Origin of the sequence: Burkholderia sp. 9775_39, assembly GCF_015712225.1 — a bacterium.
In the GTDB taxonomy this organism is placed as follows: domain Bacteria; phylum Pseudomonadota; class Gammaproteobacteria; order Burkholderiales; family Burkholderiaceae; genus Burkholderia; species Burkholderia cenocepacia.
This window is the reverse complement of the sequence record NZ_JACCQC010000043.1, coordinates 1-40650: the sequence shown is the minus strand read 5'-3', so window position 1 is coordinate 40650 and position 40650 is coordinate 1. Positions and strand designations below refer to the sequence as shown.

The 40650-nt window shown below is 66.4% G+C and carries 35 protein-coding genes, 1 tRNA gene and 2 rRNA genes; 11 read left to right on the top strand and 27 right to left on the bottom strand.

What is annotated here, in order from left to right; genetic code table 11:
* From H0X90_RS33395 to H0X90_RS33355, 9 genes are all read left to right on the top strand, one after another.
* Positions 1–981, top strand: a 981-nt coding sequence (locus tag H0X90_RS33395) for a polyprenyl synthetase family protein (RefSeq protein ID WP_230878122.1), incomplete at its 5' end; no start/stop codon positions are given.
* 148 nt (positions 982–1129) lie between these two features.
* Positions 1130–1206, top strand: a tRNA-Pro gene (locus H0X90_RS33390).
* A 141-nt stretch (positions 1207–1347) separates the two neighbouring features.
* Positions 1348–2640, top strand: a complete 1293-nt coding sequence (locus tag H0X90_RS33385; protein ID WP_006489250.1) for an HlyC/CorC family transporter — start codon at positions 1348–1350, stop codon at positions 2638–2640.
* Positions 2641–2762: 122 nt separating this feature from the next.
* Positions 2763–4037, top strand: a complete 1275-nt coding sequence (locus H0X90_RS33380; RefSeq protein WP_020979379.1) for a GspE/PulE family protein — start codon at positions 2763–2765, stop codon at positions 4035–4037.
* Between the two features lie 8 nt (positions 4038–4045).
* Entirely contained in the window at positions 4046–5251 is a 1206-nt protein-coding gene (locus H0X90_RS33375) for a type II secretion system F family protein (protein ID WP_006496766.1), read from the top strand.
* A gap of 45 nt (positions 5252–5296) precedes the next feature.
* Positions 5297–6208 (top strand): A24 family peptidase, encoded by a 912-nt coding sequence (locus H0X90_RS33370; RefSeq protein WP_006496767.1) that lies wholly within the window; start codon positions 5297–5299, stop codon positions 6206–6208.
* Between the two features lies 1 nt (position 6209).
* Positions 6210–6818: a dephospho-CoA kinase gene (gene coaE / locus H0X90_RS33365; protein WP_006487123.1), complete on the top strand. Its 609-nt coding sequence runs from the start codon at positions 6210–6212 to the stop codon at positions 6816–6818.
* A gap of 109 nt (positions 6819–6927) precedes the next feature.
* Positions 6928–7683: a cell division protein ZapD gene (gene zapD, locus H0X90_RS33360; protein ID WP_006487143.1), complete on the top strand. Its 756-nt coding sequence runs from the start codon at positions 6928–6930 to the stop codon at positions 7681–7683.
* 28 nt (positions 7684–7711) lie between these two features.
* Positions 7712–7912, top strand: coding sequence for a DNA gyrase inhibitor YacG (locus tag H0X90_RS33355; RefSeq protein WP_011544509.1), 201 nt, complete (start codon positions 7712–7714; stop codon positions 7910–7912).
* Positions 7913–7972: 60 nt separating this feature from the next.
* Here the strand turns inward: H0X90_RS33355 and H0X90_RS33350 are convergent, their stop codons facing one another.
* The 4 genes from H0X90_RS33350 to secA form a co-directional block, all read right to left on the bottom strand.
* Positions 7973–8416, bottom strand: coding sequence for an NUDIX domain-containing protein (locus H0X90_RS33350; protein ID WP_006487137.1), 444 nt, complete (start codon positions 8414–8416; stop codon positions 7973–7975).
* Positions 8413–9282 (bottom strand): ATP-binding protein, encoded by an 870-nt coding sequence (locus tag H0X90_RS33345; protein ID WP_006487097.1) that lies wholly within the window; start codon positions 9280–9282, stop codon positions 8413–8415. Before H0X90_RS33345 ends, H0X90_RS33350 begins: the two co-directional genes overlap by 4 nt.
* Before the next feature lie 19 nt (positions 9283–9301).
* Positions 9302–10543: a bifunctional glutamate N-acetyltransferase/amino-acid acetyltransferase ArgJ gene (argJ, locus tag H0X90_RS33340; protein ID WP_006496770.1), complete on the bottom strand. Its 1242-nt coding sequence runs from the start codon at positions 10541–10543 to the stop codon at positions 9302–9304.
* 144 nt (positions 10544–10687) lie between these two features.
* A complete protein-coding gene (secA, locus tag H0X90_RS33335; RefSeq protein WP_006493335.1) occupies positions 10688–13489 on the bottom strand; it encodes a preprotein translocase subunit SecA in 2802 nt (933 codons plus the stop codon).
* A gap of 256 nt (positions 13490–13745) precedes the next feature.
* Between secA and H0X90_RS33330 the strand changes: the two genes are divergently transcribed.
* Positions 13746–14222 carry a DUF721 domain-containing protein gene (locus tag H0X90_RS33330; protein WP_006487136.1) on the top strand — a complete coding sequence of 159 codons (477 nt, stop codon included), beginning with the start codon at positions 13746–13748 and terminating at the stop codon, positions 14220–14222.
* An 81-nt stretch (positions 14223–14303) separates the two neighbouring features.
* Here the strand turns inward: H0X90_RS33330 and lpxC are convergent, their stop codons facing one another.
* From lpxC to coq7, 18 genes are all read right to left on the bottom strand, one after another.
* Positions 14304–15221, bottom strand: coding sequence for a UDP-3-O-acyl-N-acetylglucosamine deacetylase (gene lpxC, locus H0X90_RS33325; protein WP_006487145.1), 918 nt, complete (start codon positions 15219–15221; stop codon positions 14304–14306).
* A gap of 240 nt (positions 15222–15461) precedes the next feature.
* The gene (locus tag H0X90_RS33320) at positions 15462–15968 is read right to left on the bottom strand and encodes a peroxiredoxin (protein ID WP_012492974.1); all 507 of its coding nucleotides are present in this window, start codon (positions 15966–15968) and stop codon (positions 15462–15464) included.
* A 197-nt stretch (positions 15969–16165) separates the two neighbouring features.
* Positions 16166–17362 (bottom strand): cell division protein FtsZ, encoded by a 1197-nt coding sequence (gene ftsZ, locus H0X90_RS33315; protein WP_006487140.1) that lies wholly within the window; start codon positions 17360–17362, stop codon positions 16166–16168.
* Positions 17363–17474: 112 nt separating this feature from the next.
* Positions 17475–18707, bottom strand: coding sequence for a cell division protein FtsA (gene ftsA, locus H0X90_RS33310; protein ID WP_006487138.1), 1233 nt, complete (start codon positions 18705–18707; stop codon positions 17475–17477).
* A 26-nt stretch (positions 18708–18733) separates the two neighbouring features.
* Complete coding sequence (locus H0X90_RS33305) at positions 18734–19486, bottom strand: cell division protein FtsQ/DivIB (RefSeq protein ID WP_006477014.1); 753 nt, start codon at positions 19484–19486, stop codon at positions 18734–18736.
* Positions 19487–19505: 19 nt separating this feature from the next.
* Positions 19506–20447 carry a D-alanine--D-alanine ligase gene (locus tag H0X90_RS33300; protein ID WP_006487105.1) on the bottom strand — a complete coding sequence of 314 codons (942 nt, stop codon included), beginning with the start codon at positions 20445–20447 and terminating at the stop codon, positions 19506–19508.
* Between the two features lies 1 nt (position 20448).
* Positions 20449–21846: a UDP-N-acetylmuramate--L-alanine ligase gene (gene murC / locus H0X90_RS33295; RefSeq protein WP_048989306.1), complete on the bottom strand. Its 1398-nt coding sequence runs from the start codon at positions 21844–21846 to the stop codon at positions 20449–20451.
* Complete coding sequence (murG, locus tag H0X90_RS33290) at positions 21843–22946, bottom strand: undecaprenyldiphospho-muramoylpentapeptide beta-N-acetylglucosaminyltransferase (protein ID WP_006487111.1); 1104 nt, start codon at positions 22944–22946, stop codon at positions 21843–21845. Before murG ends, murC begins: the two co-directional genes overlap by 4 nt.
* Positions 22943–24226 (bottom strand): putative lipid II flippase FtsW, encoded by a 1284-nt coding sequence (gene ftsW / locus H0X90_RS33285; protein WP_006487115.1) that lies wholly within the window; start codon positions 24224–24226, stop codon positions 22943–22945. The genes murG and ftsW overlap by 4 nt, the downstream gene beginning before the upstream one ends.
* Positions 24223–25734, bottom strand: coding sequence for a UDP-N-acetylmuramoyl-L-alanine--D-glutamate ligase (gene murD, locus H0X90_RS33280; RefSeq protein ID WP_034201052.1), 1512 nt, complete (start codon positions 25732–25734; stop codon positions 24223–24225). The genes ftsW and murD overlap by 4 nt, the downstream gene beginning before the upstream one ends.
* A 28-nt stretch (positions 25735–25762) precedes the next feature.
* Positions 25763–26932, bottom strand: coding sequence for a phospho-N-acetylmuramoyl-pentapeptide-transferase (gene mraY / locus H0X90_RS33275; protein ID WP_006477019.1), 1170 nt, complete (start codon positions 26930–26932; stop codon positions 25763–25765).
* Positions 26933–26948: 16 nt separating this feature from the next.
* Positions 26949–28355 carry a UDP-N-acetylmuramoyl-tripeptide--D-alanyl-D-alanine ligase gene (gene murF / locus H0X90_RS33270; protein WP_059721681.1) on the bottom strand — a complete coding sequence of 469 codons (1407 nt, stop codon included), beginning with the start codon at positions 28353–28355 and terminating at the stop codon, positions 26949–26951.
* Positions 28352–29890 (bottom strand): UDP-N-acetylmuramoyl-L-alanyl-D-glutamate--2,6-diaminopimelate ligase, encoded by a 1539-nt coding sequence (locus tag H0X90_RS33265; RefSeq protein WP_058901231.1) that lies wholly within the window; start codon positions 29888–29890, stop codon positions 28352–28354. Before H0X90_RS33265 ends, murF begins: the two co-directional genes overlap by 4 nt.
* A complete protein-coding gene (locus tag H0X90_RS33260; RefSeq protein ID WP_006487157.1) occupies positions 29887–31734 on the bottom strand; it encodes a penicillin-binding protein 2 in 1848 nt (615 codons plus the stop codon). Before H0X90_RS33260 ends, H0X90_RS33265 begins: the two co-directional genes overlap by 4 nt.
* Positions 31731–32072, bottom strand: a complete 342-nt coding sequence (gene ftsL / locus H0X90_RS33255) for a cell division protein FtsL (protein ID WP_006487110.1) — start codon at positions 32070–32072, stop codon at positions 31731–31733. Before ftsL ends, H0X90_RS33260 begins: the two co-directional genes overlap by 4 nt.
* The gene (gene rsmH, locus H0X90_RS33250) at positions 32069–33010 is read right to left on the bottom strand and encodes a 16S rRNA (cytosine(1402)-N(4))-methyltransferase RsmH (protein ID WP_006487159.1); all 942 of its coding nucleotides are present in this window, start codon (positions 33008–33010) and stop codon (positions 32069–32071) included. Before rsmH ends, ftsL begins: the two co-directional genes overlap by 4 nt.
* Positions 33011–33033: 23 nt before the next feature.
* Positions 33034–33462, bottom strand: coding sequence for a division/cell wall cluster transcriptional repressor MraZ (gene mraZ / locus H0X90_RS33245; protein ID WP_006487094.1), 429 nt, complete (start codon positions 33460–33462; stop codon positions 33034–33036).
* A 386-nt stretch (positions 33463–33848) separates the two neighbouring features.
* On the bottom strand, positions 33849–34475 hold the full coding sequence (coq7, locus tag H0X90_RS33240) for a 2-polyprenyl-3-methyl-6-methoxy-1,4-benzoquinone monooxygenase (RefSeq protein ID WP_006496778.1): 627 nt from the start codon (positions 34473–34475) through the stop codon (positions 33849–33851).
* 276 nt (positions 34476–34751) lie between these two features.
* Between coq7 and H0X90_RS33235 the strand changes: the two genes are divergently transcribed.
* The gene (locus tag H0X90_RS33235) at positions 34752–35903 is read left to right on the top strand and encodes a porin (RefSeq protein ID WP_006487141.1); all 1152 of its coding nucleotides are present in this window, start codon (positions 34752–34754) and stop codon (positions 35901–35903) included.
* Here H0X90_RS33235 and H0X90_RS33230 read toward each other — a convergent pair.
* The 5 genes from H0X90_RS33230 to H0X90_RS33210 form a co-directional block, all read right to left on the bottom strand.
* Positions 35900–36046: a hypothetical protein gene (locus H0X90_RS33230; RefSeq protein WP_006487162.1), complete on the bottom strand. Its 147-nt coding sequence runs from the start codon at positions 36044–36046 to the stop codon at positions 35900–35902. The two genes, H0X90_RS33235 and H0X90_RS33230, sit on opposite strands and share 4 nt — an antisense overlap.
* Before the next feature lie 113 nt (positions 36047–36159).
* Positions 36160–37833, bottom strand: coding sequence for a long-chain fatty acid--CoA ligase (locus H0X90_RS33225; protein WP_006493337.1), 1674 nt, complete (start codon positions 37831–37833; stop codon positions 36160–36162).
* A 137-nt stretch (positions 37834–37970) separates the two neighbouring features.
* Positions 37971–40046, bottom strand: coding sequence for a molybdopterin-dependent oxidoreductase (locus H0X90_RS33220; protein WP_077189467.1), 2076 nt, complete (start codon positions 40044–40046; stop codon positions 37971–37973).
* A 229-nt stretch (positions 40047–40275) separates the two neighbouring features.
* Positions 40276–40388 (bottom strand): 5S ribosomal RNA (rrf, locus tag H0X90_RS33215).
* Positions 40389–40569: 181 nt separating this feature from the next.
* Positions 40570–40650 (bottom strand): 23S ribosomal RNA (locus H0X90_RS33210); the annotation flags it as partial.

The following is a 40650-nucleotide window of genomic DNA, read 5'->3' as shown; positions in this document are numbered from 1 at the left end:
GCCTCCCCCACCCTCAGCGCCGCCCACCTGCTCGCCCCGATCACCAGCGACATGGAGCAGGTGAATCGCGTTATCCGGCAAAGCCTCGCGTCCGACGTGCTGCTGATCAACCAGATCGCCGAGTACATCATCGGCGCGGGCGGCAAGCGGCTGCGTCCGGCGTTGCTGCTGCTCGTCGCCGGCGCGCTCGGCGAAACGTCGCACCAGCGGCACGTGCTGGCCGCCGTCGTCGAGTTCATCCACACGGCCACGCTGCTGCATGACGACGTCGTCGACGAATCCGAGCTGCGCCGCGGCCGCCAGACCGCCAATGCGCTGTTCGGCAACGCGGCGAGCGTGCTGGTAGGCGATTACCTCTACTCGCGCTCGTTCGAGATGATGGTGGGCGTCGGCAAGATGCGCGTGATGGAGATCCTGTCCGAAGCGACGACGATCATTTCGGAAGGCGAGGTGCTGCAGCTCCTGAACATGCACGACGCGGACGTCGACGAAACGCGCTACATGCAGGTGATCCGCTACAAGACGGCCAAGCTGTTCGAGGCGTCAGCGCGCCTGGGCGCGGTGCTCGCGGGCGCCGATGCGCCGACCGAGGCCGCCGCCGCCGAATACGGCCGCCGGATCGGCACCGCGTTCCAGATCATGGACGACTGGCTCGACTATGCGGGCACCGCCGAGGCAATGGGCAAGAATGCCGGCGACGACCTGCGCGAAGGCAAGCCGACGCTGCCGCTCATCTATCTGATCGAGCGCGGCACGCCCGAACAGTCGGCGCTCGCACGCGAGGCGATCGAACAGGGCGGCACCGATCGCTTCGACACGATTTTCGAAGCGATCACGCGCTCGGGCGCGCTCGATCACACGCTCGAATGCGCACGCCAGGAAGCGCAGGCCGCGGCAGCGGCGATTGCCGCGTTCCCCGATTCGATCTACAAGGAAAGCCTGCTCGGGTTGTGCTCGTACTCGACGTCGCGGCAGTCATGAACACGCCGCGAACGGGACGCGGCGCCTTGTCCCGAAAAATTTCTTCATCAAAGTATTCCCTTTTAGAAAAAACATCGTTATAGTTACGTTCTTGCTTGAGACGACGCAGCGATCTTCACGAAGACAGCGAAGTCCGAAGAGCAAAAATCGGGGTGTAGCTTAGCCTGGTAGAGCGCTACGTTCGGGACGTAGAGGCCGGAGGTTCGAATCCTCTCACCCCGACCAGATTTAAAAAAACCGTGCACCGTGTGCACGGTTTTTTTTCGTCCGGCCGCCGCGAGCCCCTCGTGTCGCGCGCGACACATCGCGGTCGCCGGCCTCTGCTATATTTCCCCCATCCCTGTCCTTCACTGCCCTTTCCAACGCGTGGACCAAATTCCCTTATGGGCGCAAATCGGCGCCGTCTTCCTGCTTCTCCTCTGTTCCAGCTTCTTTTCCATTTCCGAGACCGCGATGATGGCGCTCAATCGCCATCGGCTGAAGCATCTCGCCGGCCAGGGCGCACTCGGCGCGAAAACCACGCAGGGGCTGCTCACGCGCACTGACTTGCTGCTCAGCGTGATCCTGATCGGCAACAACCTGTTCAACACGATCATCCCCGTCCTCACGACGTCGCTCGCGCTCCATACGTTCGGCCGCAACAATCTCGCGCTGTCGATCGCGACCGGCGTCGTCGCGTTCCTGATCATCGTGTTCGCGGAAATCGCGCCGAAGATCGTCGGCGCGACGTTTCCCGAGCGCATCGCACTGCCCGCGAGCCTCGTGATCGCCCCGCTGATGCGCGTGTTCAAGCCGGTCGTCTGGTTCGTCAATGCGCTCGCGAACGGCGTGCTGTGGGTGCTGCGCATCAACACGAAGAAGGGCCGCGACCAGCGGATGTCGGCCGACGAGCTGCGGGCCATCGTGCTCGAATCGAGCAGTTTCATGCCGACCAAGCACCGCAGCATCCTGCTCAACCTGTTCGACCTCGAGAACATCACGGTCGACGACGTGATGGTGCCGCGCCGCCAGATCGAGTCGCTCAACTTCTACGCGCCGCTCGACGACATCCTCCATCAGCTCGAAACCTGCTATCACAACCGGCTGGTGGTCTACGAAGGCGACATCGACAAGGTGCTCGGCGTGCTGCACGTGCGCAAGACGCTCACCGCGCTGCACAACCAGGATTTCGACCGCGAGACGCTGCGCTCGCTGCTCACCGAACCGTACTACGTGCCGTCGGGCACGCCGGTGGTCCAGCAGCTCCAGTTCTTCCAGGAAACCCGGCATCGCACCGCGCTCGTCGTCAACGAATACGGCGAACTCGAAGGGCTCGTCACGCCCGAGGACATCATCGAGGAACTGATCGGCGAATTCACGACGTCGATGCCGCGCAGCGAACGCGCGGGCGGCTGGGACGAGAACGGCGAATGCATCGTCTCGGCCAGCATGCCGCTGCGCGAACTGAACCGCTGGCTGCACCTGAAACTGCCGACCGACGGGCCGAAGACGCTGAACGGGCTCGTACTCGAGATCCTCGAGGAAATTCCGGAAGACGACGTGTGCCTGAAAATCGGCGACGTGATGCTCGAAGTGATGCGCAGCGACGATCAGGCAGTGCGCACCGTCAAGCTGTTCAAGCCGCGCGGCGCGCGCACCGGACGCACCGCCGCGCGCTAGGGCCTGTTCGCGCTAATAACGGGCTTGCGGCGGCCCTAGCCGAACGGCCGACTGCCGGCGCCGCCCGCGACGCGCGATCATCTGCGCATCACGGTCAACAGGCGGCCCGCGTGCCGGCTCACATGCATTTCCCTTCCTCCGGGGCGCCGCTGCACCCGCAGTCGTCGCCCGCGCACGCCGGTGCGCCGCCCACCGCGCCCCACGCACTCGATGCGGCCCAGCTCGACGATGCTCCCGCCGTACGGCTGCTGACGGACACGCTGCATGCGGCGCGCGTGCGCGACGCGTCGGACATCCACGTCGAGCCATTCGAAGCCGGCTGGCGCATCCGTCTTCGCATCGACGGCGTGCTGCACGAACATGCGCGCCCGCCGCTACACCTGCGCGATGCGCTCGTCACGCGGATCAAGGTGCTCTCGCGCATGGACATCGCCGAGCGGCGGCTTCCGCAGGACGGCCGGCTGCGCATCGCGATCGACGGCGGCACGCGCGGCGACTACCGCGTCAGTTCGCTGCCCACGCTGTTCGGCGAAAAACTCGTGCTGCGGCGGCTCGAAACACTGCCGCCCGATCTCTCGCTTGCCAACCTCGGCTTCGACGCGCGGCAGGCCGCCGCGATGGAGGCCGCGATCCGCGCGCCGCACGGCCTCGTGCTCGTCACGGGCCCGACCGGCAGCGGCAAGACCCTGTCGCTCTACTGCGCGCTGCAGATGCTCGATCGCGACGCACACAACGTCTGCACGGTCGAGGATCCCGCCGAGATCCAGCTCGACGGGATCAACCAGGTCGGGGTCGCCGACAAGGCGGGGCTCACGTTCGCGACCGCGCTGCGGGCGCTGTTGCGGCAGGATCCGGACGTGATCATGGTCGGCGAGATTCGCGATGCGGAGACGGCCGATGTCGCGATCAAGGCTGCGCAAACCGGCCACCTCGTGCTGTCGACGCTGCACACGAACGACGCGCCGGCCGCCGTCGCGCGGCTGCTCGATATCGGCGTCGCGCCGTACAACCTCGCGGCCGCGCTGCATCTCGTCACCGCGCAGCGTCTCGTCCGGCGCCTGTGCGTCGCCTGCCGCGTGCATTCGGACGCATCGGTGCGTGCGCTGCGGGAAGCCGGCTGTGACCCGGCGGCGCTGGCAGCCGGATGGCGGCCGTTCGTCGCGCGCGGCTGTTCCGCCTGTCACGGCATCGGCTATCGCGGCCGCATCGGCCTGCATCAGACGATGCCGGTATCGCCCGCGCTGGCGGAGCGCATCGTCGCGCGGGCGAGCGTCGGCGAACTCGCGCAGTGCGTGGCGGCCGAGGGGGTCCGCAGCCTGCGCGACGCGGCATTCGCCCGCGTCCTGGACGGCACGACGAGCATCGCGGAAGCCGTCGCGGCCACACCTGCGGCATGAGCATAAGTATGCGCACGCCACCGCGCGAAACCCGCTTTGCATGGCGCGGCCGCCATCGCGACGGCTCGCCGCGCCGCGGGATCGTCGTCGCCTTCGACGCCGCGGCCGCGCGCGCCACGCTCGCACGCGACGGCATCGCGGTACTGTCGCTCGACGGCCGCGGGCCGGCCCGTCCGCCCGCGGCGGCCGCACGCGACATCACGCGCTTCACGCGCCAGCTCGCAAGTCTGCTGCAGGCCGGCCTGCCGCTTGCGCCGTCGCTCGAGATGCTCGCCCGCACCCGCACGCGCGACGGCGTGCCGCGCATCGCCGCGGGACTCGCCCGTGAAATCGTCGGCGGCCGGCGCTTTGCCGATGCGCTCGCACGCTATCCATCGCAGTTCGGCACGCTGTATCGCCAGTTGATCGAGGTCGGCGAGGCGTCCGGGTCGCTCGGCATCGTGCTGACCCGGGTCGCGGAACATCGCGAGCGCGCCGATGCGCAATGGCGCAAGCTGCGCGCCGCACTCGCGTATCCGGCCGCCGTCATCCTGTTCGCGCTCGCGATCTCGGCAGCCTTGATGGTGTGGGTCGTGCCGACCTTCCGGCAGATCTTCGACGGTTTCGGCGCCGCCCTGCCCGCGCCGACCCGCGCACTACTCGCGCTGTCCTCGGCACTGTCGGCGTGGGGCGGTGTGCTGCTGGCCGGTGCGGCCGCCATAGCGCTGGCCGCGCAGCATGCGCTGCGGCGCTCGGTCGCGCTGCGTCATGCGCTCGCGCGGCGCCTGCTGCGCGCGCCGCTCGCGGGCAGCGCGCTGGAACGGTTCGCGGCCGCACGCTGGTGCCGCTCGCTGGCGACCCTGCTCGGCGCCGGCGTGCCGCTCGCCGATGCGTTCGCCACGCTCGAGCGCACGGCCGGCCACCCGGTGTTCGCGCACGCCACCGCGCACATCGCCGCACGCGTGTTGCGCGGCGTCCGTCTGGCCGATGCGATGCATTCGGCCGGCTGCTTTCCGGACGACGTCGTGCAACCGATCGCCGTCGCCGAGGAAACCGGTGCGCTCGACTCGATGCTCGGCGACATCGCCGCATTGTGCGAACGCCAGCTCGACGCGCGTCTCGATGCGCTCGCGGCGCTCGGCGAACCGTTGATCGTGATCGTCCTTGGCGCGCTCGTCGGCGGCCTCGTGATCGCGATGTACCTGCCGATCCTTCAGCTCGGCAACGTGGTGTAGCATCGCAACCGATTCTGTCGCCTTTTAGTCCGATCCTTGAGCCTCATGACGCCAGCGCCCCTGTCCGCCGTTTCCGATTCGCCCGAGAGCACGCTGCTCGCGCTGGCGATGCTGCCGCCCGCGCTGCAGTATGCGTTCGCGGTCGTCATCGGCCTTTGCATCGGCAGCTTCCTGAACGTGGTCGTGCACCGGTTGCCCGTGATGATGCAGCGCGCGTGGCAGGCCGAGATCGCCGAAGCGACGGGCGCCGCAAGCACCCCGCCCGACGATGGTTATCCGCCGCGCTACGATCTGTGGCGCCCGCGCAGCGCCTGCCCGCATTGCGGCCACGTGTTGCGCGCATGGGAGAACATCCCGGTCGTCAGCTATCTGATGCTGCGCGGACGCTGCCGGCGCTGCGGCCATGCGATCGGCATCCGCTATCCGCTCGTCGAGCTCGCGTGCGCAGGGCTCGCGGCCGGCTCGCTCGCGGCGTTCGGCCCGACCGTCGCCGCGCTTGCCGCGTTCGCGCTGTGCGCGGCGCTGCTCGCGATGAGCGCGATCGATATCCGGACCGGCTACCTGCCCGATTCGATGACGCTGCCGCTGCTGTGGGCCGGGCTCGTGCTGAACCTCGGCGGCACGTTCGCTTCGCTGCGCTCGGCCGTGATCGGCGCGATGGCCGGCTACCTGTTCCTGTGGTCGATCTACTGGCTATTCAAATGGCTGCGCGGCATCGAGGGCATCGGTTTCGGCGACCTGAAGCTGCTTGCCGCGCTCGGCGCATGGATGGGCTGGGCCGCACTGCCGCAGGTCGTACTGTTCGCGGCGGTGACCGGCGCGGTCGTCGGGCTCGTCGCGACCTGGCGCGGCCGCATGCGCTTCGAGGAGCCGATTCCGTTCGGCCCGTTCCTCGCAGCCGGCGGCGTCGCCACGCTGTTTTTCGGCACCCCTTTCTATGCGGCGCTCGGAGGCTGACATGTTTTCAGTAGGACTCACGGGCGGCATCGGCAGCGGCAAGACGACCGTTGCCGACCTGTTCGGCGCCCGTGGCGCATCGCTCGTCGATACCGACCTGATTGCCCATCGCATCACCGCGCCGGGCGGTCTCGCGATGCCGGCTATCGAGCACGCTTTCGGTCGCGGCTTCGTGGCCGCCGACGGCTCGCTCGATCGCGCGAAGATGCGCACACTGATCTTCAGCGACGACGACGCGCGCCGGCGCCTCGAAGCGATCACGCATCCGCTGATCCGTGCGGAGACCGATCGCGAGGCGCGCGAGGCTCGGGGCCCGTACGTGATGTTCGTCGTGCCGCTGCTCGTCGAGTCGGGCACGTGGAAGGCGCGCAGCGATCGCGTGCTGGTCGTCGACTGTCCGGTCGAAACGCAGATCGCACGCGTGATGCGGCGCAACGGCTTCACGCGCGAACAGGTCGAAGCGATCATCGCGCGACAGGCGACGCGTGAAGCCCGCCTCGCGGCGGCCGACGACGTGATCGTCAACGACGCGGTCACGCCCGACGCGCTCGCCGCGCAGGTCGATGCACTGCACCAACGCTACGTCGCGTTCGCGGCCGCCGCGCACTGAGCATCGCGCGCAATCGTGATGGTGTACGAAATTGGCGCGTTGCTAGGGTAGAGAGGGGGCATTAGAATGTCCTTCATTGTTTCAATCCCTACCCAAGAGGCGAGCGCGCTTGATTCTTTACGAGTATCCGTTCAACGAGCGAATTCGCACGCTGTTGCGTCTCGAAGATCTGTTCGAGCGCTTCGCGTTCTTTTTGGCTCAGGAGGACCCGCGTGAACACCACGTCGCGCTGACGACGCTGTTCGAAATCGCCGAGGTAACGGGCCGCGCGGACCTGAAATCGGATCTGATGAAGGAGCTCGAACGTCAGCGCCAGACGCTCGCCCCCTTTCGCGGCAATCCGGGCATCGAGCAGAACGCGCTCGAAGCCGTGCTCGGTGAAATCGAGCAAACGCTCGCGAATCTTGCGCAGATGCAGGGCAAGACCGGCCAGCACCTCGTCGACAACGAGTGGCTCGCCAGCATCCGCAGCCGCGCGGTGATTCCGGGCGGGACATGCAAGTTCGACCTGCCGTCGTACTACGCGTGGCAGCAATGGCCCGCCGAGCAGCGGCGCCAGGACATCGCGAAGTGGGTCCTGCCGATGCTGCCGTTGCGCGACGCCGCGGCGATCGTGCTGCGGCTTGCGCGCGAATCAGGCCAGGCGTCGAAGGTCATGGCGATGCAGGGCAGCTACCAGCAGATGCTGTCCGGCCGCACCTATCAACTGATGCAGGTGCGGGTAGCGCCGGAGCTGCGCGTCATTCCCGAAGCGAGCGCCAACAAATACATGCTGTGGGTACGGTTCACCATGCAGGACGGCGACGTGCGGCCGCGTGCGGTGGACATCGACGTGCCGTTCCATCTGACCCTGTGTAATCTGTAACGGCCGCGTGCCGGTTCAACGCTTTCGTATGACTACCGTTGTGAAATGTCCGTCGTGCGGCGCAGAAGTGCGCTGGACGCCTGAAAACAAGTTCCGTCCCTTCTGTTCGGCCCGCTGCAAGCAGCTCGACCTTGGCGCATGGGCCGCGGAAAAGTATCGGATCGGCGGCGCCTCCGACGAGGGCCCGTCGTCGGAAGAGGACGGCACGGACAACCGCCGCGACAGCTGAGCGGCGCGCGGCGCCGCCGTCCGCCGATATGGCCCGCGTTTCCGGCGGGCCGCCGCGGCGTCATTGCGACGCCGCTTCCTTCTCGAGCAGTTCGAGCACCGGCAGCGCCGCCGGCAGCAGCGGCGCGACCTCGACCGGCAGTTGCTGCCATACGAACGCCTGCCCTTCCTTGCTGTGCGGCTCGCCCGTCCAGCCCGTCACCTTGCAGAAATAGAGCCGCACGTACGCGTGCGGATAATCGTGCTCGAGCGTGTGCCAGCGGTGGCTGGCCGTGACCTCGATGCCGAGTTCCTCGTGCAGCTCGCGCGCCAGCGCATCCTCGACGCTTTCGCCGGCCTCCAGCTTGCCGCCCGGAAACTCCCAGTAACCTTCATACGGTTTGCCCTGCAGGCGTTGCGCGAGCAGATACCGACCGTCCGGCTGCACCATCACGCCGACCGCGACTTCCGTCACCTTGCGGCCGTCCGGCGCCCGCACGGCGCCCTGTGCCAGATCCGCGCTCATGCCTGCTCCTTGCGGCCCGACCAGTCCCGCGCGAACTGCCACGCGACGCGGCCCGAGCGCGAGCCGCGCTCGAGCGCCCACACGAGGGCGTCGCCGCGTGCCGTGTCGATCTCCGTCTCCGGGCAGCCGAAGTGGCGCAGCCAGTGCGCGACGATGTCGAGGTAGTCGTCCTGCTTGAACGGATAGAAGCTGACCCACAGGCCGAAGCGCTCCGACAGCGAGATCTTCTCCTCGACGACTTCGCCGGGGTGAATCTCGCCGTCAGGAAGATGCTTGTACGACTCGTTGTCGCTCATGTACTCGGGCAGCAGGTGGCGACGGTTCGACGTCGCGTAGATCAGCACGTTGTCCGACTGCGCGGCGATCGACCCGTCCAGCGCGACCTTCAGCGCCTTGTAGCCCGATTCGCCGTCCTCGAACGACAGGTCGTCGCAAAACACGATGAACCGCTCCGGACGCTGCGAGATCAGGTCGACGATGTCGCCGAGATCGTGCAGGTCGTCCTTGTCGACTTCGATCAGGCGCAGCCCGTCGTTCGCGTACGCATTCAGGCACGCCTTGATCAGCGACGACTTGCCGGTACCGCGCGCGCCGGTCAGCAGCACGTTGTTGGCCGGCTTGCGCTGCACGAACTGCCGCGTGTTCTGGTCGATCAGCGCCTTCTGGCGGTCGATGTTGTGCAGGTCGCCGAGCGTGATCGACGACACGGCCGGTACCGGCTGCAGGTAACCGCGCCCCTGGCGCTTGCGCCAGCGGAACGCGTGCGCCGCGTTCCAGTCGATGGCCGCCGGTGCGGGCGGCAGCATCCCTTCGAGACGGCCGAGCAGCGCTTCCGCGCGCGTCAGAAACTGTTCAAGCTTGTCCATGTCGTTCGAGCGCTCCCGATCAGGAGCGGTAATCCGCGTTGATGCTCACGTAATCGTGCGACAGGTCGCACGTCCAGACGGTGGCCTGCGCGTCGCCGCGCCCGAGCAGCACGCGGATCGTGATCTCGCTCTGCTTCATCACGCGTTGGCCGTCCTCTTCCTGGTAGGCCGGATTGCGGCCGCCTGCCTTCGCGACGAGCACGTCGTCGAGATAGAGGTCGATCTTGCCGACGTCGAGATCCGCGACGCCCGCATAGCCGATCGCCGCGAGAATCCGGCCCAGGTTGGGGTCGGATGCGTAGAAGGCCGTCTTCACGAGCGGCGAGTGGCCGATCGCGTACGCGATCTGGCGGCATTCGGCGACGCTCTTGCCGCCTTCGACCTGCACCGTCATGAATTTCGTCGCGCCTTCGCCGTCGCGCACGATCAGTTGCGACAGCACCTGCGCGACCTCCGTCACCGCGTCGCGCAGCGCCGCATAGGCCGGCGAATCGGTCGACGTGATGGCCGGCAGCGTGCTCTTGCCCGATGCGATCAGGATGAACGAGTCGTTCGTCGACGTGTCGCCGTCGATCGTGATGCAGTTGAACGAGCGGTCGGCGACTTCCTTCACGAGCGTGTCGAGCACCGGCTGCGCGACGTTCGCATCGAACGCGAGGAAGCCGAGCATCGTCGCCATGTTCGGCTTGATCATGCCCGCGCCCTTGCTGATGCCCGTCAGCGTGACCGTGTGACCGTCGATCGTCACCTGGCGCGACGTCGCCTTCGGCAGCGTGTCGGTCGTCATGATCGCCTGCGCGGCGTCGAACCAGTTCGCGGCCTTGCGGTTCGCGAGCGCGGCCGGCAGACCGGCCTTCAGGCGGTCGATCGGCAGCGGCTCGAGGATCACGCCGGTCGAGAACGGCAGCACTTGCGCCGGCTCGATGCCCGCGAGGCGTGCGAGTTCCGTGCACGTTTCACGGGCGTTCACGAGGCCCGGCTCGCCGGTGCCCGCGTTCGCATTGCCGGTATTCACGACCAGTGCGCGGATGCCCGCGCCGCCCGCACGCACCTTCGCCAGATGCTCGCGGCAGACGGTGACCGGCGCTGCGCAGAAACGGTTTTCGGTGAACACGCCCGCGACCGTCGCGCCTTCGTCGACGGAAATGACCAGCACGTCCTTGCGATTCGGCTTGCGGATGTTCGCCTCCGCCCAGCCGAGCGTGACGCCGGCGACGGGATGCAGTTGGGCGGGATCGATCGACGGAAAATTGACTGCCATGGGGCACACCTGCCGGATGGAAAATGCCGGCACGCGCCGGCATCGATTGGAAGAACCGGCGGCCGCACGCGCGGGCCGCCACAACTCACATCACTGATTCGAAGCTGCGAACGACGCGGCACGCGTGACGCGCGCCGCCGCCGATCATGACAGCTTCCCGTGACATTGCTTGTACTTCTTGCCGCTGCCGCACGGGCACGGGTCGTTGCGGCCGACCTTCGGCATTTCGCCGCCGGGGCCGCCGTGCGTCATCGCGCTGCCGACCATGTCGGCCGTCGCCGTGGCCGCCGCAGCAGCAGTCGTGACGTTCGCCACCGGGGCGCCGGCGTCCGCGTAGTCGGCGTGCTGGTATTCGACGTTCTCGAGATGACCGCCGCGCTCCTCGATCTGCTCGGCCGCCTCCTCGAGCTGCTCCGGCGACTGGATCTGCACGTTCATCACAATGCGCGTGACTTCCTGCTTGATCGCGTCGAGCATCGCGGCGAACAGTTCGAACGCCTCGCGCTTGTACTCCTGCTTCGGGTTCTTCTGCGCATAGCCGCGCAGGTGAATGCCCTGGCGCAAGTGGTCGAGCGCCGCGAGGTGCTCGCGCCACAGGCGGTCGACCGTCTGCAGCATCACCGAGCGCTCGAACGCGCTGAACGATTCGCGACCGACCATCGCGACCTTCGCCTCGTACTGCTCGTCGGCGGCCGTCGTCACCGCGTCGAGGATCTCCTCGGCCGTGATCGACGACGACTCGTTCACCATTTCCTGGATCGCGAGATCGAGCTGCCAGTCGTTGCGCAGCGCTTCCTCGAGCTCGGGCACGTCCCACTGCTCTTCGATGCTGCCTTCCGGCACGAACTGGCGGACGACTTCGGTGATCACGCCGTGACGCATCGCGGTGATCGTCTCGGTGATGTCGTGTGCTTCGAGCAGCTCGTTGCGCTGCTGGTAGATCACCTTGCGCTGGTCGTTCGACACGTCGTCGTATTCGAGCAGCTGCTTGCGGATGTCGAAGTTGCGCGCTTCGACCTTGCGCTGCGCCGATTCGATCGACCGCGTGACGATGCCGGCTTCGATCGCCTCGCCTTCCGGCATCTTCAGGCGATCCATGATCGAGCGCACGCGATCGCCCGCGAAGATGCGCAGCAGCGGATCGTCGAGCGACAGGTAGAAGCGCGACGAGCCCGGATCGCCCTGACGGCCTGCACGGCCGCGCAGCTGGTTGTCGATCCGGCGCGATTCGTGGCGCTCGGTGCCGATGATGTGCAGGCCGCCCGCGGCCTTCACCTCCTCGTGCAGCGTTTCCCACTCGTCGTGCAGCTTCTGGATGCGGCGCGCCTTTTCGTCGGCCGGGATCGAATCGTCGGCCTCGATGAACGCCGCCTGCTTCTCCGCATTGCCGCCGAGCACGATGTCGGTACCGCGGCCGGCCATGTTGGTCGCGATCGTGATGCGCTTCGGACGGCCAGCTTCCGCGACGATCGCCGCTTCACGCTCGTGCTGCTTCGCGTTCAGCACTTCGTGCGGCAGCCCGGCCTGCTTCAGCAGGTGCGACAGCAGTTCGGAGTTCTCGATCGACGTCGTGCCGACCAGCACGGGCTGGCCGCGCTCGTAGCAGTCGCGGATGTCGCGGATCACCGCGTCGTAGCGCTCCTTGGCCGTCTTGTAGATCTGGTCCTGCTTGTCGATCCGCTTCGGCGGGCGGTTGGTCGGGATCACGACCGTCTCGAGACCGTAGATCTCGTTGAATTCGTACGCTTCGGTGTCCGCGGTGCCGGTCATGCCGGCCAGCTTCGCGTACATCCGGAAGTAGTTCTGGAACGTGATCGACGCGAGCGTCTGGTTCTCGCTCTGGATCTTCACGTGTTCCTTCGCCTCGACGGCCTGGTGCAGCCCGTCGGACCAGCGGCGGCCGGCCATCAGGCGGCCCGTGAATTCGTCGACGATGACCACTTCGCCGTTCTGCACGACGTAGTGCTGATCCTTGTGGAACAGCGTATGGGCGCGCAGCGCCGCGTACACGTGGTGCATCAGCGTGATGTTCTGCGGCGCGTACAGGCTCTCGCCCTCGCCGATCAGGCCCCATTCGGCAAGCAGGCGCTCGGCCTTCTCGTGGCCCGATTCCGTCAGGAACACCTGGCGCGCCTTCTCGTCGAGCGTGTAGTCGCCCGGCTTCTCGACGCCCGTGCCGTCGGCCTTCTCTTCGCCGATCTGGCGCTCGAGCAGCGGCGGCAGTGCGTTCATCCGCACGTACAGCTCGGTGTGATCCTCGGCCTGGCCCGAAATGATCAGCGGCGTACGCGCTTCGTCGATCAGGATCGAGTCCACTTCGTCGACGACCGCGAAGTTCAGGGCCCGCTGCACGCGCGCGTCGGTCTCGTAGACCATGTTGTCGCGCAGGTAGTCGAAGCCGAATTCGTTGTTCGTGCCGTACGTGATGTCCGCCGCGTAGGCCTGCTGCTTCTGGTCGTGCTCCATGCCGGACAGGTTGATGCCGACCGACAGACCGAGGAAGTTGTAGAGGCGCGCCATCCATTCGGCGTCGCGCTGCGCGAGGTAGTCGTTGACGGTCACGACGTGCACACCGCGGCCGGCCAGCGCGTTCAGGTACACGGGCAGCGTCGCGACGAGCGTCTTGCCCTCGCCGGTGCGCATTTCCGCGATCTTGCCGTAGTGGAGCACCATGCCGCCGATCATCTGCACGTCGAAGTGCCGCATCTTCAGCACGCGACGGCTCGCCTCGCGACACACCGCGAAGGCCTCGGGCAGCAGCTTGTCGAGCGACTCGCCGGCCGCGACCCGCTGGCGGAATTCGTCCGTCTTGCCGCGCAACTGGTCGTCCGTCAGCTTCTCGATCTGCGTTTCGAGCGCATTGATCGTCGCGACGGTCTTTTGGTATTGCTTGACGAGCCGCTGGTTGCGGCTGCCAAAAATTTTCTGGAGAAAACCGGTTGTCATCGGATCGGATCCTGCGTCGCAGCACCGGCGCCCGGCGCGTGTTGCGCGCCCCGGCGCCCGAGCCTCGGCGGCTTAGCGAATTAGTGGACTCAAACGTCGAATTTTAGCACGCGGGGACGCGTGCGCCTGCGTCCCGGCCGCACGGGCATGGCGCGCCGGGGCCGGGCGGACAGGGGCGAAAGCCGCCCGTGCGCGGGCCGGCACGGGTACAATCGGCTGCAACGTCCGCGCGCGTGCGCGCTCGAATAAAGCCTCGATGAACCGATTTTCCAAGCGTTTCGGCCCGCTCGCCGCCTATCGTCCGCAACCCGTGTCCGAAGTGCTCGGTCGTACCGACGCATTCGCGGCGCTGCGCGCCGGTGTCGAGCAGATCGCGTCGCTGCAGCGCGACCTGGGCGCTTGCCTGCCCGATTATCTGGCGAATCACGTCGAACCGGGCTTCATCAAGGACGGCACCCTGACCCTCTTTGCCGCGCACAATGCGCTGGCAGCACGGCTGCGACAGGTCGAGGTGCGGCTGCTCGGCGACCTCCAGAAGCGCGGCTGGCCCGTGACGACGCTGCGCGTGCGCGTGCGGCCGAAAGACGCGCCGGAGCCGCCGCACGTGAAGCAGGCTCGGATGACCTCGGCCGGCGCCGCCGCGCTGCGCGACCTCGCCGACCACCTCGAACCATCGCCGCTGCAGGCCGCGCTCGCGCGGATGGCGGCACGGCACGGCGCGAAGCCGCGTTGACCGCACCGGTCATCGGCGGCCGCCAGCCAACAAAAAAGCGACCCGAGGGTCGCTTTTTTTATCGCTTGCGCTGAACGCCGGTCACGCGAAGGCCGTCTGCGCGTCGAACGCGAACCCCTTCGGTGCAGCCTGCGGATCGTCGAACGTCACGATCTCGTACGCGTCTTCGTGCGCGAGCAGTTCGCGCAGCAACGCGTTGTTCAGGCCGTGGCCCGACTTGTACGCGGTGTACGACGCCAGCAGCGGATGGCCGATCACGTACAGATCGCCGATCGCGTCGAGCATCTTGTGCTTCACGAACTCGTCGTCGTAGCGCAGCCCGTCGTTGTTCAGGATCCGGTACTCGTCGAGCACGATCGCGTTGTCCATGCTGCCGCCGCGCGCCAGGCCGATCTCGCGCAGCATCTCGGCTTCGTGCGCGAAACCGAACGTGCGCGCACGCGCGATCTCGCGCACGTACGACGTGGTCGCGAAATCGACCTCGAGTTCCTGGCCCGTCTTGTCGACGGCCGGGTGACGGAAGTCGATCGAGAACTTCAGCTTGAAGCCGAAATACGGATCGAGCCGCGCGAACTTGTCGCCGTCACGGATTTCGACCGGCTTCTTCACCTTGATGAAACGCTTCGGCGCGTTCTGTTCCTCGATGCCGGCGGACTGGATCAGGAACACGAACGTGGCGGCGCTGCCGTCCATGATCGGGATTTCCTCGGCCGTCACATCGACATACAGGTTGTCGATGCCGAGACCCGCACACGCGGACATCAGGTGCTCGACCGTCGACACGCGCACGCCATCCTTCTGCAACACCGACGCGAGCCGCGTGTCGCCGATCGACATCGCCGATGCGGGAATGTCGACCGGCGTGGGCAGGTCGACGCGTGAAAAGACGATGCCCGTGCCGGGCGCGGCGGGACGGAGCGTCAACTCGATCTTGCGGCCCGAGTGGACACCGATACCCACGGTCTTCACGATGGATTTGATGGTGCGCTGCTTCAACATGGTCTTCTTCGTCTTGATTGAAGATATCAATCAGGAGTTATATTCGATAGGCGGGATTATAGCGTAATTCCCTATTCAACGCTGTCTGAAACTGCGTATCAATCTGTTTCGACAGTTTACCCGTGCCGATACGGGACGGGCCGATGCCCGGAACGGAGGCGTTTCCGGTCATCAGCCCGTGTTACAACTGCCCTGAGGCCGGTGAGCAGCGTTGCCGGAAGGCAACGGCGCACCGCACGATCAGGACGTCAACGTCGCGAGAACACTCGCCGCATCGCTCACTTCGAATTTGCCCGGCGCCTCGACGGCCAGCGTCTTGACCACACCGCCGTCAATCACCATCGCGTAGCGCAGGGAACGAATTCCCATGCCACGCGCGGACAAATCCTGCGTCAGCCCCAGCGCATGAGTGAAAGCCGCGCTGCCGTCCGCCATCATGCGCACCTTGCCCGCGGTGTGCAGATCACGTCCCCATGCGCCCATCACGAATGCGTCGTTGACGGACACGCACCAGATCTCGTCGATCCCCGCCGCGCGCAATTGCTCAGCGTGTTCGACGTAGCCCGGCACATGCTGCGCCGAGCAGGTCGGCGTGAAAGCGCCCGGCAATCCGAAGATCACCACCCGCTTTCCCGCCACCTGGTCGCGCACGCTGCAGGCGTTCGGCCCCAGCGTACACCCTTCGCGCGCGTCGTCGATGAACTCGAACAATTGCGCGTCGGGCAGCGCGTCGCCCACTTGAATCATGGCTGGTCCCTCATAGCGATACGGTTTTTCAGCGTGTTGCGGACAGCCCGGCCCATCCCGCTTCGCTCAAGCGAAGAGGGCACCTTTCCCGGCCCGGCGTCGCATCCGACGCGGCCTGTCTGGGTCCGTAGCATCCGTCACGCCGGCGATACCGCGGCGATCTCAACGACTGCGCCGCGGCTTCGCCTGTGTTTGCGTCAGTCAGCCTGCTTGCGCAGGAAAGCCGGGATGTCGTACGTGTCGACACCCTTCTCCTGCAGCGCCTGCACGTGCGATGCCGCGGTTTCGCGCGAATTGCGCCACACCGCCGGCGTATCGAGCGCGCCGTAGTCGGCCGTGCTGACGTGCTGCGCCGGCGCGTAGCCGTGCGACACCGCGCTGACCGGCTGGTTGTCCGTACCCGTGCGCAGCAGCGTCATCGGTGCCGACTGCTGCTTCTTCGCCGCACGGCCCAGACCCGTCGCCACGACCGTCACGCGCAGTGCATCGCCCATCGCGTCGTCGTACACCGCACCGAAGATCACCGTCGCATCTTCCGCCGCGTAGCTCTTGATCGTGTTCATCACTTCGCGCGTTTCCGACAGACGCAGCGAACGGCTCGACGTGATGTTGACCAGCACGCCGCGCGCGCCCGACAGATCGACGCCTTCGAGCAGCGGGCTCGCCACGGCCTGTTCCGCCGCGAGGCGCGCGCGATCGACGCCGGCGACCGTCGCCGTGCCCATCATCGCCTTGCCCTGCTCGCCCATCACCGTCTTCACGTCTTCGAAGTCGACGTTCACGAGGCCGTCGACGTTGATGATTTCCGCGATGCCTGCCACCGCGTTGTTCAACACGTCGTCCGCGCACTGGAAGCACTTGTCCATCTCGGCGTCGTCGCCCATCACGTCGAACAGCTTGTCGTTCAGCACGACGATCAGCGAGTCGACGTGATCCTCCAGTTGCTGCGAGCCTGCTTCGGCGACGCGCATGCGCTTGCCGCCTTCGAACTCGAACGGCTTGCTGACGACACCGACCGTCAGAATGCCCATCTCCTTCGCGATCTGCGCGACCACCGGCGCCGCGCCCGTACCCGTGCCACCGCCCATGCCGGCCGTGATGAACACCATGTGCGCGCCGCGCAGTGCGTCGGCGATGCGCTCACGCGCTTCTTCCGCCGCCGCACGACCCATTTCCGGCTTCGCACCGGCGCCCAGACCCGTGTTGCCGAGCTGGATCACCGACGATGCGCGCGAACGCGACAGCGCCTGGGCGTCCGTGTTCATCACGATGAAGTCGACGCCCTGCACGCCGCGGTTGATCATGTGCTGGACGGCATTGCCGCCAGCGCCGCCAACGCCGACCACCTTGATGATGGTGCCGTTGGTCTCGGTTTCCAGCATTTCGAATTCCATTGTTGCCTCCGTCAAGAGAATGACTGCTACTCGGCCGTTATTCGGCAGGAGATCGGGCAACCCCCTGTCGCGCGCCAGCCGCCGGCACCAGCGCGAATTTCGATTCGGTTTGTCAGAAGTTGCTCAGGAACCATTCCTTCATCCGCGAGAACACCTGCCCCGCGTTGCCGGACTGCACGGCGACCTTGCGGCCGCGCATGCGCTGCGCACTGCCTTCGACGAGCAGCCCCATCGCCGTCGAGTAGCGCGGATTGCGCACGACGTCGGACAGGCCGCCTGCGTATTCCGGCGCGCCGATGCGCACCGGTTTCAGGAAAATGTCTTCGCCGAGCTCGACCATGCCCGGCATCATCGAGGCACCGCCGGTAATGACCACGCCGGAGCTCAGGAGTTCTTCATAACCGGACTCGCGCACGACCTGCTGCACGAGCGAGAACAGTTCCTCGACGCGCGGCTCGATCACCGCCGCGAGCGCCTGGCGCGACAGCGTGCGCGGACCGCGTTCGCCGAGGCCCGGCACTTCGACCATTTCGTCCGGATCGGCGAGCGCCTGCTTCGCGATCCCGTAGCCGACCTTGATGTCTTCCGCGTCCGGCGTCGGCGTGCGCAGCGCCATCGCGATGTCGCTCGTGATCTGGTCGCCGGCGATCGGGATCACCGCCGTGTGGCGGATCGCGCCTTCGGCGAAGATCGCGATGTCCGTCGTGCCGCCGCCGATGTCGACCAGCACCACGCCGAGATCCTTCTCGTCTTCCGTCAGCACCGCCAGCGACGACGCGAGCGGCTGCAGGATCAGGTCGTTCACTTCCAGCCCGCAGCGGCGCACGCACTTGACGATGTTCTGCGCGGCGCTCACCGCGCCCGTCACGATGTGCACCTTCACTTCCAGCCGGATGCCGCTCATCCCGATCGGCTCGCGCACGTCTTCCTGGCCGTCGATGATGAATTCCTGCGTGAGGATGTGCAGCACCTGCTGGTCGGTCGGGATGTTGATCGCCTTCGCGGTCTCGATCACGCGCGCGACGTCCGTCTGCGTGACTTCCTTGTCCTTGATCGCGACCATCCCGCTCGAGTTGAAGCTGCGGATGTGGCTGCCCGCGATCCCCGTAAACACGTTGGTGATCTTGCAGTCGGCCATCAGCTCGGCTTCCTCGAGCGCGCGCTGGATCGACTGCACGGTGGCCTCGATGTTGACCACCACACCTTTCTTCAGACCCTTCGACTCGCTCTGGCCGAGACCGATCACCTCGTAGTGACCCTCGCCCTTCAGCTCGGCGACGATGGCCACCACCTTCGACGTGCCGATGTCGAGGGAAACCAGCAGATCCTTGTAGTCTTTGCTCATAAAGTGCTCTTGCGTGTGATCTCTCGTTACTTCTTGCGCTTGTCGGTATCGGTCAGGAACCGCATGCCTGCCGCGCGAATCGCGAATCCGTTCGGATAGCGCAGGTCCGCGTACTCGATGTCGTTGCCCCAACGCTCCGTGACGGCCGGCCACGCGGCGACCAGGCGCTGGCTCCGGTCATGCAGCGTGTCGCTGTTGCGTTCCTTGCCCAGTTCCACCTGCATGCCGTTCGACAGCTTCACCGTCCACGCGTACCGCGCCGACAGCGTCACTTCTTCCGGCGCCGCCTTCAGCGGCGCAAACCATTTCCCGAAGTCGCGATACCGCGTGACGACTTCCTTCGCGCTGCCTTCCGGGCCGTCGAACGCCGGCAGTTCCTGCTCCAGCTCGCCCTGGTTCGCGGTGAACAGCTCGCCGTCGACGCTCACCAGCTGATCGCTGCCCCAGGTCCCGAGCGGTTTGTACTCCTCGAGCGTGACAGCCAGCGCATTCGGCCACACCCGGCGCACGCTCGCGTGACGCACCCACGGCATCTGCTCGAACGCCGCACGCGCCGTATCGAGATCGACCGTGAAGAAATTGCCCTTCAGCCGGCCGACCACGCCCGCGCGCACCGTCGGCGAGTTGATGTGCTCGGTATCGCCGTCGATCCGGATTTCCCGCAGCGCGAACGTCGGGCGCTGGATCAGCCAGTAGCAGCCGGCCGCCGCCAACACGAGCAGCAGCAGCGCGTACAGCGCGCTGGCGGCAAGGTTGAGTTGGCGAACGTTGTTCCACATACGTCGTTCCGTTCCTGCGTCAGTCGTTGAGCGTGAGCGACAGCACCTTCACGACCAGCTCCGAATAGCTGATGCCGACCGCGCGCGCGGCCTTCGGCGGCAGCGAGTGGTCGGTCATCCCGGGGGCCGTGTTCACTTCCAGGAAATACGCATTGCCGGCCGCGTCGAGCATGAAATCCGCGCGGCCCCAGTCGGTGCAGCCGAGCACGTCGAACGCGCGGCGCGCGATGCGCTTCAGTTCCGCTTCCTGTTGCGCCGGCAGGCCGCACGGGATCAGGTACTGCGTATCGTCGGCGACGTACTTCGCGTGGTAGTCGTAGAACTCGCCCGCCGGCACGATCTTGATCAGCGGCAGGTCGAGATCGCCGGCGATGCACGCGGTGTATTCGCCGCCGCCTTCGATGCTCTTCTCGACGATCACGATCTTGTCGTGCGTCGCGGCTTCCTCGAGCGCGGCCGGCAGCGCGTCGGCCGTCTTCACCTTCAGCACCGCGACGCTCGAGCCCTCGCTCGCCGGCTTCACGAACAGCGGCAGACCGAGCTTCGCGACGATGTCGGTCGCGCGCGCGGCCAGGTCGTCGCCGCGCATCACCGTCTCGAACGGCGGCGTCGGCACGCCCGTCTGCTGCCACACGAGTTTCGTGCGGAACTTGTCGAGGCCGAGCGCCGAGCCCAGCACGCCGCTGCCCGTGTAGCGAATCCCGTAGAAATCGAGCGCGCCCTGGATCTGGCCGTTCTCGCCGTAGCCGCCGTGCAGCGCGTTGAACGCGCGCACGAAGCCTTCGTCCTTCAGCGCCGACAGCGGCCGCTCGGCCGGGTCGAACGGATGCGCGTCGACGCCCGCGTCACGCAGGCCCTGCAGCACGAGGCGGCCCGAGGTGAGCGACACCTCGCGCTCGGCGGATTCCCCGCCGAACAACACTGCCACCTTGCCGAAACGTTTCGGATCGATCCCGCTCATGTCATGCCTTCTGTTGAATGTGTTGCGCGAGCTTCGCCGGCACGCCGCCGATCGAACCCGCTCCCATCGTGATCACCACGTCGCCGTTCTGCGCGACTTTCGCCAAAGCGTCCGGCACGTCGTCGACCGTCGCGACGAACACCGGATCAACCTTGCCCGCCGCGCGCAGCGCGCGCGACAATGCGTCGCCGCTGGCCGTCGGGATCGCGGCCTCGCCGGCCGCATAGACTTCGGTCAGCACCAGCGCATCGACGGTCGACAGCACGTTGACGAAATCGTCGAAGCAGTCGCGCGTGCGCGTATAGCGGTGCGGCTGGAACGCCAGCACGAGGCGGCGGCCCGGGAACGCGCCGCGCGCGGCCGCGATCGTCGCCGCCATCTCGACCGGGTGATGACCGTAGTCGTCGATCAGCGTGTACTGGCCGCCGTCCGCGCTCGCCACTTCGCCGTAACGCTGGAAGCGCCGGCCGACGCCGTTGAACTCCGCCAGCGCCAGCTGGATCGCGTCGTCCGACACGCCGAGATCGGTCGCGATCGCGATCGCCGCGAGCGCGTTCTGCACGTTGTGCAGGCCCGGCATGTTCAGCACCACCGCGAGCGGCGCGCGCCCTTCGCGGATCACCGTGAAATGCATCCGGCCGTCGCGCGCGTCGATGTCTTCCGCGCGCACCTGCGCGTCCGGCGACAGGCCGTAGCGCACGACCGGCTTCGAGATGAACGGGATGATCTGCCGTACGTTCGGATCGTCGACGCACACCACCGCGCTGCCGTAGAACGGCAGGCGCTGCGTGAATTCGATGAACGCCTGCTTGAGCCGCGCGAAATCGTGGCCGTAGGTGTCCATGTGGTCGGCATCGATGTTCGTGATGACTTCAATCACCGGATACAGGTTCAGGAACGACGCATCCGACTCGTCGGCTTCGGCGACGATGAAGTCGCCCGTGCCGAGCCGCGCGTTCGCGCCGGCGCTGATCAGCCGGCCGCCGATCACGAAGGTCGGGTCCAGCCCGCCCGCCGCGAGCACGCTCGCGACGAGGCTCGTCGTCGTGGTCTTGCCGTGCGTGCCGGCGATCGCGATCCCCTGCTTCAGGCGCATCAGCTCCGCCAGCATCACCGCGCGCTGCACGATCGGCACGCGCTTCGCGCGCGCGGCCAGCACTTCCGGGTTGTCGGAGCGCACGGCCGTCGATACGACGACCGCGTTCGCGCCCTCGATGTTCGCCGCGTCGTGACCGATCGCGATCCGCGCGCCCAGCGCTTCGAGCCGGTCGGTCACCGCATTGCGCGACAGGTCCGAGCCGCTGACCGCGTAGCCGAGGTTGACCAGCACTTCGGCGATGCCGCTCATCCCCGCGCCGCCGATCCCGACGAAATGAATGTGTTTGACGATGTGTTTCATTGCAGTTGTTCCAGGTTCGCGCCGGCCGCCTTCGCGCAGACGCGCGCGACTTCGTCGGTAGCCTCGGGCTTCGCGAGCGAGCGCGAACGTTCCGCCATGTCCGCGAGCGAGGCCCGCGACTGGCCGCGCAGCCAGTCGGCGAGCAGTTCCGCCGACAGGTCGCGTTGTTGCACCAGCACGGCCGCGCCCGCATCGGCGAGAAACGCGGCGTTGGTCGTCTGGTGATCGTCGACCGCATGCGGGAACGGCACGAACAGCGCCGCCACGCCCACCGCCGCGATCTCCGACACCGTCATCGCGCCCGACCGGCAGATCACCAGATCCGCCGCCGCATACGCGGCCGCCATGTCGTCGATGAACGGCACGAGCCGCACGTCCTCGCCGGCCGCGAAACCGGCCGCTTCGTAATTCGCCTTCAGTGCCTCGATGTGCTTCACGCCGGCCTGGTGCACGACGCGCGGACGCTCGCCCGGCGCCAGCAGCGCCAGCGCGCGCGGCACGACTTCGTTCAGCGCGGCCGCCCCGAGGCTGCCGCCGACGACCAGCACGTTCAGCGGGCCGCCGCGCGACGCATAGCGTGCCTGGGGCGGTTCCGTGTGCGCGAGTTCCGCGCGAATCGGGTTACCCGTCCATTCCGCGTGCGGCAGCGCGCCGGGGAACGCGACGAGCACGCGCTTCGCGAGTTTCGCGAGCACCTTGTTCGTGAGGCCCGCGATCGAATTCTGTTCATGCAGCACGAGCGGACGCCCCGACAGCGCGGTCATCACGCCCGCCGGAAACGTGATGTAGCCGCCCATCCCGAGCACGACGTCGGGCCGCACGCGGCGCAGCGCGCCGAGGCTCTGCCAGCATGCGCGCAGCAGGTTGACCGGCAGCGTCAGCTTGGTCTTCAGGCCCTTGCCGCGCAGCCCGCCGAACCGCACGTACTCCATCGGAATACCGTGCTTCGGCACGAGCGTCGCTTCCATCCCGGCCGGATTGCCAAGCCATACGACGCGCCAGCCCGCCGCTTCCATCCGGTGCGCGACCGCGAGCCCCGGGAACACGTGGCCCCCGGTGCCGCCTGCCATCACCATCAGCGTGCGTTGCGACGCGGTCATACCTTCCCTCCGCGCATCAGCACCCGGTTCTCGTAGTCGACCCGCAGCAACACCGCGAGCGCGACGCAGTTCAGCAGGATGCCGGAGCCGCCGTAGCTCACGAGCGGCAGCGTCAGGCCCTTGGTCGGCAGCAAGCCGAGATTCACGCCCATGTTGATGAACGTCTGCGCGCCGAACCAGATGCCGATGCCCTTCGCCATCAGGCCCGCGAACGTGCGATCGAGCGCGAGCGCCTGGCGGCCGATCTCGAACGCGCGGCGCACGATCCAGTAGAACAGCAGGATCACGACCAGCACGCCGACGAAGCCGAGCTCCTCGCCGATCACCGCGAGGATGAAGTCGGTATGCGCTTCCGGCAGGTAATTCAGCTTCTCGACGCTGCCGCCGAGGCCGACGCCGAACCACTCGCCGCGGCCGAACGCGATCAGCGAGTGCGTGAGCTGGTAGGCCTTGCCCTGCGCGTAGCGCTCGTCCCACGGATCGAGATACGCGAAGATCCGCTCGCGACGCCACGGCGACAGCCACACGAGCATCGTGAACGTGCCGACCGCCGTCGCGACGAGGCCGCCGAACAGCTTGCCGTTCACGCCGCCGAGGAACAGCACGCCCATCGCGATCGCGGCGACCACCATGAACGCGCCCATGTCGGGCTCGAGCAGCAGCAGCGCGCCGACCAGGCCGACCGCGAACGCCATCGGCAGGAAGCCCTTCGCGAAGCTCTGCATGTATTCCTGCTTGCGCACCGTGTAGTTCGCCGCGTAGATCGTCACCGCGAGCTTCATGATTTCCGACGGCTGCATGTTGGTGATGCCGAGCGGAATCCAGCGGCGCGCACCGTTCACGCCCTTGCCGACGTGCGGGATCAGCACGATCACGAGGCCGACCAGTGCGATCAGGAAAAGATGCGGCGCGTACTTGTCCCAGGTCGACACCGGCACGCGGAACGCGAGCACCGCCGCGATGAACGCGACGGTGAGCGACACGCAGTGGCGCATCAGGAACGCGTAGTCGTGATACGACGCGTATTTCGGCGAATCGGGCATCGCGATCGACGCCGAATACACCATCACGACGCCGAGCCCCAGCAGCGCGATCGCGACCCACAACAGCGAATAGTCGAAATCGAGCATCCGCGAACGGCTCGGGCGCACGCCGTTGACGACGCTCGCGAGGCCGCCCGTCGCGGCGCGCGTGGCCGACGCGACGCGGCCGCCCGCGGCATTGCCGCCGGTGTCGCGCCGGTCGTTGAAACGGGAGACGAGGCGATCGGACCAGCTCATGGCGTCGCTCCTTTGTCGATGGCGATTTCGTCGACCGCCGCGCGGAACACTTCCGCGCGATGGGCGTAGTTCCTGAACATGTCGAGGCTCGCGCATGCAGGCGACAACAGCACCGCATCGCCCGGCTCGGCCAGGTCGGCCGCCGCGTGCACCGCGCCTTCGAGCGTCGCGTGGTCCACGAGCGGCACGCCGGTTTCGGCGAGCGTGTCGCGGATCGCCGGCGCGTCGCGGCCGATCAGCATCACCGCGCGGCACCAGCGCGCGACCGGCGCGACCAGCGGCGCGAAATCCTGCCCCTTGCCGTCGCCGCCCGCGATCAGCACGATCTTCTGCGCGAGCCCGTCGAGCGCGGCCACCGTCGCGCCGACGTTCGTGCCCTTGCTGTCGTCGACGTAGTCCACGTCGTCGATCGTCGCGATCACTTCGACGCGATGCGCTTCGCCGCGGTATTCGCGCAGTGCGTGCAGCAGCGGCGCTGCCGGCAGGTCGATCGCGCGTGCGAGCGCGAACGCGGCCAGCGCGTTCGCCGCGTTGTGCAGCCCGCGGATGCGCAGCGCGTCGGCCGGCATCAGGCGCTTTTGCGCGATGTCCGGCGTATGCGCGGCGTCGCGCTTGCGCCGGCGGGTCGTCGTCGCTTCATCCGGCGCGTCGCGATCGACGGCTTCCACCAGCCACGCGATGCCGTTGTCGCGCGACAGGCCGTAGTCGCCGTCCTGCGTCGGTTCGTTCAGACCGAACGTGACCGTGCGCGGCGCGTCGGCCGCGCCGGCGGCGGGCGCGAACTTCATCACGGCCGCGTCGTCGCGGTTCAGCACGCGCGTCGTCGTCGCGCCGAAGATCCGGCCCTTCGCCTGCGCATACGCGTCGAAGCTGCCGTGCCAATCGAGGTGGTCCTGCGTGATGTTGAGGATCGCGGCCGCATCGGGCGCGAACGTGCGTGCCGTCTCGAGCTGGAAGCTCGACAGTTCGAGCACCCATACGTCGGGCAGCGCGGTGTCGTCGATCGCGCTCGCGAGCCGGTCGAGCATCGCCGGGCTGATGTTGCCCGCGACGGCGACCTTCTTGCCCGAGCGCTGGCACAGCAGGCCCGTGAGGCTCGTCGTCGTGGTCTTGCCGTTGGTGCCGGTAATCGCGAGCACCTTCGGCTGGTAGCCGCTCGTGCCGAGCGCGCGCAGCGCCTGCGCGAAGAATTCCAGCTCGCCCCATACCGCGACACCGCGCTCGTGCGCGGCGGCGAGCAGCGCGGCGAGCGCCGGTTCGAGCGGCGACAGGCCGGGGCTCAGCCCGACGATCTCGACACCGCCATCGAGCAGCGCGGGCGTGAACGCCCCGCCGACGAATTCCGCATCGATGCCTTCGGCCTGCAGCGCGGCAAGGTGCGGCGGCGCCTCGCGGGTATCGGCAATACGCAGCCGGCACCCGTGCCTCGCGCACCATCGCGCGATCGCGAGACCCGATTCCCCGAGCCCCAGTACGAGCACCATCGGCCGTTGCCGATCTCCAAACATCTCGCCAGACATCCTTGTTACCTTTCCTTTACCGCAGCTTGAGGGTGGTCAGACCGAACAGGCACAGCATCAGCGTGATGATCCAGAAACGCACGACCACCTGCGTTTCCTTCCAGCCGGACAATTCGAAATGGTGATGCAGCGGCGCCATCTTCAGCAGGCGCCGCCCTTCGCCGTAACGCTTCTTCGTGTACTTGAACCACGACACCTGCAGCATCACCGACAGCGTTTCCGCGACGAAGATGCCGCCCATGATGAACAGCACGATTTCCTGGCGCACGATCACCGCGACCGTGCCGAGCGCGCCGCCGAGCGCCAGCGCGCCGACGTCGCCCATGAATACCTGCGCGGGGTGCGTGTTGTACCAGAGGAACGCGAGCCCGGCCCCGCCCATCGCGGAACAGAAGATCAGCAGTTCGCCCGCGCCCGGGATGTGCGGGAACAGCAGGTATTTTGAATAGACCGCGCTGCCCATCACGTACGCGAACACACCGAGCGACGCGCCCACGAGCACGACCGGCATGATCACGAGGCCGTCGAGCCCGTCGGTCAGGTTCACCGCGTTGCTCGCGCCGACGATCACGAAGTAGGTCAGCACGATGAAGCCCCACACGCCGAGCGGATAGCTGATCGACTTCAGGAACGGCAGCATCAGGTCGGCGCGCGCCGGCAGCCCCATCGACAGGCCGCTGCGCACCCACGCCATGAACAGGTCGAACACGCGCACGTTGTTCGCCTCGGACACGCTGAACGCGAGATAGACGGCCGCGAACAGCCCGATCACCGATTGCCAGAAATACTTCTCGCGCGACGACATCCCGCGCGGATCCTTGTGGACGACCTTGCGGTAATCGTCGACCCAGCCGATCACGCCGAAACCGAACGTCACGAGCATCACGATCCAGATGAAACGGTTCGTCAGGTCGCCCCACAGCAGCGTCGCGACCGCGATGCCGATCAGGATCAGCACGCCGCCCATCGTCGGCGTGCCGGACTTGACGAGGTGGGTCTGCGGGCCGTCCTTGCGCACGGCCTGCCCGACCTTCATTTGCGTCAGCTTGCGGATCACCCACGGTCCGCACACGAGCCCGATCCCCAGCGCGGTGATGGTGGCCATCACCGCACGGAACGTGAGGTACGTGAACAAGCGCAAAAAGCTTGCGTCTCCTTGCAGCCATTGCGCCAGCGCCAGCAGCATGCTTCCTTCCTTCTACTCAGTGTGCGGCGGGCACGGTGCCCGCCGCGGGTTGGTTCGTCAGCGCGTCGACCACGCGCTCCATCTTCATGTACCGCGAGCCCTTCACGAGCACCGTCGCCTGCGCGCCGTAACCGGCCGCGAGCAGCGCCGACACGAGCGCGCCGACATCGTCGAAATGGCGCGCGGTGTCGCCGTAGGCCGTGCACGCGTCGCGCGACGCGTCGCCGAGCGCGAACAGCGCGTCGATCCCGCGTTCGCGCGCGTACGCGCCGATCTCGCGGTGGAATGCCGGCCCTTCGTCGCCGACTTCGCCCATGTCGCCGATCACCAGCACACGCGGCGCCGGATGCGCGGCGAGCACGTCGATCGCCGCACGCATCGAATCGGGGTTCGCGTTGTACGTATCGTCGACGACCGTCGCGCCCGCGAGGCTGCCGACGCTCGCGGGCTTCACCTGCAGCCGGCCCTTGACCGGTTCGAACGCTTCGAGACCCTGCCGGATCGCCGACAGCGCGACGCCGGCGCCGAGCGCCGCGGCCGTCGCGGCCAGCGCGTTACGCGCGTTGTGCTCGCCGAGCGCACGCAGCCGCACCGTGACGGCGCCGGCCGGCGTGTCGATCGCGAGTTCGCCGCCGTGCATGCGACCGACGATCTGTGCGTCGTTCTGCCGTTCGGCGTCGTGCAGCGCGAAATCGAGGATCCGGTTGCCGGTTGCCGCGACGCGCCAGATGCCCGCGTACGCGTCGTCGGCCGGGAACACCGCGACGCCGTCCGGCGGCAGCGCGTGGATCACGGCCGCGTGTTCGAGCGCAACGGCTTCGACCGTCGCCATGAATTCCTGGTGCTCGCGCTGCGCGTTGTTGACGAGCGCGACCGTCGGCGCGGTGAGGCGCGCGAGGACTTCGGTTTCGCCCGGATGGTTCATGCCGATCTCGACCACCGCGAGACGATGCGCGGCCGACAGGCGCAGCAGCGTCAGCGGCAGGCCGACATCGTTGTTCAGGTTGCCGGCCGTCGCGAGCCGCGCGTCGGCACCGACCGCCGCCGCGAAGATCGACGCGATCATTTCCTTGACGGTCGTCTTGCCGTTGCTGCCCGTCACCGCGACGACCGGCAGCGGGAATCGCATCCGCCAGCCGTGCGCGAGCGCGCCGAGCGCGGCACGCGTTTCGCCGCCGGCGATCATCGGCATCGCGACGCCCGCCGGCGCATGCGCGACGAGCGCCGCGGCGGCCCCGCGCGCGGCGACGTCGCCGAGGAAGTCGTGCGCGTCGAAGCGCTCGCCCTTCAGCGCGACGAACAGGTCGCCCGGGCCGACCGTGCGGCTATCGGTCGACACGCGGTCGAACGTGACGCCCGCGTCGCCGTGGACGGTGGCGCCGGGAATCAGGCGGGCGGCTTCGCCGAGACTGAGCATCGTCATTCGGCGCCTCCCTTGCCGTGCGTGGCGCGCGCTGCAAGCGCGAGCCGCGCGTGATCCTGGTCGGAGAAGGTGCGCTTCTTGCCCATGATTTCCTGCGTAGCCTCGTGGCCCTTGCCGGCCAGCACGACGACGTCCTCGCGTGCGGCGCCGCGCACCGCCTGCAGGATCGCGCTCGCGCGATCCTCGATACGGCGTGCGCGCTCGGGCGCGGTCATGCCCGCGATGACCTGGTCGATGATGTACTGCGGATCTTCGCTGCGCGGGTTGTCGCTCGTGACGACGACTTCGTCGGCGAGCCGCTCCGCGATCGCGCCCATCAGCGGGCGCTTCGTCGCATCGCGATCGCCGCCGCAGCCGAACATGCAGACGAGCCGGCCGCCGCGCGCCGCGGCGATCGGGCGCAGCGCGTCGAGCGTCTTGTCGAGCGCGTCGGGCGTGTGTGCGTAATCGATCACGACGAGCGGTTCGTCGTTCTGCAACCGGCCGCCGAGCCGCTGCATCCGGCCATTGACCGACTCGAGCCGCTCGATCTCGGCGAGGGCCGCGTCGAACGGCACGTCGGCCGCGAGCAGCGAGCCGAGCACGGCGAGCAGATTGCTGACGTTGAACGTGCCGAGCGTGCCGACCTCGACGTCCGCGTCGCCCCACGACGAACGCAGGCGGAAGGCGGTACCCGTCGCGGTGGCGCGCACGTCGAGCGCGACCAGTTCGCGATCGGCGTCGGGCGCCGGTGCGTCGCCGATCCCGTACGCGATCGTGCGCACGCGACCGGCCAGCTTCTCGAGCAGGCGGCGGCCAGCCGCATCGTCGCGGTTGATCACCGCCGCGCGCAGGCCGCGCCACGCGAACAGCTTCGCCTTCGCGGCCTCGTACGCGTCGAACGTGCCGTGATAGTCGAGGTGATCCTGCGTGAGGTTCGTAAACACCGCGATGTCGAACGCCGTCCCGTTCACGCGACCCTGGTGCAGCGCATGCGACGACACTTCCATCGCCACGGCCTGCGCGCCCGCCGCACGCAATTGCGCGAGGCTGCGCTGCAGTTGCGGCGCGTCGGGGGTCGTGAAGCCGGTCGGCACGAGCTGGCCGGGCATCCCGGTGCCGAGCGTGCCGATCACCGCGCACGGCTGATGCAGCGCCGTCAGCGCGGTGGCGATCCACTGCGTGCACGACGTCTTGCCGTTCGTGCCCGTGACACCGACCGCGAGCAGGCTGTCGCTCGGATCGCCGTACCAGCCGCTGGCGATCTCGCCCGCGAGCTGGTCGAGCGCCGGCACCGCGAGCGCGACGGGGACGGCCGGCGCATCGGTCAGCCCGTCCGGCTGATACAGCACGGCGGCCGCACCGCGCGCGACGGCGTCGGCCATGAAAGCGCGGTTATCCGCCCCGTCGACCGCATACGCGACGAACACGTCGCCAGCCTGGAGGCTGCGCGTGTCGGCATGCAGTTGCGCCGCGGGGGCCACATGCTGACGCAGCCACGCGAGCGCGGCTGCGATCTGCTGATGCGCCGGATGGGAACTGCGGGCGGCGCTCATCGAACTACTCCTGGTGAATTACGCGTCGTGCTGGACACGATCATATGCTTTGCGCCGCTACCCGCGGCCAGCTTTTGCGGGCCCTTGGCGGCAGGCGATTCCGGCGAATCGTCGGACACGACGAGCTGCTTGATCGGCATGTTCGGCGGCACGTTCAGCGCACGCATCGTGTCGCCGGCGATCGCGGAGAATACGGGGCCGGACACCTGGCCGCCGAAGTGGCTGCCGGCCGTCGGCTCGTCCACCGACACCGCGATCACGACGCGCGGATTCGGCATCGGCGCCATTCCGACGAACGACGCGCGGTACTTGCGCGTATAGCCGTGACCTTCGTGCTTGTACGCGGTACCGCTCTTGCCGCCGACGCGATAGCCCGGCACGGCCGCATCCGGCGACGTGCCGCCCGGCGCGACCACCGTCTCGAGCATCGCGCGCACTTCCCGCGCGGTGGTGGGGTTGAACACCTGCGTGCCGGCGATCGGCTGATTGGGGTCGGTCTTGAAAATGGTTACGGGCATCAGCTCGCCGTCGTGCGCGATCGCCGTGTACGCCCGGGCGAGCTGGAACAGCGACACCGACAGGCCGTAGCCGTACGACATCGTCGCCTGCTCGATGCGGCGCCAGCTCTTCCACGGACGCAGGCGGCCGGCCACCGCGCCGGGGAACCCGACCTTCGGCGCCTGGCCGAGGCCGATGCTCGTATACATATTCCACATTTCCTCGGGCCGCATCGTCATCGCGATCTTCGTCGCGCCGATGTTGCTCGACTTCTGGATCACGCCGCCGACCGTCAGCGTACCGAAACCCGCGTCGTCGGTGATCGGCGCGCCGTCGAGCACGAAATGCCCGTTGCCCGTCTCGACGAGCGTGTTCGGCGTCACGCGATGCAGGTCGAGCGCGAGCGATACCGTAAACGGCTTCATGATCGAGCCCGGCTCGAACACGTCGGTCATGATCCGGTTGCGCAACTGCTCGCCGGTCATGCGCGAGCGGTCGTTCGGGTTGTACGTCGGGTAGTTGACGAGCGCGAGCACTTCGCCGGTACGCACGTCGACGACCATCGCCGCGCCGGCCTTCGCCTTGAACTTCTCGACGGCGGCCTTCAGGTTCGCGTACGCGATGTACTGGATCTTGCTGTCGATCGACAGGTCGACGTCGGTGCCGTTGTGCGGCGGAATCTGCTCGGCGACATCCTCGATGATGTGCCCCATCCGGTCCTTGATCACGCGGCGCATGCCGGACGTGCCGGACAGCATCTTCTGGTCACCCAGTTCGACGCCTTCCTGCCCTTCGTCCTCGACGTTCGTGAAGCCGATCAGGTGAGCGGTGATCTCGCCTTCCGGGTAGAAGCGCTTGTATTCGTTGCGCTGATAGATGCCGGGGATGTCGAGCGCGGCGACCTTGTCGGCGACGTCGATCGGCACCTGGCGCTTCACGTAGACGAAACCCTTGTCTTCCGACAGCTTCACGCGCAGTTCCTTCGACGTCATGCCGAGGAGCTTGCCGAGCTGGTTGATCTTGTCGGCGTCGAGGTCGTCCGGCACCGCATCGGGAATCGCCCAGATCGCGCGCACGGGCAGGCTCGTCGCGAGCACGAGCCCGTTACGATCGAGGATCTTGCCGCGCGTCGCGGGCAGTTCGATCGTGCGCTGGTAGCGGCTTTCGCCCTGCTTCTGATAGAACGCGTTGCCGGGACCCTGGATCCAGAACGCCCGGGCGGCCAGCGCGACGAACGCCATGAACAGCATGAACACGACGAGCTTCGAGCGCCACATCGGCAGATGCACGCCCAGCACGGGGCTCGACGAGAACTTCACGTTCTGGCGCTTCTGGGACGGCTTCATCGCGCGCCCCCCTTGCCCTTGCCGGCCGTGTCGGCCGACGCCGGGATCGGCGCGTCGATCGCCTTCGCGGCGCCCGGCGGCAGCGTCAGGTATTGCGTGCGGCCGGTCGAGATCGGCTGCATTTTCAGCGAATCGTTCGCGAGCTGCTCGATGCGCGACGTCTTCGACAGCGCGCTCTGCTGATATTGGAGCTGCGCATAGTCCTGCTGAAGCTGGCGCTCCTGCGACTGCGCGCGCTGCAACTGAATGAAGATCTGGCGTTGCTGGTTCGTCGAGTTGACGACCGACAGCGCGCAACCCATCACGATGATCAGCAGGAAGATATTGAGGCGGCTCATGGCGTGACGCGCTCCGCAATGCGCATCACGGCCGAGCGGGCGCGCGGATTCGCGGCGACTTCCGCTTCGCTCGGAAACTGGCGGCTGATGATCTTGAGCGGCGGGCTCGGGAGGTCGACGGCGCGGATCGGCAGGCGACGATCGACCGCAGGCGCACTCGCGTGCGCCTGCATGAATCGTTTGACGATCCGGTCCTCGAGTGAATGAAAGCTGATGACCACCAGCCGCCCCCCTTGCTCCAGCAACGACAATGCCGCGTCTAGTACGACTTGCAGGTCCGCAAGCTCTTGATTGACGTGAATCCGTATAGCCTGAAAGGTGCGGGTTGCCGGATCCTTGCCCTTCTCACGGGTTTTGACGACGTGACCCACGATTTGGGCAAGCTCGCCCGTGGTGTCGAGAGGCCCAAGACGGTCGGACTCTGCCCGGCGAGCAACAAGCGCCTTTGCAATCTGAAAAGCAAACCGTTCTTCCCCATAATCCCGTATCACCTCCGTCAATTCCTGCACCGAAGCCCGCGCGAGCCATTCGGCCGCCGACTCGCCGCGCGTCGGATCCATTCGCATGTCCAGCGGACCATCGGCACGGAAACTGAAGCCGCGCGCCGGATCGTCCACCTGCGGCGAGGACACGCCCAGGTCCAGCAACACCCCCGACACCTTCTCGACGCCGCGCGCCGCAAGCGCGTCGCGCATCGAAGCAAAGCTGTCATGCACGATCGAGAAGCGCGCATCCTTGATGCCCTGCGCCGTCTCGATCGCCCTCGGATCCTTGTCGAACGCGATCAGCCGCGCGGCCGGCGCCAGCCGCGCGAGCACCGCGCGGCTATGGCCGCCGCGCCCGAACGTGCCGTCGACGTACACGCCGTCCGGTCGCGTCACGAGCGACTCGACCGCCTCATCCAACAGCACCGTCCGATGCCGCAATTCATTTCCCATCGCGGGCGTCTCCGTCACCGCAATCAGAACGTGAAATTCTTCAGCGCGTCGGGCATGCCCTGCGCCATCGCTGCCTGCTCCTTCGCGTTGTAGGTCTGCGAATCCCACAGCTCGAAGTGACTACCCATTCCCAACAACATGACTTCCTTTTCCAGTCCGGCTGCCATGCGCAGCTCAGGCGATACGAGAATCCGGCCCGCGCTGTCGAGATCGACGTCCATCGCATTGCCGAGAAAAATTCGCCGCCACCAGTGCGCGTCCATCGGCAACGCGGCGATCTTGGCGCGGAACACTTCCCATTCGGGGCGCGGAAACAGCAACAGGCAGCCGTCCGGGTGCTTGGTCACAGTCACCCGTCCTTCTGCCTGTCCTTGCAGCGCTTCGCGATAGCGAGCCGGCACCGACATCCGCCCTTTCGCATCGAGCGTCAGCGCCGACGCCCCTTGGAACACTTTCCGCTCTCCCGTTCAGGGCACCGAAGCACCCGCTCAATGCTGAGAATTTAGCCGGAATAGCCTGCTAAATCACACAAAAATACACTTTCTCACACTGTCTCCCACTTTAGAGGAAGGGTGTGGCACGGTCAAGGGAGCGGCCCGCTTTTTTGACGAATTTTGTTAGTTAGAACAAGGACTTACGCGCACATGCTCATGCGACCCCTCATTCCAAAAACCGTTATAAATGAATGAGCTAGTGCAACTTGTGAAGGTGATACGTGAGAAAGACGGCCCAGACGGGCGTGCGGACGGGGCTTTCGGGGGCGGGAAAACGAGGAGTGAGCGGGCGGTATCGGGGGCGGTGAACCGGGGCGGCGTCCCACGCCACCCCGGCGCCAATCTCAGAGATAGTACGCAGTGCTCGTCATGACTTTCGACGCGGCGCGCATCAGCATCCGCGCGGGCAGCGGCAGCTCGATGCCGCCGGCGTCGGTCGCGGCCTTGCCGTGCTTCACCTCGTCGATCCGCATCTGGTCGACGATCGCGCGCGACGCGGTGTCGGTCGCCGGCAGCTCGGACATGTGGCCTTCGAGATGGCTCTCGACCTGCCGCTCCGTCTCGGCCATGAAGCCGAGGCTGACCTTGTCGCCGAGCGCGCCAGCCGCCACGCCGATCGCGAGCGCGCCGGCATACCACAGCGGGTTGAGCAGGCTCGGGCGCGAGTCGAGCTCCTTCAGGCGGTGCGCGGTCCACGCGAGGTGATCCTCCTCCTCGCGCGCGGCCTCCTCGAACATCGCCTTCGCCGACGCCGTGCGCGCGGTGAGCTTCTGCGCCTGGTAGAGCGCCTGCGCGCAGACCTCGCCGACGTGATTCACGCGCATCAGGCCGGCCGCGTGCGTGCGCTCGGCGGGCGTCAGCTCGACGTCCGGCGCATCGGCCGGCGCGGGCACCGGCCGGCTCATCCGGCTAATGCCGGTCAGCGATCGCAGGCCGCGATCGAATTCGCTGATCAGTTCATCCAACACCATCCTGTTCTCCTGGCTGCAGGTGCCGCTGCACGCGGCAAGGGCACGAGTCCGCTGCGTAACCGACTTGATTATTCAGCGGAAATTGCGGTTAACCCGTGATTTTAACCATTGTTGCATAAAGGAAACATGGCGGCGTTGAGCTGCAGCATTTCGCTTTGTGGCAAAAATCGGCTTTGCTACATTACGTGCGACTTCTTGCGAAGTTGATGGGGCCCGTCAACAGAACATAACTATCCGCCCCGCCAAAAAAATTCAGTGATTCTTGGAGATCCGTTAATGAAAAAGTCGCTTCTCGCGCTCGTCGCGCTGGGCGCGTTCGCTGGCGCTGCCCATGCGCAAAGCAGCGTGACGCTTTACGGCATCATCGATGAAGGCCTGCTCTTCAACAACAACGCAGGCGGCAAGCACCTGTACAGCATGGCCAGCGGCGTGATGCAAGGCAGCCGCTTCGGTCTGCGCGGCACCGAAGACCTCGGTGGCGGCCTGAAGGCGATCTTCACCCTCGAAAACGGTTTCGACGTGAACAGCGGCAAGCTCGGTCAGGGCGGCCTGATGTTCGGCCGTCAGGCTTACGTCGGCCTGTCGAGCCAGTACGGTACGGTCACGCTGGGTCGTCAGTACGACTCCGTCGTCGACTTCGTCGGCCCGCTCGAGGCAGGCGACCAGTGGGGCGGCTACATCGCCGCTCACCCGGGCGACCTCGACAACTTCAACAACGCGTATCGCGTGAACAACGCGGTCAAGTTCACGAGCCAGAGCTACGGCGGCTTCACGTTCGGCGGCCTGTACAGCTTCGGCGGCCAGGCAGGTCAGTTCGCGAAGAACCAGGTCTGGTCGCTCGGCGCAGGCTACAACAACGGCCCGCTGGTCCTCGGCGTCGGTTACTTGAACGCACGCACGCCGAACCAGTTTGGCGGCATGTTCAACAACGGTTCGACGTCGTCGTCGGTCTCGTCGCCGATCTACGGCGCGTACGCGAACAACGCGAACACGTACCAGGTCATCGGCGCAGGCGGCGCGTACACGTTCGGCGCAGCGACGATCGGCGCGACGTACTCGAACACGAAGTTCAAGGGCTTCTCGGCAGGCCCGTTCGTGAACCAGACCGCGACGTTCAACAACGGCGAAATCAACTTCAAGTACCAGTTGACCCCGGCGTTGATCCTCGGCGCGGCGTACGACTACACGCAAGGCAGCAAGATCGACGGCAACTCGGCAGCCAAGTACCACCAGGGCTCGCTGGGCGTCGACTACTTCCTGTCGAAGCGCACCGACGTCTACGCGATCGGCGTGTACCAGCACGCATCGGGCAACGTGCTCGATTCGAACGGCAACGTCCTGAAGGCAACGGCAGCGATCAACGGTCTCGCAGGTTCGAGCACCAGCAACCAGGTCGCAGCACGCGTCGGCATCCGTCACAAGTTCTAATCAGCTTGTCTGACAAGCCGCAGCATCTTGAAGGCGCCTTCGGGCGCCTTTTTCTTTTTCGGGCGGCGGGTCAGCAGGTCGGTGGGTCGACATGCAAACGTGCGTCGCAGCGTGCCGACGCCAGCCGTCAGGTCGAAATGCAAGAACTGCCGCCGGCTCCCGCACGAAACACGTGCCCCCGGCCATCCACCCGCAGCCGCAAACAAAAAGCCCGGCATGGGCCGGGCTTTTTCGTTCAACCGTCTCGTTGCGTGCGTTACGCGCGTCCGTCACGCAGTTCGCGCCGCAGGATCTTGCCGACGTTCGTCTTCGGCAGCTCCGTGCGGAACTCGACCAGCTTCGGCCGCTTGTACCCGGTGAGCCGCTCCTTGCAGTAGGCGAGGATGTCCTTGTCGGTCAGCGCCGGATCCTTTTTCACGATGAACAGCTTCACGGCTTCGCCGGAATGCTCGTCCGGCACGCCGACCGCCGCGACCTCGAACACGCCCGGATGCGACGCTACCACGTCCTCGACTTCGTTCGGATACACGTTGAAGCCAGACACGAGAATCATGTCCTTCTTGCGATCGACGATCTTCACGTAGCCGCGCGCATCCATCACGCCGACGTCGCCCGTCTTGAAGAAGCCGTCCGCGAACATGACCTTCGCGGTCTCGTCCGGCCGGTTCCAGTAGCCGGCCATCACCTGCGGCCCGCGGATGCAGATCTCGCCGGGCTCGCCGAGCGCGACGTCGTTGCCTGCATCGTCGCGGATCGCGACTTCGGTCGACGGCAGCGGCAGGCCGATCGTCCCGCTGTATTCGGTCGCCGTCACGGGGTTGCAGGTTGCCACCGGCGACGTTTCGGACAGCCCGTATCCTTCGATGATCGCGGTCCCGGTCTTTTCATACCAGCGCCTCGCGACGCCCTCCTGGATCGCCATGCCGCCGCCGTTGGCGATCACGAGCTTCGACAGGTCGAGCTGACCGAATTCCGGATGGTTCAGCAGCGCGTTGTACAGCGTGTTGACCGCAGGAATCGTCGAGATCCGGTAACCCTTCAACTCCTTGATCATGCCGGCGATGTCGCGCGGATTCGGGATCAGGATGCCCATGCCGCCCGTGCGCATCGTCAGGAAACCGCAGACGGTCAGCGCGAACACGTGATACAGCGGCAGCGCGACAACCGTCACGAACTGTTCCACCTCCGGATACTTCTCGTGAGCCGGGTGGTGCCACGCGCCGGCCTGCAGCACGTTCGACACGATGTTCCGGTGCAGCAGCGTCGCCCCCTTCGCGACGCCGGTCGTACCGCCCGTGTACTGCAGGAACGCGACGTCGTCGGGACCGATCTTCTGCGGCTTGAACGCCTGTCGTGCGCCCTCCGACAGCGCGGCCTTGAAGCGCGTGAACGACGGCAGCTGCCACGCGGGCACCATCTTCTTCACGTTGCGCACGACGTAATTGACGAGCCATCCCTTGATGCCCAGCAGGTCGCCCATCGATGCGACGACCACGTGCTTGACGGCCGTATTGGCGATGACGGCCTGCAGTGTCGACGCGAAATTCTCCAGGATGACGATCGCCTCCGCACCGCTGTCCTTCAGCTGATGCTCGAGCTCGCGCGGCGTATAGAGCGGGTTGACGTTGACGACGGTGTAGCCGGCGCGCAGCACCGCGGCGATCGTCACCGGGTACTGCAGCACGTTCGGCATCATGATCGCGACGCGCGCCCCGCGCGCCAGGCCGCGGGATTGCAGCCACGCGCCGAACTGGCGCGACAGCTTGTCCAGTTCGCCATACGTGATGCCCTTGCCCATGCAGACGAACGCGGTACGGTCGCGATACTGCCGGAAGCTCTCGTCGAGCAGGTCCGGGACGGACGGATAAGCAGAGGAGTCAATTTCGGCTGGAACGCCGGGTGGGTACGATTTCAGCCAAATTTTGTCCATGCCGCGCGTCTCCTCACAGATTTTCGAATGGTCGTGCTAAAACGCATCGTAACGGCTCCCCCGCCCCGAGACAACAGGGTTAGATGTCCACTTCGAACTTCCATATCAATTTCGTCTGATCATACGGCGATATTCGATCAAATGCGCTCAACTTCCACAAGACAATCGTAAAACGTCGCCGAATTGCCCAGATCGGTCAGTGCTTGGCTCGTCACTTCGTTCGCGTTCCTGCCGTCCGGCGACAACTTCTTCCACCAGATCGACAATCCGACGACCAGCCCGGCGCGCGCACGATCGGTAATACGCGCGAGCGCCTGCATCGAGCCGCGATCGTTGAAGATACGGACGACGTCGCCGTCCGCAATGCCGCGCGCGCTGGCGTCGGACGGGTGCATGTCGAGGTGCGGCTCGCCTTCCGTCGAACGCAGGCTGTCGACGTTCACGAACGTGCTGTTCAGGAAGTGACGGGCCGGCGGCGAAATCATCGCCAGCGGATAGCGTGCGGCGAGTTCGGGCGCGGCTTCGACTGATTCAAACGGCGGCAGATAGTCGGGAACGGGGTCCATGCCCATCTGCTCGAGCCGCGGGCTGTAGAACTCGCACTTGCCCGATGGCGTGCGGAAACCGCCATTCGCGAACGGCGCCTCCGGCAGTTTGAGTTTCAGCCAGCCGGCCCGCTTCAGCGTGTCCCAGTCGCTGTCGAGCACCGGATCGTCCCAGCGAAGCGCCGCGCGCGCGACCGCTTCGTCGCTGTGATAGAGCGCGGGCTCGTCGAGTCCCATGCTGCGCGCGATCCCGCGAAAGATCTCCGTGTTCGGCCGCGCGTCTCTCACCGGTGGAATCACCGGCAGATTCGCCATCACATAGGTATGGCCGTACGACTTATGGATATCCAGATGTTCGAGCTGCGTGGTTGCCGGCAATACAATGTCGGCGAAATCGACCGTATCTGTCTTGAAGTGCTCGAGAACGACCGTGAACAAATCGTCGCGCGCGAAGCCCGCGGCGACCTTCGACGAATCGGGCGCGACCGCCACCGGATTCGAGTTGTACACGATCAGCGCTTCGACTTTCGGCCCGAACGTCGCATCGCCCGGATGCAGCAGCGCGTCGCCGATCGCGTTCATGTTGATGATGCGCGGCAACTTGTTCGGCCAACCCGGCATCAGGTCCGGACGTAGCAGCGCGGCCTGGTTGACCGGCGCGGACTCCGACGACGAGAGCAGCAAGCCGCCCGCCCGATCGCGCCACGCCCCCGTCAACGCCGGCAGGCTGGCAATCGCGCGCACGGCATTGCCGCCGCCGCGAACGCGTTGCATGCCGTAGTTGAGGCGGATCGATGCCTTGCGGGTGGCGCCGTAGCGACGGGCAAGATCGACCAGCTCCGACGCGTCGATGCCGCAGATCTGCGCGACGCGTTCCGGCGGATAGGTCAGGGCACGCGCCTTCAGTTCGTCGAAGCCGAGCGTATGGTCGGCGATGTAGTCGTGATCGAGCAGGTTTTCGGTAATCAGCACATGCATCATGCCGAGCGCAAACGCGCCATCGGTACCGGGCTTCAGGGCGATGTGCTGATGGCACTTCTCCGCGGTCAGTGAACGATACGGGTCGATCGCGACAAGACGCGCGCCACGGCGCTTCGCTTCCTGCGCGCGGGTCCAGAAGTGCAGGCTCGATGCGATCGGATTCGCGCCCCATATCAGAATCAGTTCGCTTTCCTCGAAGTGCTCGAGGTGCATGCCGACACTGCCGCCATACGTGTATCGCAGCCCCGCGGCACCGGCCGCCGCGCAGATCGCACGCTCGAGCCGCGACGCACCGAGCTTGTGAAAGAAGCGCTGGGCAATGCCCTCGCCTTGTACGAGTCCCATCGTTCCCGCATAGCTGTACGGCACGATCGCTTCCGGCGCGCGCGCGGCGATCTCACCGAGGCGACGCCCGATCTCGTCGAACGCCTCGTCCCAACTGATCGGCACGAAGCGCCCTTCCCCTTTTGCGCCGATACGCCTGAGCGGGACAGTGAGGCGATCGGGATGATGAACGCGATCCGCGTATCGGCTGACTTTCGTACACAAGACGCCCTGTGTCGGCGGATGGTCGGGATCGCCCGTGACCTTGATTGCCTTGCCGTTCTCGACGGTCACGCGCATTGCACACGTGTCCGGACAATCATGCGGGCAAACGGCCCGGGCTACCTGGGTGGTGGCGTTCATCGTTTTGAATGCTGAGATGGGGGTACGCAAATTTTACGTGGACCACGCCGAATAACGCGTTCATTTCACAGCGTTTTTGGACGATCTGATGGAAGACTGGGTGGAAGTGGCAGGTTTCGGCGGGCGGGAGGCCGTGGACGTAGCCTTGGCACCGTTGCGCCGCACGCTTTTTTGGCGCACCAATGCAAAAACCCCCGCCTTTCGGGCGGGGGTTTCTGGCTTGAGGGGAGCCTGACGATTACCTACTTTCACACGGGAATCCGCACTATCATCGGCGTAGAGTCGTTTCACGGTCCTGTTCGGGATGGGAAGGGGTGGGACCGACTCGCTATGGTCATCAGGCAAAGGGGGTTGTTGCGTTGCTTCGCAGCGCAACCAATCTTGGAAGAAGCAGTAATTTAGGTTGTGAGCTGTATCTCACACGTATGCGGTACTTCAACCGTCGTACGTCGAGTGCCTTGCACTCGACGCTCGATATCCGTAAGCGCTAAAGCGCTAACGGCTATCGAGACAGACTTGTTATAGGATCAAGCCTTACGGGCAATTAGTATCAGTTAGCTGAACGCATTACTGCGCTTACACACCTGACCTATCAACGTCCTGG

Coding starts and splice junctions, on each gene's coding strand:
- H0X90_RS33375 (WP_006496766.1), top strand. CDS start 4,046: ATGCGCACGCCACCGCGCGAAACCCGCTTTGCATGGCGCGGCCGCCAT.
- H0X90_RS33235 (WP_006487141.1), top strand. CDS start 34,752: ATGAAAAAGTCGCTTCTCGCGCTCGTCGCGCTGGGCGCGTTCGCTGGC.
- H0X90_RS33300 (WP_006487105.1), bottom strand. CDS start 20,447: ATGAGCGGGATCGATCCGAAACGTTTCGGCAAGGTGGCAGTGTTGTTC.
- coaE (WP_006487123.1), top strand. CDS start 6,210: ATGTTTTCAGTAGGACTCACGGGCGGCATCGGCAGCGGCAAGACGACC.
- H0X90_RS33345 (WP_006487097.1), bottom strand. CDS start 9,282: ATGGACAAGCTTGAACAGTTTCTGACGCGCGCGGAAGCGCTGCTCGGC.
- murD (WP_034201052.1), bottom strand. CDS start 25,734: ATGTTTGGAGATCGGCAACGGCCGATGGTGCTCGTACTGGGGCTCGGG.
- lpxC (WP_006487145.1), bottom strand. CDS start 15,221: ATGTTGAAGCAGCGCACCATCAAATCCATCGTGAAGACCGTGGGTATC.
- ftsZ (WP_006487140.1), bottom strand. CDS start 17,362: ATGGAATTCGAAATGCTGGAAACCGAGACCAACGGCACCATCATCAAG.
- ftsW (WP_006487115.1), bottom strand. CDS start 24,226: ATGAGCTGGTCCGATCGCCTCGTCTCCCGTTTCAACGACCGGCGCGAC.
- mraY (WP_006477019.1), bottom strand. CDS start 26,932: ATGCTGCTGGCGCTGGCGCAATGGCTGCAAGGAGACGCAAGCTTTTTG.
- rsmH (WP_006487159.1), bottom strand. CDS start 33,010: ATGGGAAATGAATTGCGGCATCGGACGGTGCTGTTGGATGAGGCGGTC.
- murC (WP_048989306.1), bottom strand. CDS start 21,846: ATGAAACACATCGTCAAACACATTCATTTCGTCGGGATCGGCGGCGCG.
- ftsA (WP_006487138.1), bottom strand. CDS start 18,707: ATGAGCAAAGACTACAAGGATCTGCTGGTTTCCCTCGACATCGGCACG.
- murG (WP_006487111.1), bottom strand. CDS start 22,946: ATGACCGCGTCGCAACGCACGCTGATGGTGATGGCAGGCGGCACCGGG.
- H0X90_RS33330 (WP_006487136.1), top strand. CDS start 13,746: ATGAACCGATTTTCCAAGCGTTTCGGCCCGCTCGCCGCCTATCGTCCG.
- murF (WP_059721681.1), bottom strand. CDS start 28,355: ATGACGATGCTCAGTCTCGGCGAAGCCGCCCGCCTGATTCCCGGCGCC.
- H0X90_RS33370 (WP_006496767.1), top strand. CDS start 5,297: ATGACGCCAGCGCCCCTGTCCGCCGTTTCCGATTCGCCCGAGAGCACG.
- H0X90_RS33380 (WP_020979379.1), top strand. CDS start 2,763: ATGCATTTCCCTTCCTCCGGGGCGCCGCTGCACCCGCAGTCGTCGCCC.
- H0X90_RS33305 (WP_006477014.1), bottom strand. CDS start 19,486: ATGTGGAACAACGTTCGCCAACTCAACCTTGCCGCCAGCGCGCTGTAC.
- H0X90_RS33265 (WP_058901231.1), bottom strand. CDS start 29,890: ATGAGCGCCGCCCGCAGTTCCCATCCGGCGCATCAGCAGATCGCAGCC.
- H0X90_RS33320 (WP_012492974.1), bottom strand. CDS start 15,968: ATGATTCAAGTGGGCGACGCGCTGCCCGACGCGCAATTGTTCGAGTTC.
- argJ (WP_006496770.1), bottom strand. CDS start 10,543: ATGGCAGTCAATTTTCCGTCGATCGATCCCGCCCAACTGCATCCCGTC.
- H0X90_RS33350 (WP_006487137.1), bottom strand. CDS start 8,416: ATGAGCGCGGATCTGGCACAGGGCGCCGTGCGGGCGCCGGACGGCCGC.
- H0X90_RS33355 (WP_011544509.1), top strand. CDS start 7,712: ATGACTACCGTTGTGAAATGTCCGTCGTGCGGCGCAGAAGTGCGCTGG.
- H0X90_RS33220 (WP_077189467.1), bottom strand. CDS start 40,046: ATGAACGCCACCACCCAGGTAGCCCGGGCCGTTTGCCCGCATGATTGT.
- ftsL (WP_006487110.1), bottom strand. CDS start 32,072: ATGAGCCGCCTCAATATCTTCCTGCTGATCATCGTGATGGGTTGCGCG.
- H0X90_RS33260 (WP_006487157.1), bottom strand. CDS start 31,734: ATGAAGCCGTCCCAGAAGCGCCAGAACGTGAAGTTCTCGTCGAGCCCC.
- secA (WP_006493335.1), bottom strand. CDS start 13,489: ATGACAACCGGTTTTCTCCAGAAAATTTTTGGCAGCCGCAACCAGCGG.
- coq7 (WP_006496778.1), bottom strand. CDS start 34,475: ATGGTGTTGGATGAACTGATCAGCGAATTCGATCGCGGCCTGCGATCG.
- H0X90_RS33225 (WP_006493337.1), bottom strand. CDS start 37,833: ATGGACAAAATTTGGCTGAAATCGTACCCACCCGGCGTTCCAGCCGAA.